This is a genomic window from Ramlibacter sp. JJN2-2R (assembly GCF_057747835.1).
Map to the genome: position 1 here is coordinate 57,672 of NZ_CM173226.1, position 51,739 is coordinate 109,410.

Consider the following 51,739-nt stretch of genomic DNA (forward strand, 5'->3'; position numbering starts at 1 on the left):
CCTTCTGCTCTTTGCGGTATTTGCGGCGAGCGGGTTGCAGCATGTTTACTCTCCTTTGCCGTCAGCCGCGGGAGCGGCCGGCGCGGCTACCTTGCGGGCAACGCGCTTAACGGCGGTTTTCGGTGCATCCGCACCTCCAGCGGCCTCTTGGGGCTTGTCGCTGCCATCGGCGGGCGCGGCATTGGTGGTGCCGGCGCCGGCACCGCTGCCACCGCGCGGACCGCGCGAGGGGCCGCGGCGATCACCGCCGGGGCCGCCACGGCCGTCACGGCGCGGGCCACGCGGACCGCGACGCTCCTCGCCCTCGGGGCGCGGCGTGCTGTCCAGCGACGGCGCATCGCTGCGGCCCAGGGTGTCGCCCTTGTAGACCCACACCTTGACGCCGATGACGCCGTAGGTGGTCTTGGCTTCGGAGAAGCCGTAGTCGATGTCGGCGCGCAGCGTGTGAAGCGGCACGCGGCCTTCGCGGTACCACTCGGTACGCGCGATCTCGATGCCGTTCAGGCGGCCCGACGACATGATCTTGATGCCCTGCGCGCCCAGGCGCATGGCGTTCTGCATCGCGCGCTTCATCGCGCGGCGGAACATGATGCGCTTCTCGAGCTGCTGGGTGATCGAGTCGGCGATCAGCTGGGCATCGACTTCGGGCTTGCGCACTTCCTCGATGTTGACCGCGACCGGCACGCCCAGGCGGGTGGCGAGTTCCTTCTTCAGGTTCTCGATGTCCTCGCCCTTCTTGCCGATCACCACGCCCGGGCGGGCGGAGTAGATCGTGATGCGGGCGTTCTTGGCCGGACGCTCGATCAGCACGCGCGAGACCGCGGCGTTCTTCAGCTTGCTCTTGAGGTACTCGCGGACCTTGATGTCCTCGGCCAGCATGCCGGCGAAGTCACGGTTGTTCGCGTACCAGCGGCTGGCCCAGTTGCGGCTGACCGAGAGGCGGAAGCCGGTGGGGTGGATTTTCTGTCCCATATTCTTCCTGACCTCAGTTGCCGACGGTCACGTACACGTGGCACGTGGGCTTGCTGATGCGGTTGCCACGGCCCTTGGCGCGCGCGGTGAACCGCTTGAGCGTGGCGCCCTGCTCCACGTAGATGGTCTTGACCTTCAGCTCGTCGATGTCGGCGCCGTCGTTGTGCTCGGCGTTCGCGATCGCGGACTCCAGCACTTTCTTGACGATGACGGCGGCCTTCTTCTGGGTGAAGTTCAGGATGTTCAGCGCCTGGTCCACTTTCTTGCCGCGGATCAGGTCGGCCACGAGCCGGCCCTTGTCGACGGACAGGCGGACGCCTCGGAGGACTGCACGGGTTTCCATGTCTGCTCCTTACTTCTTCTGGACTTTCTTGTCCGCGGGGTGACCCTTGAAGGTGCGCGTCAGGGCGAATTCGCCCAGCTTGTGGCCCACCATCTGGTCGGTGATGTAGACCGGCACGTGCTGCTTGCCGTTGTGAACGGCGATGGTCAGCCCGATGAACTCGGGCAGGATCATCGAGCGGCGCGACCAGGTCTTGATCGGCTTCTTGTCCTTGTTGGTCACGGCCTTGTCGACCTTGGCCACCAGGTGGTGGTCCACAAACGGACCCTTCTTGAGAGAACGCGTCATTTGTGCGACCCCTTACTTCTTGCGGCGCGAGACGATGAACGTCTGCGTGCGCTTGTTGTTACGCGTGCGGTAACCCTTGGTCAGGTTGCCCCACGGATCCACCGGCGGCTTGCCCGTGCCGGTGCGGCCTTCGCCGCCGCCGTGCGGGTGGTCGATCGGGTTCATCGCGACGCCGCGCACCGTCGGGCGGATGCCCATGTGGCGCTTGACGCCGGCCTTGCCGAGCTGGCGCAGGCTGTGTTCTTCGTTCGCGACTTCGCCGATGGTGGCGCGGCACTCGATGTGCACGCGGCGCACTTCACCCGAGCGCATGCGGACCTGCGCGTAGGTGCCTTCGCGGGCCAGCAGCGTCGCCGAGGTGCCGGCCGACCGCGCGATCTGCGCGCCCTTGCCGGGCTGCAGTTCGATGCAGTGGATGGTCGAGCCCACCGGGATGTTGCGGATCGGCAGCGTGTTGCCGGCGCGGATCGGGGCTTCCGAGCCGCTGACCAGCTGCGCGCCCACTTCCAGGCCGCGCGGGGCGATGATGTAGCGGCGCTCGCCGTCGGCATAGCACACCAGGGCGATGTGCGCCGTGCGGTTCGGGTCGTACTCGATGCGCTCCACCTTGGCCGGGATCCCGTCCTTGTTGCGGCGGAAGTCCACCACGCGGTAGTGGTGCTTGTGGCCACCGCCCTTGTGACGGGTGGTGATATGGCCGTTGTTGTTGCGGCCGGCCTTCTGGAACTTGGGCTCCAGCAGCGGCGCGTACGCCTCACCCTTGTACAGGTGATCGCGGGTGACCTTGACCACGGCGCGCTGGCCGGGCGAGGTCGGTTTCATCTTGATGACGGCCATGGCTTACGCAGCCTCCCCGGAGAGATTGAGCTCCTGGCCCGGCTTGAGCGTCACGTAGGCCTTGCGAACGTTGTCGCGGCGGCCCACCGAGCGGCCGAAGCGCTTGGTCTTGCCCTTGGTGTTGACCACCGACACGCCCTTGACTTCCACCTTGAACATCAGTTCGACGGCGGCCTTGATCTCGGGCTTGGTGGCGTCCTGCAGCACCTTGAAGGTGACGGAGTTGGTCTTGTCGGCCACGTGCGTCGCCTTCTCGGAGACGACCGGAGCGACCAGCACCGACATCAGGCGGCCTTCGTCGAACTTGCGTTCGGCGGGGGTGGGGTTCACACGGCTCATGCGAACATCTCCTTGAGCTTGTCGATGGCGGCCTTGGTGACCAGCACCTTCTTGTAGTGCACCAGCGACAGCGGATCGGCGTAACGCGGCTCGACGACGAGCACGTTGGCCAGGTTGCGCGAGGCGAGGTACAGGTTCTCGTCGACTTCGTCGGCGATCACCAGCACCGAGTCCAGGTTCATCGCCTTGAACTTGGCGGCCAGCTGCTTGGTCTTGGGCGAATCCACCTTGATGGAGTCGACCACGGCCAGGCGGCCCTCACGGGCGAGCTGGGAGAAGATGGACGCCATGCCGGCGCGGTACATCTTCTTGTTGATCTTCTGGGTGAAGTTCTCGTCCGGGCTGTTCGGGAAGATGCGGCCGCCGCCACGCCACAGCGGCGAGGAGGTCATGCCGGCGCGGGCGCGGCCCGTGCCCTTCTGCTTGAACGGCTTCTTGGTCGAGTGCTTGACCATCTCGCGGTCCTTCTGGGCGCGAGTGCCCTGGCGGGCATTGGCCTGGAAGGCGACGACGATCTGGTGCACCAGGTCTTCGTTGTATTCGCGACCGAACACGGTCTCGGGCGCGTCGAACTTCGACGCCGCCTGGCCCTGCTCGTTCAGGAGTTCGAGCTGCATTACTTCGCTCCCTTCTGCACGCGGGCCTTGACGGCCGGGCGCACGGTGACGAAACCGCCCTTGGAGCCGGGGACCGCGCCCTTGATCAGCAGCAGCTGGCGGGCTTCATCGATGCGGATGACGTCGAGGTTCTGGGTGGTGACGGTCTCGTCGCCCATGTGGCCGGTCATCTTCTTGCCCGGGAACACGCGGCCCGGGTCCTGCGCCATCGAGATCGAGCCGGGCACGTTGTGCGAACGGCTGTTGCCGTGCGACGCGCGCTGCGAGCTGAAGTTGTGGCGCTTGATGGTGCCGGCGAAGCCCTTGCCGATCGAGGTGCCCTGCACGTCGACCTGCTGGCCCACGGCGAACACGTCGGTCACGGGCACCGTGGCGCCGGCGGCGTACTTGCCCGCGGCGTCGGCCGTCACGCGGAATTCCTGGATGATCTCACCGGGTTCCACGCCCGCCTTGGCGAGGTGGCCGGCGAGCGGCTTGGTCACGCGCGAGGTCTTGCGCTTGCCGAACGTGACCTGCAGGGCCACGTAGCCGTCGTTCTCTTCGGTCTTGACCTGGGTGACTCGGTTGCCCGACACGTCCACCACCGTGACAGGAACTGCGTCCCCATCATCGGTGAACAGGCGCATCATGCCCACCTTGCGGCCCAGCAACCCGAGGGAGTTGCTCTGACTCATGTTGTGCTCCGTTGCTTCCGCCGCAGCCGCTGCAATTGGCTTCTGCGTTTGACGCCCCCGAGGGAGCGGCGAAAGAAGGTTGATCGACGCGCCCCGGCACACTGCAGCCGGAACGCTCACACCTCGCCCAATTCGGACGAAGCCGGTGATTGTAGCGCGCCGGCGACGCCCGCGCAAGCTCCCTGGTTGGCGGCCACTCACTGCCGCCGGCCGGCGGCATGGCTCTGCAACAATCCCGCACCCCCAGAACGACGATCCCCGAGGAGACCCGCCTTGCATCGAACTTTCGCGGCCCTGGCCGCCGCCGCCGCGCTGGCCTGCGCACTTTCCGCCGCGGCGCAAGCGGCGCCCGCGCCCGCTCAGCAGGGGGCCTCCGCGGCGCTGGTGGTCTCGCCGCAGGCGTTCGCGGCCGCGTGCGAGGCCAGCGTCGCCGCCGCCCGCGCCGGCATGGAGCAGGCCAAGGCGCTGCGCGCGCCGACGGCCGAGCAGGCCCTGGAGGCATACGACAGCGCGCAGAAGGCGCTGGGCGACGCCGGAGCCCGCGCCGGCCTGGCGCGCGAGGTGCACCCGTCCGCGGCCATGCGGTCCGCGGCGGAGGCCTGCGAGCGCACCGTCTCGGCGGCGCGCACGGCCATCTCGCTGGACCGCGGGCTCTACGACCGGCTGGCACAGGTCGATCCGGCGCCGCTGGATGCCGCCTCGCGCTATTACCTGGACAAGACGTTGCAGCGGTTCCGGCTGTCGGGCGTGGACCGCGACGAAGCCACCCGCGAGCGCGTGCGGCAGCTGAGCGAGCAGCTGGTGCAGGCGAGCCAGGCGTTCGGCCGCAACATCCGCGACAGCGTGCTCACGCTGGAGGTGGACGCCGCCGACCTCGAGGGCCTGCCGCCGGATTTCCTGCGTGCCCACCCGCCGGGACCGAACGGCAAGGTCCTGCTCAAGACCGACAACCCCGACTACACGCCGGTGATGTCGTATGCCCGCCGGGCCGACGTGCGCGAGCGCTTCTGGAAGCTCTACCGCCTGAGGGCCCATCCGGCCAACCTGGCCGCGCTGGACCGGTTGCTGGCCCTGCGGTACGAACTGGCCACGCTGCTGGGCTTTCGCAACTGGGCCGACTACGTGACGGCCGACAAGATGATCGGCTCGGCCGCGCAGGCAGGCGCCTTCATCGAGAAGATCGCCGCCGCCTCGGCGGCGCGGGCCGAGCGCGACTACGCGCAGCTGCTCGCGCGCAAGCGCCGCGACGACCCGGGGGCGAGCGAAGTGCTGCCCTGGGACACGGGCTACCTGAGCGACCGGATCCGGGCCGAGCAATACGGCGTGGACGCGCAGGAGGTGCGTCCGTACTTCCAGTACGACCGCGTCAAGCAGGCCGTTCTGGCCACCACCAGCCGGCTGTTCGGGATCCGCTACCAGCCGGTGCAGGACGCCCCGGTGTGGCACCCGAGCGTCGAGGTCTACGACGTGTTCGACGGCCCGCGCAATCTCGGGCGCATCTACCTGGACATGCACCCGCGCGAGAACAAGTACAAGCACTACGCGCACTTCCGGCTGGTGTACGGCAAGCAAGGCGCGGCCCTGCCCGAGGGCGTGCTGGTCTGCAATTTCCGCCAGCCCACCGCCAGCGATCCCGGCCTGCTCGAGTACCGCGACGCCAGGACGTTCTTCCACGAGTTCGGCCACCTGCTGCACAACGTGCTGGGCGGCCACACGCGCTGGGCCGGGCAGGCCGGCGTGGCGACGGAGCGCGACTTCGTCGAGGCGCCCTCGCAGATGCTGGAGGAATGGATGCGCGACCCGCGGACGCTGCGGACCTTCGCCGTGCACTACCGCACCGGCGAGCCGATCCCGGTGGAGCTGGCCGAGAAGCTGCGCCAGGCGGAGGAGCTGGGCAAGGGGATGTCGGTGCGCGGCCAGATGTCGCTGGCCGCCACCAGCCTCGGGTTGCACGACCGCGATCCGAAAGGGCTGGACACGACCGCGTTCACGGCGCGGATGCAGGAGCGCTACACGCCGTTCAGGCACGTGCCGGGCACGTATTTCCAGGAAGCCTTCGGCCACCTGGACGGCTACTCGGCGATCTACTACACGTACATGTGGTCGCTGGTGATCGCCAAGGACCTGTTCAGCGAATTTGCCGCCCAGGGCGACATCATGGACCGCGAGGTCGCCATGCGCTACCGGCGCGCGGTGCTCGAGCCGGGCGGCTCCAGGCCGGCGGCGGACCTGGTGCGCGACTTCCTCGGCCGGCCCTCCGGCTTCGCCGCGTACCAGCGCTGGCTGGACAGCAACTGACCGGGCGAGGGACGAAAAAAAAAGCGCCGCGGAACCCCGCGGCGCTCTTTCCTGGAAGCGGCAGTGCTTACTGCAGCTTGATCTCGACGTCCACGCCGGCCGGCAGGTCCAGCTTCATCAGCGCGTCGACGGTCTTGTCGGTCGGGTCGACGATGTCCATCAGGCGCTGGTGCGTGCGGATCTCGAACTGGTCGCGCGAGCTCTTGTTCACGTGCGGCGAGCGCAGGATGTCGAAGCGCTTCATGCGCGTCGGCAGGGGCACGGGGCCCTTGACGATGGCGCCGGTGCGCTTGGCGGTGTCGACGATCTCCGCGGCGGACTGGTCGATCAGCTTGTAATCGAACGCCTTGAGGCGGATGCGGATCTTCTGTTGGGCGGTTGCCATGTGGATCCCCTGCCTTATTCCATGATCTTGGCGACGACGCCGGCGCCGACGGTCTTGCCGCCTTCGCGGATGGCGAAGCGCAGGCCTTCTTCCATGGCGATCGGGGCGATCAGCTTGACGGTGATCGTCACGTTGTCACCAGGCATCACCATCTCCTTGTCCTTGGGCAGCTCGATGGAGCCCGTCACGTCCGTGGTGCGGAAGTAGAACTGGGGACGGTAGTTGTTGAAGAACGGCGTGTGGCGGCCGCCCTCGTCCTTGCTCAGCACGTACACCTCGGCGGTGAAGTGCGTGTGCGGCTTGATCGAGCCGGGCTTGCACAGCACCTGGCCGCGCTCGACTTCCTCGCGCTTGGTGCCGCGCAGCAGGATGCCGACGTTGTCGCCAGCCTGGCCCTGGTCCAGCAGCTTGCGGAACATCTCCACGCCCGTGCAGGTGGTCTTGAGCGTCGGCTTGATGCCCACGATCTCGATTTCCTCGCCGACCTTGATGATGCCGCGCTCCACGCGACCGGTCACCACGGTGCCGCGGCCGGAGATGGAGAACACGTCTTCCACCGGCATCAGGAACGCGCCGTCGATCGCGCGCTCGGGCGTCGGGATGTAGGTGTCCAGCGCCTCGGCCAGCTTCATGATGGCCTGCTCGCCCAGCTCGCCCTTGTCGCCTTCCATGGCCAGCTTGGCCGAGCCCTTGATGATCGGGGTGTCGTCACCGGGGAAGTCGTACTTGGACAGCAGCTCGCGCACCTCCATCTCCACCAGCTCCAGCAGCTCGGCGTCGTCCACCATGTCGCACTTGTTCATGAAGACGATGATGTAGGGCACGCCCACCTGGCGCGCCAGCAGGATGTGCTCGCGCGTCTGCGGCATCGGGCCGTCGGCGGCCGACACCACCAGGATCGCGCCGTCCATCTGGGCGGCGCCGGTGATCATGTTCTTGACGTAGTCGGCGTGGCCCGGGCAGTCCACGTGCGCGTAGTGGCGGTTGGCCGTCTCGTATTCCACGTGCGCGGTGTTGATCGTGATGCCGCGCGCCTTCTCTTCCGGAGCAGCGTCGATCTGGTCGTAGGCCTTGGCTTCACCGCCGAACTTGGTCGACAGCACCGTCGTGATCGCCGCCGTCAGCGTCGTCTTGCCATGGTCCACGTGGCCGATGGTGCCCACGTTCACGTGCGGCTTGGTGCGCTCGAATTTACCTTTTGCCATTTCAGTTCCTCAATCAAGAGCAATGCCCGTGTCTGGTTTAACGTCTGCATCCCATCACCGGGTCCCTCGCCACGGGCAGCGCGGGGTGTGTGATCGCAGACCAAGAACCCTCGGTGCAAAGCCGGCTTGCGCCGGCCTTGCCTGATTCCCGCATTCGCGGGGGATGACTCGCGCGGCAGGCAATGCCTGCCGGCGCGACGTCACTTCGCGCGGGCGGCGACGATCGCCTCGGCCACGTTGCGCGGAGCCTCGCTGTAGTGCTTGAACTCCATCGTGTAGGTGGCGCGGCCCTGCGACATCGAGCGCAGCGTGGTCGAGTAGCCGAACATCTCCGACAGCGGGACCTCGGCCTTGATGGCCTTGCCGCCGCCGGGCATGTCGTCCATGCCCTGCACCATGCCGCGGCGGGACGACAGGTCGCCCATCACGTTGCCGGCGTAGTCCTCGGGCGTCTCGACTTCCACGGCCATCATCGGCTCGAGGATGACCGGGTTGGCCTTCTTGCAGCCTTCCTTGAAGCCGAAGATGGCGGCCATCTTGAACGCCTGCTCCGACGAGTCCACGTCGTGGTACGAACCGAAGTGCAGCGTGACCTTCACGTCCACGACCGGGTAGCCGGCCAGCACGCCGGTGTTCAGGGCCTCGATGACGCCTTTTTCCACCGCCGGGATGTACTCGCGCGGCACCACGCCGCCCTTGATCGCGTCGACGAACTCGAAGCCCTTGCCGGCCTCGTTCGGCTCGATCTTGAAGACGACGTGGCCGTACTGGCCCTTGCCGCCCGACTGGCGCACGAACTTGCCTTCGCTGTCCTCGACCGTCTTGCGGATCGTCTCGCGGTAGGCCACCTGCGGCTTGCCCACGTTGGCTTCCACGCCGAACTCGCGCTTCATGCGGTCGACGATGATTTCCAGGTGCAGCTCGCCCATGCCGCCGATGATGGTCTGGCCGGACTCCTCGTCGGTGTTCACGCGGAACGACGGATCCTCGGCAGCCAGGCGTTGCAGGGCCACGCCCATCTTCTCCTGGTCGGCCTTGGTCTTGGGCTCCACGGCCTGGCGGATCACCGGCTCGGGGAACACCATGCGCTCCAGCGTCACGACCGAGTCGGGATCGCACAGGGTCTCACCCGTGGTCACGTCCTTCAGGCCCACGCAGGCGGCGATGTCGCCGGCGCGGATCTCCTCGATCTCCTGGCGGTTGTTGGCGTGCATCTGCACGATCCGGCCGATGCGCTCCTTCTTGCCGCGCACCGGGTTGTAGACGCTGTCGCCCTTGGACAGGACGCCCGAGTAGACGCGCACGAACGTCAGCTGGCCGACGAACGGGTCGGTCATGAGCTTGAACGCCAGGGCCGAGAACTTCTCGTTGTCGTCGGCCTTGCGGGTGACGGGCTTCTCGTCCTCGTCCATGCCGGACACCGGCGGGATGTCCAGCGGCGAGGGCATCAGCTCGATCACGGCGTCCAGCATGCGCTGCACGCCCTTGTTCTTGAACGCGGTGCCGCACAGCATCGGCTGGATCTCGCCGGCGATGGTGCGCGTGCGCAGGCCCTGGGTGATCTCGGCTTCCGACAGGTCGCCCTCCTCCAGGTACTTGTTCATCAGGTCTTCGTTGGCCTCGGCGGCCGCCTCGACCATCTTCTCGCGCCATTCCTTGGCCTGCTCGACCAGCTCGGCGGGGATGTCCTCGAAGTTGAACTTCATGCCCTGGGACGCCTCGTCCCAGATGATGGCCTTCATCTTGCGCAGGTCGACCACGCCCTTGAAGTTCTCCTCGGCGCCGATCGGGATGACGATCGGCACGGGGTTGGCCTTCAGGCGCAGCTTCATCTGGTCGTAGACCTTGAAGAAGTTGGCGCCGGTGCGGTCCATCTTGTTGACGAACGCCAGGCGCGGCACCTTGTACTTGTTGGCCTGGCGCCAGACCGTCTCGGACTGCGGCTGCACGCCGCCCACGGCGCAGTACACCATGCAGGCGCCGTCCAGCACGCGCATGGAACGCTCCACCTCGATGGTGAAGTCCACGTGGCCGGGGGTGTCGATGATGTTGATGCGGTGCTCGGGGAAGGACATGTCCATGCCCTTCCAGAAGCAGGTGGTGGCCGCCGACGTGATGGTGATGCCGCGCTCCTGCTCCTGCTCCATCCAGTCCATGGTGGCGGCGCCATCGTGCACTTCACCGATCTTGTGGTTCACACCGGTGTAGAACAGGATGCGCTCGGTGGTCGTGGTCTTGCCGGCGTCGATGTGCGCCGAGATCCCGATGTTGCGGTAGCGCTCGATGGGCGTTTTGCGAGCCATGATGGGTCTTTCTGTAAAAGGGCACAGGCCCGCTCATGGCGGGCCCGTACCGTAAGATGGGGACGGTTCTTAGAAGCGGAAGTGGCTGAAGGCCTTGTTGGCCTCGGCCATGCGGTGCACTTCGTCGCGCTTCTTCATGGCGCCGCCGCGGCCTTCCGTGGCTTCCATGAGCTCGTTGGCCAGGCGCAGGGCCATGGACTTCTCGCCGCGCTTCTTGGCGGCTTCCTTGAGCCAGCGCATCGACAGCGCCAGGCGGCGCACCGGGCGCACTTCGACCGGCACCTGGTAGTTGGCGCCGCCCACGCGGCGCGACTTCACTTCGACCATCGGCTTGACATTGTTGATGGCCATGGTGAAGGCTTCGACCGGGTCACGGCCCGGGTTCTTCTTCTCGATCTGCTCGAGCGCGCCGTAGACGATGCGCTCGGCGACCGCCTTCTTGCCGCCTTGCATGATGACGTTCATGAACTTGGCGAGCTCGACATTGCCGTACTTGGGATCCGGCAGGATTTCACGCTTAGGGACTTCGCGACGACGTGGCATTTCAAACCTCTCTAGTTGCTTCAGCTGGTCCTCGCAGGACCCAGGGCGCCATCAGGACTGCCCGCTTACTCGACCCGGGATTGGGTCACTACGCTGATTCAGCCTGCCAGGGCCGAATGAGCACCGACAAACCACCTGGCTGTTAGGCCTTCTTCGGGCGCTTGGCGCCGTACTTGGAGCGGGACTGCTTGCGATCCTTGACGCCTTGCAGGTCCAGCGAGCCGCGCACGATGTGGTAGCGCACGCCCGGCAGATCCTTCACGCGGCCGCCGCGCACGAGCACCACCGAGTGCTCCTGCAGGTTGTGGCCTTCGCCGCCGATGTACGAGATGACCTCGAACCCGTTGGTCAGGCGCACCTTGGCGACCTTGCGCAGCGCCGAGTTCGGCTTCTTCGGCGTCGTGGTGTACACGCGGGTGCACACGCCCCGGCGCTGGGGGCTGTTCTGCATCGCGGGGGACTTGGATTTGGTCTTTTCGACCTCCCGCCCCTGACGCACGAGTTGGTTGATGGTTGGCATGGAAAAAAAACGTCCCTAAACGTCGGAAAAATGGCGCGCCAGCCGGCCGGCGACGCGCATGGCTTCCCCGCCCCAAATGCGGGAAAGCCCGCCAGTATAGCCCGGGACGGGTTTCCCCTCAAGCGACGCGGGGCGCCGGGGCGCCGCGCGTCACTTCACCCAGAGGCGCACGGCGTCCCAGGCACGGCCGAGCACGCCGGCCTGTTCCACGGCTTCCAGGGCCGTCAGCGGCACCTCGGCCACGACCTTGTCGCCCGCCAGGACCTTGAGCGAGCCGACCTGCTGGCCCTTGGTGAAGGGCGCGACCAGGGGGTCGGGGCGGGCGACGGCGGTCTTGATCTGGCTGGCGGTGCCCGAGGGGACCGACACCACCAGAGGCTGCGGACGGCCGAGTTTGACGGTGCGGGCGGTGCCCTTCCAGACCTCGGGCGTGGCCACGGCCTGGTTGGCGTCGAACAGCTTGATGCCCTCGTAGGCGGTGAAGCCCCAGTTCAGCAGCTTCTGCGACTCGTTGGCGCGCGCCTCCTCGCTGCCCGTGCCCAGGACGATGGACAGCAGGCGGCGGCCCTGCAGGTTGGGGAAGTCGCGCTTGGCCGTCGCGATCAGGCAGTAGCCGGCGGCCTCGGTGTGGCCGGTCTTGAGGCCGTCGACCGTCGGGTCGCGGAACAGCAGCATGTTCCGGTTGGTGTCGTTGGCCGTGGGCGTGCCCTGGTAGCGGTACTTCTTGATCGCGTAGTAGTGCAGGTACTCGGGGAAGTCCTGCATCAGCCGGGTGGCCAGGATGCTCAGGTCGCGCGCCGTGGTGGTGTGGCCGGGCGTGGTCAGGCCCTCGGGGTTCTTGTAGCTGGTGTTCTTCATGCCCAGGGCCTTGGCCTGGTCGTTCATCAGCTGCACGAAGTGCTCGACGCTGCCGCCCACCCCCTCGGCCAGAGCCACGGTGGCGTCGTTGCCGGACTGCACGATCATGCCCTTGATGAGGTCGTCGACCGGCACCTGCATCTTGGGGTCGATGAACATGCGAGAGCCGGGCATCTTCCAGGCCCGCACGCTCACGGGCAGCGTCTGCTGCAGGCTGATCTTGCGGGCGCGCAGGGCGTCGAACACCAGGTACTGCGTCATCAACTTGGTCAGCGACGCGGGCTCGACAGGGCTGTCGACGTCGCGCCCGGCGAGCACCTGGTTGGCCGACACGTCCATCAGCAGGTAGCTGCGGGCGGCGATCTCGGGCGGCTGCGGCACCTGCGCCCCGGCAGCCAGGCAAAGGAGGGCGAGCAAGGGCGCGGCGAGCGCCTTGGCGATTCGGTTCATCGTGCGGGATTGCTAGGAACGGAGGTGGCGGGCCACCAGGGATTTCAGGAGCGGCAATTGTCCGTGAAAGAAGTGCCCGCCCCCGGGTACCACAGTGACGGGCAGGGATTGCGGCCGCGCCCAGTCCATGACCGCGGACAGGGCCACCGTGTCGTCCTGCTCGCCGTGGACCACCAGGGTGCGGTCGTGGGCGTCCAGGGGAATGGCGGACACCGAAAAGCGCGAGGCCGCCGTGCCCACGAGCACCACCTTGCGGATGTCGCGGCCCGGCCAGAGCGACGCCAGCACCTGGCTGGCCACGAAGGCGCCGAACGAGAAGCCGGCCAGCGCGATCGCCCCCTCGGGGGCGATCGCGGCCACCAGGCCGCGCATGTCATCGGCCTCGCCGCGCCCCTCGTCATGCACGCCCGCGCTGCCGCCGACGCCGCGGAAGTTGAACCGCACGGCGGTCCAGCCGGCCTGCACGAACGCCCGGGCGAGCGTCTGCACCACCTTGTTGTCCATGGTGCCGCCGAACAGCGGGTGCGGGTGGGCGATGAACGCCGTGCCGACGGTCGGGCCCTCGGGGTCGTCGCGCAGCACGTCGATCGCGCCCGCCGCCCCCTGCAGCTGCAGCCTGCGCGTGAAGGAGTTCATGCGCTCAGCGCCCCAGGTGCGGCGGCGTGAGCAGGCGCTCGACGACCCGGCCGTTCTTCAGGTGCGACTCGACGATCTCGTCGATGTCCTGGGCGTCCACGTACGTGTACCAGACCGCCTCCGGATAGACCACGGCCACCGGGCCGGCCGCGCAGCGGTCGAGGCAGCCTGCCTTGTTCACGCGGACCTTGCCGGGGCCGGCCAGGCCCTGCGCCTTGACCTGCGACTTGCAGCGGTCGAACGCCGCCTGCGCGTCATGGTCGGCGCAGCAGTTCTCGCCGTTGTCACGCTTGTTCAGGCAAAAGAAGATGTGCCGCTCGTAATACGAGGGACGGGAGGCATCGCTCATTGGCGAATTCTAGGCGGCGCGTCGCTGCTGGAGACCCGCACTAGGACGTAGGCCAGCGCAGCGTAAGGCCACAGCCACCCGAGCCACTGGGCCAGGCCGTGGAAGCGGATGAACCGGCCCTGTTCCCACGCCTGCAGCGTGTGCGCGAAATACGCGCTGGCCGGCGCCTGATTGAGCAGGCTCAGGTTCACCACCAGCGCCAGCAGCAGCAGCGCCGCGCAACCTCGCCGCGGCAGCGCGATCAGCAGCAGGGCGAGGGCCAGTCCGGCGACGAGGCCGACGCGCACCGGCAGGCTCAGCCACGCCCAGGCATGCGCCGGCCCCCAGCTGAGTGCCGCCGACAGCGCCGTCACGGCCACGCCCAGCGACACCAGCACGGCCGCGGCGACGGCGCGCCGGCCCACCGAGCCCATGATGGAATAGGCCAGCAGGCAGGGCGTCAGCGCCCCAAGGGCGACGCAAACCAGCTCCGCGCCGGGCACCAGCGGCTGCAGCTCCACCTCGCGCACCGGCAGCCAGTCCAGGAACGGCGTGTCGGCCAGCCATTCGCCCAGGGCCGCCTCGAGCCGCTCGAGCACCTGCCCCAGCCCGAGCGGCACCGCCGCCGGAAAGAGCAGCGCGAACGGCCACAGTGCCAGGAGCACCAGGGCGCCGCGCGCGTCCTCGACGAACCAGCGCAGGCGAAAGCGGCTCCAGTGGTCCACCGCGCCCCAGCGCTCCAGGGCTCCCGCGACGCCGGCGCCCAGGAAGGTGCCGAACGCGTTCAGGGCGAGATCGACGTTCGACGGCACGCGCTCGGGCAGGTAGCTCTGCAGGCCTTCCATCGCCAGCGACAGCACCGCGCCCGCGAGGGTCGCCACCAGGACCGCCGGGCCGATGCGCTGGTCCTCGCCGGTGCGGCCGCGCCGCAGCACGCTCAAGGCCAGCAGGAACCCGAGCGGCGCATAGCCCACCGTGTTGGCGGCGAAGTCGAACGCCGTCCAGTAACGCGGCCACGGGCTGGTCAGAAATGCCCAGGGGGCCACGCCCTGGTCGCGCCAGCCGCTGAACGGGTACAGGCTGGCGTAGACGATCAGCGCCGCATAGGCCTGCGCCAGCGGCCAGGCGGATGTCTTGCGCTGCGCCATCGGCGCCTCAGAAGGGCTTGACCACCACCAGCACCACCGCCGCCAGCAGCAGCAGCACCGGCACCTCGTTGAACCAGCGGTACCAGCGGTGGCTGCGGGCGTTCGCGCCTTGCTGGAACTTGCGCAGCAGCGACGCGCAGGCGTGGTGGTAGCCGATCACCAGCAGGACGACGGCCAGCTTGGCGTGCAGCCAGCCGTTGCCCGGCCCGCGGCCGATGCCGTAGCCCAGCCACAGCCACAGGCCCAGCACCACGGCCGGCACCGCCAGCAGCGTCGTGAAGCGCAGCAGCTTGCGGGCCATCAGCAGCAGCCGTTCGCGCTCGGCGAGCGAGCCGGGCTCCACCATCGCCAGGTTCACGTAGATGCGGGGCAGGTAGAACAGGCCGGCGAACCAGCTGGCCACGAACACGATGTGGAGGGCTTTGACCCAGAGCATGGGGCGAGTGTAAGGAACGGCCGCGCTGCCGCCCGCGGGACCCGCCCGGCCAGGCCGGACCGCCGGACAAAAAAAACCCCGGCCACGAGCCGGGGTCCGAAGCCTTGTTGCTGTCACACATTAAGGCACCCGCTCAGGGAGGAAAAGCGGGGAGCGGCAAGCCGCCCGGGCGTAATTTAGCAAAGCGTCCCGCAGCGCACAAGCCGGAGCGCAATACCTCAGCGCGCCCATCGGCGACCCCGGCCCCCGGCCGGGGCGGCGGGCCGGCGGCGATGGGGCACAATTTTCGCCATGGTCCTGCATGCCCCCTACCCCCACGGCCGGCCGCGCCGCCTACGCCGCGACGACTTCACGCGCAACCTCGTGCGAGAGCACGTGCTCACCGCGCACGACCTGATCTACCCGGTGTTCGTGCTCGATGGCGACAAGCGCCGCGAGCCGGTGGCGTCGATGCCCGGCGTCGAGCGGCTCAGCCTGGACCTGCTGCTGCCGGTGGCGCAGCAGTGCGTCGAACTCGGCATCCCGGTGATGGCGCTGTTCCCGGTGATCGATCCGAAGCTCAAGACCGAGGACGGGCGCGAGGCCTGGAACCCCGACGGACTGGTCCCGCGCGTGGTTCGCGCCCTGAAGGAGCGGTTCCCGACCCTGGGCGTGATGACCGACGTGGCGCTGGATCCGTTCACCAGCCATGGCCAGGACGGCCTGCTCGATCCGACCGGCTACATCCTGAACGACGAGACCGTCGAAGTGCTGGTCAAGCAGGCGCTGGTGCAGTCGGACGCCGGCGTCGACATCGTGGCGCCCAGCGACATGATGGACGGGCGCATCGGCGCGATCCGCCAGGCCCTGGAGGGCGCCGGCGCGATCCACACGCGCATCATGGCGTACAGCGCCAAGTACGCCAGCGCCTTCTACGGCCCGTTCCGCGACGCGGTCGGCTCGGCCTCGAACCTGGGCAAGGGCAACAAGAAGGTCTACCAGATGGACCCCGCCAACAGCGACGAAGCGCTGCGCGAGGTGGCGATGGACATCGCCGAGGGCGCCGACATGGTGATGGTCAAGCCCGGCATGCCGTACCTGGACATCGTGCGGCGGGTGAAGGACGAATTCCGCGTCCCCACCTTCGCCTACCAGGTCTCGGGGGAGTACGCGATGCTGCAGGCCGCGGCGCAAAACGGCTGGCTCGACGGCGAGGCCGTGATGATGGAGAGCCTGCTCGGCTTCAAGCGCGCCGGCGCCGACGGCGTGCTGACGTACTTCGCGCTGGAGGCCGCGCGGAAGCTGCGCGCCTGAGCGGCCGCATGCAGATCGTCGAATTCACCCGCGGCACGCTGCGCTTCCTGGACAGCGTGCCGCACCACGCGCCCGCCGACGGATTCGTCTGGATCTTCCTGGAGCGCGAGAACCTGCGCAACGTGCTGCCGGCGCTGCAGTCGGCGGCGCAGCACATCGGCGGCTCGACGCTGCTGGACCTGCACGTCAAGGACCTGGACAACCGGGCGCACCCTTCGCATTACGACTACACGTCGGTGTACGACCTGGTGGTGTTCCGCCGCCTGGCCACGTCCGAGGAGGTGGACCTGGAACTGCAGCAGCAGCCGCCGAACGGTGCCGGGGCGAATCCGGCGCTGGCGAGCTTCTACCGCATCCGCACCCGGGCAGTGGCGTTCGTGACCTATGACCGGCTGCTGATCACGGTGCATCCGGACGGCTGCTACACCGCCCGGTCGTTCATTGCGCGCTACCTCTCCGACGCCGTGCAGAGCGACGGCCTGTCCGGCAACCGCACCCGCCTGCCGGGCAGCCCGGCCGACCTGATGCTGCGCATGGTCAACGTGATGGTCGACAGCTACCTGGAGCTGCGCAAGCAGCTGAGCACCGAACTCGATCGCTGGCAGCATGAGCTGCTGCGTCCCGGCTCCGACTTTCGCGGCTGGAGCGCGCTGGTGGTGGCGCGGCGCGAGCTGCACATGCTCGAGGACCTGTGCGAGGAGCAGAGCGACGCCATGCAGGAGTGGCTGGACACCGCGCGCGAGCAGCCCACGCCGGGCCTGTCGCAGGCCGAACGCGACGGGCTGATCGCGCGCGCGCGCGACGTGATCGAGCACATCCAGCGCGTCGTGCACCAGGTGCGGCGCATGGAAGAAGGCGCCGAGAGCGTGGTGCAGATCCACTTCTCGGCCCAGAGCAACCGCACCAACAACATCATGCGCACGCTCACGGCGCTGACGGCCATCTTCCTGCCGCTGAACCTGATCACCGGCATCTTCGGCATGAATTTCTCCGCCATGCCGCTGCTGCGCGACCCGGTCGGCTTCTGGGTCGCGCTGGGCTCGATGGTCACGATCGCCGTCTCGCTCGGCCTGGTCTTCTGGCGCAAGCATTACCTGGAGCGCAGCTCGCGCTGACCGGGTGCCGGCGCCCCCCGTTCGCATCGGCTGCGCCGGCTGGACCCTGCCGGCGGACCTGCTGGGAGCGTTCCCGCCCGGCCCATCGCACCTGCAGCGCTATGCGCAGGTGTTCCCCGCCACGGAGGTCAACAGCTCGTTCCATCGCCCGCACCGCGCCTCGACCTGGCAGCGATGGGCGGACAGCGTGCCACCCGGGTTCGCGTTCTGCGCCAAGTTGCCCCGCCAGGTGACGCACGAGCGGCGGCTGGTCGATTGCGCCGCGCCCGTCGACGAGTTCCTCGGCCAGGCAGGCGCCCTGGGCGACAAGCTGCAGTGCCTGCTGGTGCAGCTGCCGCCCAGCCTGGCGTTCGACGCCGGCACGGCGGCCGGCTTCCTGTCACTGCTGCGCGCACGCTTTGCCGGCCACGTCGCGATCGAGCCGCGGCATGCGAGCTGGTTCACGCCGGACGTCGACGCGCTGCTGGCGCGGTGGCGCGCGGCCCGCGTGCTGGCCGACCCCGTGCGCCACGCGGCGGGGCAATCCCCCGGCGGCTGGCCGGGGCTGGTCTACCTGCGGCTGCACGGCTCGCCGCGCATGTACTACTCGTCGTATCCGCCAGAGGTGTTGCAGGCCCTGGCCCGGCGCATCGCGATGGCGGTGGCGGCGGGCAGCCCGGTGTGGTGCATCTTCGACAACACCGCGGCCGCGGCGGCGGCCGGCAACGCGCTGGAACTGCAGCGGCTGCTGGCTCAGACGAACGGCGGCTGAAGCTGCTCGTTGGCGAGCACGCGCTGCACCGCGGGACGCTCCAGCATGCGGCGCAGGTAGGCGCCCAGCCGCGGCAGGTCGCGCGCGCGCCCGCCCTGGAAGTTGCGGGTCCAGCGGCACAGGGTGAACACGTAGGCGTCGAGCGCGGTGTACTGCTCGCCGAGGAACCACGGGCCGGCGTGGGAGCCGAGCTGGTCCTCCAGCTGCGCGAGCAGGCCGACGGCGCGCCGGTGCGCGTGCTGCCGCACCTGCGCCACCGCGTCCAGGTTGCTCTCGTCCACCCAGCGTTCCGGGTAGAAGTAGACGATCAGCGTGGCCTGCAGCGTGTTGGTCAGCCACATCAGCCACTTGTAGAACTGGCTGCGCTCGTCGCTGCCGAAGGCCGGCGCGAGCCCCGCTGCAGGGTGCCGGTCGCACAGGTGCAGGGCGATCGCCGCCGTCTCGTACAGCACCAGCCCGCTGTCGACCAGCACGGGGATCAGCCCGTTCGGGTTCAGCCGCAGGTAGTCCGGCGTCTTGTGCGCGCCCTGGGCGCGATCGACCAGCACCCGCTGGTAGGGGACGCCGAGCTCCTCGAGCAGGATGTGCGGCACCATGGCCGCGGTGCTGGGGTAGTGGTGCAGCTGGATCATGGGGGTTCATCGCAGTCCGAAAAGGTTGGCGGCGTTGCCCCAGGCGACGCGCCGCGCCAGGTCGGCGGGCAGGTCCCCCAGCCACTGGCGGTATCCCGCCATCAGGTCGTCGTAGGCCTGCCAGCGCTGGTTGACCCACGTGTCCGAGCCGACCAGGAACCGGCCCGGATATTTCAGCAGCAGCTGGCGCCATTCGGGGCAGAGCCGGCCGTCCTCGCAGGTGAGGCCGGGCCGGTACGACAGCTCGCCCATGAGCAGCGGGTAGCGCGCCAGCAGCTGGTCGACGCGGGCCACGGGCGTGCCGCCGATGCCGGTGTGGGCCCAGACCAGGCGCAGCTTCTGCCCCTGCGAACGCGTGTGCGCCATCAGCAGGTCGATGGCCGCATCGTCGACGTGCGCGAGCACCACGAGCTGCCGCTCTTCGGCCAACTGCATCAGCTGGCGCGCGACCGGGCCGTTCGCATTGGCGCTGTCGTACAGGTGGAACTCGCCGATCCCGCGGAACGGGCCGGCGGCCGTGCCACGCGCCAGCTCGTCCAGCACCATGCGGTAGACCGTCTCGTCGCGGAACCAGTTGTCGTAGTCGGCGCGGTTGCGGTACAGGCGCACGAACGGAACGACGGCGACGCCCGCCTGCCGCACCAGCGGCGAGCCGGCCAGCGTGTGCGTGCCGTCGTTCGGGCGCGAGTTGTCGAGCAGCCCCTGGACGCCGTTGCGCTGCAGGCGCGCCACGACCTCGCGCGGCGGAAAGGGGCCCGAGGCGCCGTTCCAGGCCTCCTCGTTGTAGTGCAGGTGGGCGTCGAACAGCGGCCCCGTGTAGGGCGCGGCGGGCGCGGCAGTGGCGCCGGCCACGACCAGGGCCGCCATCAGCCAGCGCAGCCGGCGCCAGGTCACGCGGCGAGGTGCTTGGTGAAGAACGCGAGCGACCGCTCGCGGGCGAGCTTGGCCGAGGCTTCGTCGTACGAGCCGCGCTGGTCGCAGTTGAAGCCGTGGTTGGCCGGGTAGACGTGCACCTCCACGTCCGGGTGCGCCTTGCGGAAGGCCTCGACGCTGTCCAGCGGGATCCAGTGGTCCTGGTCGCCGAAGTGGGACAGCACCGGCACCCGGGGCTGGCGCGCCGACTCGTCCGGCGTCGTCATGCCGCCGCCGTAGTAGGTGACCGCGGCTGCCAGGCCGTCCAGCGCGCAGGCGGCACGCCAGGAGAGCAGGCCGCCCCAGCAATAGCCGACGATGCCGACCTTGCCGCCGCTGGCGGCATGCCGGATCGCCGCCTGGATGTCCTGCAGCACGCCGGGTGCCGGCAGCGCCTCGACGGCGGTCTTCAGGGCAAAGCCGGCCGACATGTCGTCCTCGCCGTACCCCAGTTCCACGCCCGGCTTGACGCGGTGGAAGGTCGACGGCGCGACGGCCAGGAACCCCTGCGCGGCATAGCCGTCGGCCACGGAGCGGATGTGCGAGTTGACGCCGAAGATCTCCTGCAGCACGACCACGGCGCCCTTGGGGCCGCCCGCGGGCTGCGCCACGTAGGCGGGAAAGGTGAAGCCGTCGGCGGCCTTCAGGTCCACGAATGCACCCATGGTTGGTCTCCTTGAATCAGGGGTTGGATTGCAGCTTACGCTGCACGAAATCGAGCCGGTCCTGGCCCCAGAACAGCTCGCCGTCGATGAGGAAGCTCGGCGCACCGAAGACGCCGGCGTCCATCGCTGCCTGCGTGTGGCCCTCGTAGAGCTGCTGGATGGCTGGTTCGCGCGACTGCGCCAGGCGCTCGGCGGGCAGGCCGCATTCGGCCAGCAGGTCGCCCAGGACGGCGGCGCTGGCGACGTCGCGCTCCTGCGCCCACACTGCCGCCAGCACGGCGCCGGCAAGGCGCAGCGCGGCGTCGGTGCCGTCGTGCTGGTCGACCGTGATGATCAGGCGCGCCGCGTCGTCGCCGGCCACGGGGAAGAAGCGCGGCTGCAGGTTCAGCGGCATGCCCAGGTGCTCGGAGAAGCGCCGCAGCTCCACCAGGCGATAGGCCTGCCGCTGCGGCGCGCGCCTGGCCAGCGGCAGGCCCCCGCTGACGGGAAAGATCTTGCCCAGGTCCATCGGGCGCAGGCGCACCTGCGCCCCCGCTTGCCGCGCGATGCGCACGAAGCGCTCGTGGCCGAGGTAGGTCCACGGGCTTTGCGGCGCCAGGAAGTAATCGACGGTGCGTGCCATGGGCGTGCCGAGGTCGGCTTTGTTCTAATGCGCCGTATCCTAATCCGGGCAAACGACAAGGAAGACGCGATGGGCAATGTGGTCCTGGTCACCGGCGGCAGCCGGGGCATCGGCGCGGCCGCCGCGCGGCTGGCGGCGGCGCGCGGCTGGCGCGTGGCCGTCAACTACACCGCCCATGCGGCAGCGGCCGATGAGGTCGTCGCCGCCATCCGGCGCGACGGCGGCGAAGCGATCGCCGTGCAGGCGGACGTGGCCGACGAGGGCCAGGTGCTGGCGATGTTCGAGCAGGTCGACCGGCAGCTGGGCGCGCTCGGGGGGCTGGTGAACAACGCCGGCGTCGTCGATGTCGCCGCGCGGGTCGACGAGATGTCGGTGGCGCGCCTGCGGCGCATGTTCGACATCAACGTGATCGGCAGCATGCTCTGCGCGCGTGAAGCCGTCCGCCGGATGAGCATCCGGCATGGCGGCACCGGCGGCGCCATCGTCAACCTCTCCAGCGCCGCGGCCCGGCTGGGCGCGCCGGGCCAGTACGTCGACTACGCGGCGTCCAAGGGCGCGATCGACGCCTTCACCATCGGCCTGGCCAAGGAAGTGGCGGCGGAGGGCATCCGCGTCAACGCGGTGCGCCCCGGCCTGATCGAGACCGAGATCCACGCCTCCGGCGGCATTCCCGACCGCGTGCAGCGCCTGGCCCACCAGGTGCCCATGCAGCGGGGCGGCAGCGCGGAGGAAGTCGCGCAGGCGATCGTCTGGCTGCTCTCGCCCGAGGCGAGCTACACGACCATGAGCCTGGTGGACGTGTCGGGGGGCCGCTGATGGCCGAGCCCCGCATCTGGTGGGACGACCTGCACCCCGGCTCGGTGCGCGAGCTGGGGACGGTCACGCCCACCGCGGACGAGATCCGGGACTTCGCCGGCCGGTTCGACCCGCAGCCCTTCCACCTCGACGAGCAGGCGGGCGAGGCCTCGGTGTTCGGCGGCCTGTGCGCGAGCGGCTGGCACACCTGCGCGATGGCGATGCGGCTGACGGTGGACAACTTCCTGCGCGACTCGACCAGCATGGGCTCGCCCGGGCTGGAGAAGCTGTCGTGGCTCAAGCCCGTGTACCCCGGCGACACGCTGCGCCTGCAGCACACCATCCTGGAGTCGCGGCCGATGCGCAGCAAGCCGGACCTCGGCCTGGTCCGATCCAGCTGGGACATGTTCAACCAGCATGGCGACCAGGTGCTGCACATGGAAGGCTGGGGCATGTTCCGGCGGCGCCAGCCCGGGTAGCCGCGTGGATCTCAAGCCCCTGGTCACGCTGCTGGCGATCGTCAATCCGCTGGCGATCGTCCCGTTCTTCATCCACTACACCCAGGGCTTCACGCCGGCGCAGCGCCGGCACACGGTGCTGGTCGCCTCCTTCACCGCCTTCGTCGTCATCGCCACCAGCGCCGTGCTCGGCCTGCAGCTGCTGGCGTTCTTCGGCATCTCGCTCGCGAGCTTCCAGGTCGGCGGCGGCATGCTGCTGCTGACCAGCGCGCTGAACATGCTCAATGCGCAGCCGGCCGAGGCCAAACGCGATGGCGGCGAACTGGCCGAAGGCGCGCAGAAGGCGGCCATGGGCGCGAGCATCGCGGTCGTGCCGCTCACGATCCCGCTGCTCACGGGGCCGGCCACGATCTCCACCGTCGTGATCTATGCGGAGCAGGCGAACAACGTCCTGCAGCTGCTGGCCCTGATCGGCTACGGGGTGGTGATCGGTCTGGCCACCGCGCTGTGCCTGTCGCTGGCCGACGCGATCGCGCGCGTGCTGGGGCGCACCGGCATCAACGTGATGACCCGCCTGATGGGCCTGATCCTGGCCGCGTTGGCGGTGGAGGTGATGGCGCTGGGGCTGGTGAAGTTGTTCCCGGCGCTCGCGCGCTGAGCCTAGCGGCCCTGCAGGTGGCGCAGCAGCTGGTTGCTGGTGTTGCGCAGCCGCTGCGCGAGCAGCTGGGTGATCTTCACCAGCAGCTTGGCGCCCACGCCCGGGTGGTCGGCGATCAGCCGGGCCACCGCGGCGCGGGTCAGCACCGCCGCCTCCACTTCGCTGAGCGCCCAGCAGCTCGCATAGCGCGGCTCGCCATCGAGCATCGACATCTCGCCCAGCACGGCGCCGGCGCGCAACACGGCGAGCCGGGCCGCCTCGGATTGGGCCGGCCGCTGGACCTCGGCGCCGACCTTGCGCTTGCCGACGTCCACCGTCCCGGACAGCAGCAGCATCATCCAGTCGCTGCTGTCGTCCTCGTTGATCAGCGCCTGGCCCGGCTGCGCGCGCACCAGCAGCATGGCCTCGCCCAGCACGTCGGCCTCCTCGGGCGTGAAGTCCTGCAGCAGCGGCGATTCGCGCAGCAGGTCGCGCCGCTGCGAGAGCCTCCTGCAGGTGCCGCGCAGCTCCAGTCCCGCGGCCTCCAGCTCGTCCTCGACCGGCCGGCGCGGCGCCACTGCCGCGACCAGCTGCGCGGCCGACTCGGTGTCCTGCAGGCGCGGCGGTTGGCTCATTGCGGTTGGCGCAGGCCGCGCAGCCACAGGCTGATGTCCGCCGCGGCGGCGTCGGTGGCCGCGGTCAGCGAGCGGACCCCACCGGTCGCGTCGGGCGTGGGCGCGACGCCTTCGACGGCGATGCTGCGCTGGCCGACCAGCTGCTCGCCGCCCGGCGTGTTGGCCAGCAGCGTGGCACGCAGGCGGATGACGCCGCGGCTGCGCTCGGGCGAGTCGAACACGTGCGCGAACTCCTCCAGCTCGAGCCGCAGGATGTAGATCGCGGTCAGGCCATCGCGCGCCAGCGCGGCGCTCTCGTCCTGGCTCAGGACCGGCCGCTCGCGGCCCAGTTGCTGGCGCAGGCGCTGGCGCACCAGCTGCGGCGGCGGCGCGCTCCAGCGCGACTGCGAATAGGCGCGCAACTGGTGGTCGTCGGTGTAGCCGAGGCGGTACAGGACGGCGGAACTGTCCAGGGCGCCCGAAGCCTCGATGTCCGGCAGCACGACGGGCGTGCGCGGCTCGGTGCGCGCGGCCGGCGCGGTCAGCGGCGGCAGCGAGCCCATGTCGAACAGCACGGGGCGCTGCGGCTTGTCCACGAAGCCGGCGCAGCCGGCCAGCAGCAAGGCGGCGGCGGCCAAGGGCAGCAGGAAAGGCGTGCGGCTCATCGGGAAGCTCCTGGAGGGCTGAAGCCCTGCTCGCCGGGCCCGGGCTCGATGCGGCCGGTGCCGAAGATCAGGGACTGCGGGTTGTCGTTGATGCCGTTGACGGTGCGGCTGAGCTGGCGGACCGCGCGCGAGGTGTCCTCGGTCACGCGGTTGATGCGCGGCAGGGTGGCGGCGTTGAACGAGTCGGCCGCGTGCGAGAGCGACTCCGCGCCGGTGGCGAGGCGGTCGACCGGGCCGTCCTTCTCGTTGATGCGGTGCGCGGTGAGGCCGATCTCGCGGATGGCGCGGCGCGCTTCCTCGGACGTGTCGCGCAAGGATGCGAGGGCGCTGTCGGTGCGCTTGACCAGCGACGGGATGTCCACGCGCTGCGGCCCGAACTGCGCCGTCATCACGGTGTTCAGGTTCGTGCTGAGCGCGCTGATGTCGGCCGCCGCCTTCGAGACGTTCTCCACCGCGCTGCCCAGGCCCTTGCCGTTCTTCTCATCGAGCAGGACGTTGACGCGCGCGGTGATCTGCTCGACCTGGTCGAGGATCTTCTCGCCCTTGTCGGTCAGCTTGCTGATCAGCCCCGGCCGCAGCGGGATGCGCGGGGGCGCGTCGTCGTTGGGATGCAGCAGCGGCGCCGGCTTGCCGCTGTCGTCCAGCTGGACGAAGGCGAGGCCGGTGACGCCCTGGAAGGACAGGGAGGCGAAGGTCTCGGTGGTGACCGGCGCGCCGCGGGCGATCTCCAGCCGCACGAGCACGTTGCCTTGCGCCTTGGGATCGAAGCCGATGTGGGTGACCTTGCCGACGTCGACCCCGCGGTAGCGCACCGGGGCCTGCTCCTGCAGGCCCGTGACGGCCTCGCGGGTGGAGATCTCGTAGGCGTCGCGGCGCCCCGAGTCGCGCGTGAGCCAGGCGCCGAGCACGAGCAGCAGCGCCGCGAGCGCCAGCACGAACAGTCCGGCGGCGAGGGCGTGGGCCTTGTTTTCCATGCGGGGCTTCTCCTAGACGGCGAACGGGTACTCGCGCAGCAGTTCCATCGCGCGCTGGCCGCGCTGCCCGAGGAAGAAGTCGTGCACGAAAGGATGCTGGAAGGCGATGACGTCCTTGGGCGGGCCGTTGACGATGACGCGCCGGTCGGCCAGGACCGCGATGCGGGTGGACAGCTCGAACAGCGTGTCCAGGTCGTGCGTGACCATCACGACGGTCAACGCGAGGTCGCGATGCAGCGACCGCAGCAGCGTGACGAAGCCGTCCGAGCTCTCCGGGTCCAGGCCCGCGGTGGGTTCGTCCAGCAGCAGCAGCGGCGGATCCATGATCAGCGCGCGCGCCAGCGCCACGCGCTTGATCATGCCGCCCGACAGGTCGGCGGGCATCTTGGCGGCGTCCTCCGGCTTCAGGCCCACCATCTGCAGCTTGACCATCGCCGCCTCGTGCACCAGCGACCGGGGCAGGGTGCGCAGCTCGCGCAGCGGGAAGGCGACGTTCTCCAGCACGCTGAAGGCGGAAAAGAGGGCGCCGTGCTGGAACAGCATGCCGATGCGGCTGGCGGCCGCGCGCTCGCCGAGCTGGCCGACCGGCTGGCCGAGCACGCGGATCTCGCCGGCCGCCGGGCGTTCCAGCCCGAGGATCTGGCGCAGCAGCACGGTCTTGCCGGTGCCCGATCCGCCCACCAGCGAGACGACCTCGCCGCGGTTGACGGTCAGGTCCAGGTTGTCGTGGACGGTGAAGGTGCGCCCGGGCAGCTGGAACTCCGTGCGCAGGCCGCGGATGGACACCATCGGCACCGGCGCCGCGGCTTCTCTCGGGTCGCGCACGGCCGGCTCCACTAGAACCCCACCTCCTGGAACGCCACCGCGAACAGCGCATCGACCAGGATCACCACGGTGATGGAGGTCACCACCGAGGCCGTCGTGCCTTCGCCCAGGCTCTGCGTGTTGGGCTGCACCGCCAGCCCGTAGTGGCATCCGATCAGCGCGATCAGCAGGCCGAACACCACCGACTTGGACGTGGCCAGCAGCAGGTTGCCGATCTGCACCGCCTCGGGCAGCGCGCGCAGGAAGAAGGTGGGCGTGATGTCCAGCGAGACGTCCGAGGCGAGCATGCCGCCGGCCAGCGCGCTGAAGGTCGTCCACACGCTGATCAGCGGCATCGCGATGGCCAGCGCCAGGGCGCGCGGCAGCACCAGCCGGAAGCTGTGCGAGATGCCCATCACGCTCATGGCGTCCAGTTCGTCGGTGACCCGCATGACGCCGATCTGCGCGGTGATCGAGGAGCCCGAGCGCCCGGCCACCAGGATGGCCGCGAGCATGGGCCCGAGTTCGCGGATCAGGGCGACGCCCAGGATGTTGACGATGTAGGCGTCGGCGCCGAACTGCCGCAGCTGCTTGGCGGTGAGGTAGGCCAGCACCACGCCGATCAGGAAGCCCACCAGCGCCGTGATGGGCAGCGCGGTCGCCCCGATGTGGTACAGGTGGCCGGACAGGTCGCGCCAGGGACCCTCCTGCGGGGCGCGCGCCAGCCGCACGGAGTTCAGTGCCAGCTGCCCGGTGAGCCGCACGAACTCCTTGATTGCATGCACCCGCTGCAGCACGGCCTCGCCGAGGTCGAGGTAGCGCTGGCGCCATCCCATGCGCGTGCGCGGGGGCTGCGCGCTCGTGAACTGCTCCACCCGCTCCAGCACCGCGCGCTGGGCGGGCAGCAGCTCCAGCCGCGCCGGGCGGCGCTGCCCCCAGTGGTCCCACAGCAGCTGCGCGCCGACATGGTCGAGCTGCTCGACGGTGCGCAGGTCCCAGTCGGCATCCGGGCGCACGGCCGCCAGGCTCGCCTGCAGTTGCGCGAGCAGGCCCGGGAGCGCGAACTGCCCGGCCGTCCACTGGCCCAGCAGCCTGGCGCGCGCGCCGCCTTCTTCCGGCAGAAGTTCGAGGTGGGGGGACGTGGGTTCCGGCATGAACGGGGGGCTGGGATGGCGAATGCTACCTGCAGAGGTCCGCCAGCGGGGGCGCCGGCGCATGCCCCGCCCTTTTGCAAAGGCAAGGGGCCGGCCATAGACTGGCGGACTTCCCGACGCCGAGACCCGCCGCATGAACGCACCCGATTCCACCCGTCCCGCCGCCCTCGCCTCGATCGACCACTGGGTCGACGGCCGGGTGGTCCCTGGCCAGAGCGGCCGCACCGCCGACGTCTTCAATCCCGCCACCGGCGCGGCCACCGGCAAGGTGGCCCTGGCCAGTGCGGCCGAGGTCGCCAAGGCCGTCGCCGTCGCGCAGGCGGCCTTCCCGGCCTGGGCCGACACGCCGCCGATCCGCCGCGCGCGGGTGATGTTCAAGTTCCTGGAGCTGATGAACCGGCACCGCGACGACCTGGCGCGCGCGATCACCGCCGAGCACGGCAAGGTGTTCACCGATGCCCAGGGCGAAGTCACGCGCGGCATCGACATCGTCGAATTCGCCTGCGGCATCCCGCAGCTGCTCAAGGGCGATTACACCGACCAGGTGTCCACCGGCATCGACAACTGGACGATGCGCCAGCCGCTGGGCGTGGTGGCCGGCATCACGCCGTTCAACTTCCCGGTGATGGTGCCGATGTGGATGTACCCGGTGGCGATCGCCGCGGGCAACTGCTTCATCCTCAAGCCCAGCCCGCTCGATCCCAGCGCCTCGCTGCTGATGGCGCGCCTGCTGAAGGAGGCCGGATTGCCCGACGGGGTGTTCAACGTCGTGCAGGGGGACAAGGAGGCGGTCGACGCACTGCTGGAGCATCCGGACGTGAAGGCTATCTCGTTCGTGGGCTCGACCGCCATCGCCCAGAAGATCTACGAGACGGGCGCCCGCCACGGCAAGCGGGTGCAGGCGCTGGGCGGCGCCAAGAACCACATGGTCGTCATGCCCGATGCGGACATGGACCAGGCCGTCGATGCCCTGATCGGATCGGCGTTCGGGTCCGCCGGCGAGCGCTGCATGGCGATCTCGCTGGGCGTGCTGGTGGGCGACGCGGCCGACCGCATCATGCCGCTGCTGGCCGAGCGCACGCAGCAGCTGAAGATCAGGAACGGCACCGAGCTGGACGCCGAGATGGGCCCGATCGTCTCCGACGCCGCGCGCCAGCGCATCGCCGGCTACATCGGCGCCGGCGAACAGGAAGGCGCCAAGCTGGTGGTCGACGGCCGCAGGTTCCAGGCCGCCAAGGCGGGCGCGGGCTGCGACAACGGGTTCTGGATCGGCGGCACGCTGTTCGACGACGTGAAGCCGGACATGCGGATCTACAAGGAAGAGATCTTCGGGCCGGTGCTCGGTTGCGTGCGCGTCAAGGACCTGAAGGACGCCGTGGACCTGATCAACTCGCATGAGTACGGCAACGGCGTGTCGTGCTTCACGCGCGACGGCAACGTCGCGCGGGAGTTCTCGCGCCGCGTGCAGGTCGGCATGGTGGGCATCAACGTGCCGATCCCGGTCCCCATGGCCTGGCACGGCTTCGGCGGCTGGAAGAAGAGCCTGTTCGGCGACATGCATGCCTACGGCGAGGAGGGCGTGCGCTTCTACACCAAGCAGAAGTCGATCATGCAGCGCTGGCCCGAGAGCATCGGGAAAGGTGCCGAGTTCGTGATGCCCACGGCCAAGTAAGCTCTGCCGGGTGAGCGACACCACCTTCGACTACGTGATCATCGGCGCCGGCACCGCGGGGTGCCTGCTCGCCAACCGGCTGTCGGCCGACCCGTCGCGGCGCGTGCTGCTGATCGAGGCCGGGCGCAAGGACGACTACCACTGGATCCACATCCCGGTGGGGTACCTCTATTGCATCGGCAACCCGCGCACCGACTGGCTGTTCCAGACCGAGGCCGACGAGGGCCTCAACGGCCGCAAGCTGCGCTACCCGCGCGGCAAGACGCTGGGCGGCAGCTCCAGCATCAACGGCATGATCTACATGCGCGGCCAGGCACGCGACTACGACCAGTGGGCGCAGCTGACCGGCGACGACACCTGGCGCTGGGCCCAGTGCCTGCCGGCCTTCAAGAAGCACGAGGACTACTACAAGGGCGCCGACGACCTGCACGGCGCCGGCGGCGAATGGCGCGTGGAGCGCCAGCGCCTGCGCTGGGACATCCTGGACGCCTTCGCGCAGGCCGCGCAGCAGGCCGGCATCCCGCACACCGAGGACTTCAACCGCGGCAGCAACGAGGGCGTCGGCTACTTCCAGGTGAACCAGAAGAACGGCTGGCGTTGGAACACGGCCAAGGCGTTCCTGCGTCCGATCTGCTACGGCCGGCCGAACTTCGAGATGTGGACCAACGCGCACGTCAAGCAGCTGCGCATCGAGACTGGGCCCGACGGCTCGCGCCGGTGCACCGGCGCCGAGGTGTGGACGGGCCACGAGCTGGTCCACGTGCACGCCACGGCCGAAGTGCTGCTGTGCGCCGGCAGCATCGGCTCGCCGCACATCCTGCAGCTCTCGGGCATCGGGCCGGCCGACCTGCTGCAGCGGCACGGCGTGCCGGTGCTGCACGACCTGCCCGGCGTGGGCGCCAACCTGCAGGACCACCTGCAGATCCGCGCGGTGTTCAAGGTGCAGGGCGTGGAGACGCTCAACACGCTGGCCAACAGCTGGTGGGGCAAGGCGCGCATCGGGATGCAGTACGTCCTCAAGCGCAGCGGCCCCATGAGCATGGCGCCCTCGCAGCTCGGCGCGTTCACCCGCAGCACGCCGCAGCAGCCGTGGCCGAACGTCGAATACCACGTCCAGCCGCTCAGCCTCGATGCCTTCGGCGAGCCGCTGCACGCGTTCAACGCCTTCACCGCCAGCGTGTGCAACCTCAACCCGACCAGCCGCGGCACGGTGCGCCTGCGCAGCCCGCGCTTCGAGGATGCGCCTGCCATCGCGCCGAACTACCTGAGCACGCCGCAGGACCGGCAGGTGGCGGCCGATTCGCTGCGCCTCACGCGGCGCATCGTCGCGCAGCCGGCGCTGCAGAAATACCAGCCGCAGGAGTGGCGCCCGGGCCCGCAGTACCAGACGGACGAGGAGCTCGCCCGGCTGGCCGGCGACATCGCCACCACGATCTTCCATCCCGTGGGCACGACCCGGATGGGACGCGACGGCGATCCGATGGCGGTGCTCGATTCACGGCTGCGGGTGCGCGGGGTCGCGGGCCTGCGGGTGGTCGATGCCGGCGCGATGCCCACCATCACCAGCGGCAACACCAATTCGCCGACGCTGATGATGGCGGAGAAGGCCGCCGGATGGATCGTGCAGGACGCCGCGCAAGGCGGCGCGTGATCGCTAGAAGCGGCGCGTGAGCGCCAGCGTCGCGTCTTCGATGGTGAGCTGGGGCTGCCGCACGGTGCCGAACAGCGCGCCGCTGCGGTAGACGGGCGCCGCGTCGCTCTGGCCCTGCGACAGCCTCGACCATGACAGCTCCCACGACCAGGGCGAGTCGGGCCGCCCGGCGACGAGCCGCAGCCCCCATTGCCGCTTGCGCGCGCCCGTGAGGGTCGAGGTGTCGAGCAGCCCGTGGTAGTCCACGTGCAGCCGATGGTGGACGCTCACCCGCGCGTCGATCTCGCCGCGGGCCTGCCAGGCGCCGATCGGGAATGCCGCCGAGACCCAGCGCGCGCCCACGAGCGCGGCGCTCGAGACCTCGTCCAGCCCGCCGGCGGCCGGCGTGCTGGCGATGGCGCGCCGGTTGCGCAGCCATCCGAGCGTCGCCCACGCCTCGCCCCAGGCCGCCGGCGCGAGCGGCCGCCACCGCAAGTCGGCCGACCACTCCGCCTGCCGCGTGGCAGTGTTGAGCGGCGTGCCGCCCTGGGTCTGGCCGTGGTAGTCGAGCTGGCCGCCGGCGAAGCCCAGGCCTGCCTGGACGGCACTGCCGCCGGCGAACGCCTGCGACACCGTGCCGCCCACCAGTCCCATCGGTCCCCGCTCGGTGAGGAGCGTGCCGCCGGCGGCGTTGCGCTCGGTCAGCGTGCGGTGCGCGAGGCCCGCCGAGACGGCGAACCGGGGCATGACGTCCTGCGCCTGGACCGTGCCGCAGAGGCCGAGCAGCGCGACGATCCAGGCGCGCCGCATCAGAGCAGCGACCTCAGCTGGCCGACGGTCACGATGCTGGAGTTCTCGTAGACACCGTCGCCGTTCGCATCGACCTGCAGCGTGGCGTTCGAGGTGGAGAACGTCAGCAGCACGGACGCATTGGATGCCCCGACCACCTTGAGCTGGCCCGCCACCGGCGCGTCGCTGGTGGTGGCCCAGCGCAGGTCCTGCAGCGTGGTGACGGTGTAGGTGCCGCCAGCCGTGCCGAGCCGGGTGCCGTTGTCCGAGACGGTCGCGGTCAGCGAGCTGGTGACCGTCGTGCCGCTGAGCGTGAGCTTCTGCGCGTAGTTGGTCCAGCTGGAGGTGTGGAAGCCGCTGCCGGCCGTCTCACCGTTGGCGAGCGAGGTACCGCTCACGGTCAGCGTCTGCGCGGTGGCGGTCGTGACGTTCCAGTCCAGCGTCATGTCGCCGTGGGTCGTGACCTGCGAGGTGCCGTACGTGGACGACAGGTTGGTCGCGGTGACCTTCATGACGATGTGGAAGGGCGGCGTGGCGTTCTGCGGCAGGAAGCCACTGAGGATCTCGAACTTGAGGCTGCCATTGAGCGTCACCTGCGCGCCGTTGACCACGTCGACGCAGTTGTTCGCTTCCATGGTGAGGTTGTCGCCCGCGGCCAGGCCCGTGCTGCCCGCGATGCTGCCCACCACGCGCATGGTGCCCTGGTTGTTGTAGCAGGGGCTGGTCTGGTCGATCACCACGCCGGCCGCGATGGGCAACGTGCTGGTGCGTTGCGCCATGTTCTGCGCGATGCCCGCGACCAGCATGGCGTTGGGCAGCGTCCCGCTGCCGCCCTGCACCTGCACGCCCGTGAGGAGGCCCGTGCTGCCGGTCGCCGGGCTGGTGTCCTGGACGGCGTCCATGGCGTGCGCCGCGACCACGGGCGCGTTGGCCTGCGTGATCACGACGGCCTGCGCCGCGCTCGGCGTGCCGGCGGTGCCTCCTGCAGCGGTACTTCCGCCGCCGCCACCGCCGCCACAGGCGGCAAGCATTAAGGCCAGCAAGGCCGAGCCGAAGAATTTCGTTTGCATGGGGTCCCCTCTCTCGATGTGTTGTTGGACGGGCTCGCGGGCCCGCGCCGCACTGTAGCGCACGTGTGCATGCCACCCATCGGCTGAAACGCGCATGTCGCTCCCACGCCGCCGTCGCGGCGCGGGTAACTCCCGATGCACTACCCGGGTGCATGGCCCTACAGTGCCTGCACTCGCATGCGGACCTCGGTCCGTGGCAAAGGCGAGAGGACCGAGGAGACGAGCACAACACGAGCGATTGCTGCGGCATCGTTGCGATGCATTCAAGGCGCCGGCCAACCCCCGGCGCCTTTTGTTTTTTCGGACCCGCGCGCCGGACTCATCCTCGAAGAGGCGCGGCCATCGCGCTGGCCGCGCGACCAGGCGGCGACGCGTCCTGCGCCGGGCGGTGCGCCGGATAATGGCCAGATGGATGACATCGTCCGGCAGGCGATCGCCAAGTGGCCCAACGTGCCGCATTGCTATGGCTGGCTCGGCCTCGACGCGCGGGGCGGGTGGTTCATGCGCGATGACCGCACGCAGGCAGCCGGCCCCTTCCCGGTGGCGCGCGGCTCGCTGCTGCGCCATGAGAAGCTGATCGAGTTCATCCAGCGCAACTACGACCACGACGAGGCAGGCTGCTGGTACTTCCAGAACGGGCCGCAGCGCGTCTACGTCGAGCTGGAGGCCGCGCCCCTGGTGCTGCGCGTCGGCGCAGGCGGCGGCGTGACCGCGCACACCGGCGAGGACCTCGCGGCGCGCGGCGTCTACGTCGACGAACTGGGCCGCCTGTTCGTCGCCACCGACCGCGGCCTGGGCCTGGTGCACACGCTCGACATGCACGCGGCGGCGGACCTGGTCGAACAAGGCGCGTGGACGCCGGAGCCCGTCGCGGCCGGCGACCTGCCCGCCCGCTTCGGCCACGTGCTCAGTCCGGCGGCCCACAAAAAAGCCGGTCACTGACCGGCTTGTTCGGGATGGCGGGAGCCGCTTACTTGGCGGCGCCGACCATGTAATCGACGGCCGCCTTGACGTCGGCGTCCGGCGCGGCGCTGCCACCCTTGGGCGGCATGGCGTTCTTGCCCTTGAGCGCCGAGTTGTACAGCGCCGGCAGGCCCTGGGCGATGCGCGGGGCCCAGGCGCCCTTGTCGCCGAACTTCGGCGCACCGGCCACGCCGGCGGCGTGGCAGGCCACGCAGGCTTGCTTGTAGAGGGCTTCGCCATTGCCGGCGGCAGCGGCAGGCGCGGCGGCTGCGGGGGCCGCGGCGGCCACCGTCTGGGCCGCAGGAGCGGCAGCAGCAGCAGCCGGGGCCGGCGTGGCTGCCGCGGCGGCAGCCGGCGCGGAGGCGGCGGGCGCCGACGCGGCGGCCTGCTGCGCGCCCGCCTTGGGCGCCGCCGGCTCGGCGAACTTGCCACCGGCGGCATTGGCCATGTAGGCGACGGCGCGGGCGATCTCGACGTTGTCGAAGTCGCCACCACCCTGGGCCGGCATGGCGTTCTTGCCCTTGAGCGCGGAGTTCACCAGCGCGTCGAAGCCGGTCTGGATGCGCGCGGCCCAGGCACCCGCGTCGCCGAACTTGGGCGCGCCGGCCACGCCGGCCGTGTGGCAGGTCGTGCACTGGGCCTTGAAGACTTCCTCGCCGCTCTTGAGCGGGCGGTTGGCGTCGCGGATCTCGACGGTGCCCACCTTGCGAATGCGCTCGGCGACACCGCGCTCGAGGTCCTGCGCGGTCACGCCGCCGAGCGTGTAGCTCTCGGCCTGCGTCGTGCCCGCGGGCTTGAACTCGGAGGACACGTAGGCGACCAGGCCCATGATGATCGCCACCGGCACCACGAAGGCGAAGAACACGGTCACCAGCAACTGCTTGGGCGTCTTGATCGGGCCGGTGTGGGCTTCTTCGTGCGTGTTGTCGCTCATGGCGTCCTCAAGTGTTGCGCTGTCTTGTCAGAACAACCTTCGATTATAGCTGCCGAGCTTGAGCCAGACGGAGCTTCGCCACGTGCGCGGAGAAGGGGCGCGCAATGGGCGATAATCCCGGCCTTCCCCCCGCGCGGCTGTAGCTCAGTGGATAGAGTATTGGCCTCCGAAGCCAAGGGTCGTGGGTTCGATCCCCGCCAGCCGCGCCACCTTCCCCTCCCCGCATCTCCATGCATGTCGCTACTCGTGCGGCATGTGGCCGCGCGCTCGAGCGCGGCGAGTGCGTCGTCTTCATCACCGTTGGTTGATCGGCCGTTGAGTGAGCCGAGTGTCTTGCCGCGCGCGGCGCCCGCCACAGCGGCCGCGAGGCACAGGCTCGCGCGAATCAGTGATGGGAAGTCTCGGGCAGGAGCTGCGTAGGCGCGCTGCCGAATGCGACGGGGCCATGCCGCACCGCCACTCACCCTAGTGGTCGGCATCCGCGCCGCTGCCGTTACGCACGCAGCTGGCCATGCACGGAAAACCCAACAAGTTTCGATTCGGCGGCGCATCGGCAACGCCGCAGTCATGCGCGCGCATGCGGCTCACCAAAGAAAAACGCCCACCGAAGTGGGCGTTTTGAAGTTTGGTTGCGCGGGCAAGATTTGAACTTGCGACCTTTGGGTTATGAGCCCAACGAGCTACCAGGCTGCTCCACCGCGCGTCAGAGGTGTGATTATAGATTAACTTGCGCTGTCGGACGACTCAGCCGCATCAGTTTCGGTGGGCTCGGGACGGTCGACCAGTTCGACCAGTGCCATCGGCGCGTTGTCGCCGACGCGGAAGCCCATTTTCAGGATGCGGGTGTAGCCGCCCGGGCGCGCCTTGTAGCGCGGGCCCAGCTCGGAGAACAGCTTGGCGACGTTGTCGCGATCGCGCAGGCGGTCGAACGCCAGCCGCTTGTTGGCGAGCGTGGGTTCCTTGCCCAGCGTGATCATCGGCTCGACGACGCGGCGCAGTTCCTTCGCCTTCGGCACGGTGGTCTTGATCACCTCGTGCTCGATGAGCGAATTCATCATGTTGCGCAGCATCGCGAGGCGGTGCTCGCTGGTGCGATTGAGTTTGCGAAGGCCGTGGCCGTGACGCATGGTGCTTTCCTTTCCTTATCGATTCGCCCGGCCGGATCAGGTACCGGGCGTTGCACTCGCGGGTTGACGATTAACGCTTGTCCAGGCCGGCGGGCGGCCAGCTCTCGAGCTTCATGCCCAGCGTGAGGCCGCGCGAAGCCAGGACTTCCTTGATCTCGTTGAGCGACTTGCGGCCCAGGTTCGGGGTCTTGAGCAGCTCGTTCTCGGTGCGCTGGATCAGGTCGCCGATGTAGTAGATGTTCTCGGCCTTCAGGCAGTTGGCCGAGCGCACGGTCAGTTCGAGCTCGTCGACCGGACGCAGCAGGATCGGGTCGAACTGCTGCGAGGTGCGCTGCACCGGCTGGTCGAAGGCGGCCAGTTCGCTGCCTTCCAGCTGGGCGAAGACGGCCAGCTGCTCGACCAGGATCTTGGCGGAGGCGCGCACGGCGTCCTCGGCGGTGATCGCGCCGTTGGTCTCGATCTCGACCACGAGCTTGTCCAGGTCGGTGCGCTGCTCGACACGGGCGCTCTCGACCGTGTAGCTCACGCGCTTGACCGGCGAGAACGAGGCGTCCAGCACGATCCGGCCGATCGACTTGGTCGGCTCGTCGGCGTAGCGGCGCATCGTGCCGGGCACGTAGCCGCGGCCCTTCTCGACCTTGATCTGCATGTCGATCTTGCCGCCCTGCGACAGGTGCGCGATGACGTGCTCGGGATTGATGATCTCGACGTCGTGCGGGGTCTGGATGTCGGCGGCCGTGACGACGCCTTCACCGTCCTTGCGCAGCGACAGGGTGACCTCGTCGCGGTTGTGCAGCTTGAACACCACGCCCTTGAGGTTCAGCAGGATGCTGACCACGTCTTCCTGGACGCCGTCGATCGACGAGTACTCGTGAAGCACACCGGCGATGGTGACTTCGGTCGCCGCATACCCGACCATCGACGACAGCAGCACGCGGCGCAGCGCGTTGCCCAGGGTGTGGCCGTAGCCGCGCTCGAACGGCTCCAGCGTCACCTTGGCCCGGTTCAGACCGAGTTGCTCGACGTTGATGGCTTTGGGTTTCAGCAGGTTGGTTTGCATGCAGGACTTCCTCTCAATACCCCCGGCTCGTTACACCGGTAAGGCTGGTGAAGTCCCCACGCCACGGTGCCCCGTGGCAGGGGGAACGATGACTCTCTCGGCCGCTTAGCGCGAATACAGTTCGACGATCAGCGATTCGTTGATGTCGGCGCCGAATTCGTCGCGGTCGGGCACCTTCTTGAAGGTGCCTTCGGCCTTGTCGGCGTTGACTTCCACCCACGCCGGGATGCCCACCTGCTGGGCCAGCTGCAGCGCCTCGACGACGCGGTTCTGCTTCTTGGACTTCTCGCGCACGGCGATCACGTCGCCGGTCTTGACCAGGTACGACGGGATGTTCACCGGCTGGCCGTTCACCGTGATGGCCTTGTGGCTCACCAGCTGGCGCGCCTCGGCGCGGGTGGAGCCGAAGCCCATGCGGTAGACGACGTTGTCCAGGCGGCACTCGAGCAGGAACAGCAGGTTGGCGCCCGAGTTGCCCTTGCGGCGCGAGGCTTCCTCGAAGTAGCGGCGGAACTGCTTTTCCAGCACGCCGTACATGCGCTTGACCTTCTGCTTTTCGCGCAGCTGCAGGCCGAAGTCGCTGGTGCGCTGGCCGGAGGTGCGGCCGTGCTGGCCGGGCTTGGAGTCGAACTTGGCCTTGTCGCTGATCGAGCGGCGGGCGCTCTTGAGGAACAGGTCCGTGCCTTCGCGGCGGGAGAGTTTGGCCTTGGGGCCGAGGTAACGTGCCACTTGTCTTTCCTTCAGTTCATCTGCCGCGGCCGTTCACCGCGGGAGCCGGCGGCGCAGGGCCGTCGGCGGTGGGCTTGGTTGAAAAAAATCAGATCCGGCGGCGCTTTTGCGGGCGGCAGCCGTTGTGCGGCACCGGCGTCACGTCGGAGATCGAGTTGATACGGATGCCCAGCGCAGCCAGGGCACGCACCGACGACTCGCGACCCGGGCCGGGGCCCTTGATCTCGACGTCCAGGTTCTTGATGCCCTGCTCGATGGCGGCGCGGCCGGCCACTTCCGAGGCCACCTGGGCCGCGAACGGGGTCGACTTGCGCGAGCCCTTGAAGCCCTGGCCGCCCGAGGACGCCCAGCTCAGGGCGTTGCCCTGGCGGTCGGTGATGGTGATGATCGTGTTGTTGAAGGACGCGTGCACGTGCGCGACGCCGTCGGACACGTTCTTGCGGACCTTCTTGCGCACACGCTGCGCGGCGTTGTTGACGGGAGCCTTGGCCATGTCAGTTCTCTTTCCCGGTTATTTCTTCAGGGCGGCGGCACCCTTGCGCGGGCCCTTGCGGGTGCGGGCGTTGGTGCGCGTGCGCTGGCCGCGCATGGGCAGGCCGCGGCGATGACGGAAGCCGCGGTAGCAGCCGATGTCCATCAGTCGCTTGATGTTCATCGTGGTCTCGCGGCGCAGGTCGCCCTCGATCGTGAACTTGCCGACCTGGTCGCGGACCTTCTCGAGCTCGGCGTCGGTCAGGTCCTTGACCTTCTTCGAGTAGGCGATGCCGCAGGCCTCGCAGATCTGGCGGGCGCGCGTGCGGCCGATGCCGAAGATGGCCGTCAGGCCGATCTCGGCGTGTTGGTGCGGCGGAATGTTGATACCAGCGATACGTGCCATGGTCTTCTTTCCTAAATCTCTATCAGCCCTGGCGCTGCTTGTGGCGCGGGTCGGTGCAGATCACGCGGACCACACCCTTGCGGCGGATGATCTTGCAGTTGCGGCAGATCTTCTTGACGGAAGCCGAAACTCTCATTTGTCTTTTCTCCTAAATCTCTACTTGCCCCGAGCTCACTTCGCCCGGAAGACGATCCGTGCCCTGGACAAGTCGTAGGGCGTCAATTCCACGGTGACCCTGTCACCAGGCAGGATGCGGATGTAGTGCATCCGCATCTTTCCGGAGATGTGACCGAGCACTGCGTGCCCGTTTTCCAGCTTCACTCGGAAGGTTGCATTGGGAAGGTTTTCCACCACTTCCCCCTGCATCTGGATCACATCGTCCTTGGCCATTACTGCGTCAGCCGCCGAGCGATGTCTTGAAGTTGGCCTTCTTCAACAGCGACTCGTACTGCTGACTCATCAGGTAGTTCTGGACCTGGGCCATGAAGTCCATGGTCACCACCACGATGATCAAGAGCGAGGTGCCGCCGAAATAGAACGGCACGTTGTATTTCAGGATCAGGAACTCCGGCAGCAGGCAGACGAAGGTGATGTACACCGCGCCGGCGAGCGTGAGCCGCAGCAGGATCTTGTCGATGTAGCGGGCGGTCTGGTCGCCGGGACGGATCCCGGGGATGAACGCACCGCTCTTCTTCAGGTTGTCGGCCGTCTCGCGGCTGTTGAACACCAGCGCCGTGTAGAAGAAGCAGAAGAACACGATCGCGCCCGCGTACAGCAGGGTGTAGATCGGCTCGCCCGGGCGCAGCGTGCCCGCCAGGTCGCGCAGCCACCGCATCGACTCGCCCGCCGAGAACCAGCTCACCACCGTCGCCGGCAGCAGGATGATCGACGAGGCGAAGATCGGCGGGATCACGCCGGCCATGTTCAGCTTCAGCGGCAGGTGCGACGACTGGCCGCCGTAGACCTTGTTGCCCACCTGCCGGCGCGCGTAGTTCACCAGGATCTTGCGCTGGCCGCGCTCGACGAACACCACCCCGTACGTGACCAGGGCCACGATCGCGACGATCAGGATCGCCACCAGGATGCTCATCGCGCCGGTGCGCACCAGCTCCAGCAGTCCGCCGATCGCCGTGGGCATGCCCGCGGCGATGCCGGCGAAGATCAGGATCGAGATGCCGTTGCCCAGCCCGCGCTCGGTGATCTGCTCGCCCAGCCACATCAGGAACATGGTGCCCGCCGTGAGGCTGACCACCGCGGTCATGCGGAAGCCGAAGCCCGGCGCCAGCACCAGGCCCGGCGACGCCTCCAGCGCCACGGCGATGCCGAGCGACTGGAACAGCGCCAGGCCCAGCGTGCCGTAGCGGGTGTACTGCGTGATCTTGCGCCGGCCGGCCTCGCCCTCCTTCTTCAGCTGCTCGAACGTGGGGACCACGTAGGTGAGCAGCTGCATGATGATGGAGGCCGAGATGTACGGCATGATCCCCAGCGCGAACACGGTGAACCGCGACAGCGCGCCGCCCGAGAACATGTTGAACAGGCTCAGGATCCCGCCCTGCTGGCCCTTGAACAGCTGTTGCAGCTGGCCAGGGTCGATGCCGGGCACCGGGATGTGCGCGCCAACGCGGTAGACGACCAGCGCCAGCAGCAGGAACACCAGCCGGCGACGCAGGTCGCCGAACTTGCCGGTCTTCGCCAGTTGTGCTGCGTTAGTGGCCACTGCAGTCCTTGGTCACGCGCATCAGGCCAGGCTGCCGCCGGCTGCCTCGATGGCAGCCTTGGCGCCGGCGGTCGCACCGATGCCGGTCAGCTTGACGGCGCGCTTGAGCTCGCCGGACTTGATGACCTTGACGTTCTTGATCATCTCGCCGACCAGGCCGGCCTGCTTCAGAGCCAGCAGGTCGACTTCGGCGGCGCCCAGCTTCTCCAGCGCGGCCAGCGAGACCTCGCCGTTGTACTTGAGCGACTGCGACTTGAAGCCGCGCTTGGGCAGGCGGCGCTGCAGCGGCATCTGGCCGCCTTCGAAGCCGACCTTGTGGTAGCCGCCCGAGCGGGACTTCTGGCCCTTGTGGCCGCGGCCGGCGGTCTTGCCGAGGCCGGAGCCGATGCCACGGCCGACGCGGCGGCGCGCCTTGCGGGCGCCCGGGGCCGACTTGAGCGAATTGAGTTCCATGTCAGAGCACCTTCACCAGGTAGCTGATCTTGTTGATCATGCCGCGCACTGCGGGCGTGTCCTGCAGCTCGGAGACCGAGTTCAGCTTGCGCAGGCCCAGGCCGCGCACGGTGGCGCGATGCGATTCCTTGGTGCCGATGGGGCTGCGCACCAGCTGCACCTTGACCGTGTTTTGTTGGGTGGCCATGTCGTTGACTCCGATCAGGCGGCGAACAGGTCTTCGACCGACTTGCCGCGCTTGGCCGCCACTTCCGAGGGAGTGGTGGAATTCTTCAGCGCGTCGAAGGTGGCGCGGACCATGTTGTACGGGTTGGTCGAACCGTGGCTCTTGGCCACGATGTCGGTGATGCCCATCACTTCGAAGACGGCGCGCATCGGGCCGCCGGCGATGATGCCCGTGCCCTTGGGGGCCGGGGCCATCATCACGTGCGCGGCGCCATGGCGGCCGACCACGTTGTGGTGCAGCGTGCCGTTCTTGAGCGACACCTTGGTCATGTTGCGGCGCGCTTCTTCCATCGCCTTCTGCACGGCCGCGGGCACTTCCTTGGACTTGCCCTTGCCCATGCCGACGCGGCCGTCGCCGTCGCCCACCACGGTGAGGGCCGCGAAACCGAGGATCCGGCCGCCCTTGACCACCTTGGTGACGCGGTTGACCGCGATCATCTTCTCTTTGAGACCGTCTTCCGGGCCGTCAGCCTGGCGGTTCGCTTGAATCTTTGCCATATCGGGTTTCCGTGTCCGTTAGAACTGCAGGCCCGCTTCACGGGCGGCGTCGGCCAGCGCCTTGACGCGGCCGTGGTAGGCGAAGCCGGCGCGGTCGAACGCCACCTTCTCGACGCCGGCGGCCTTGGCACGCTCGGCGATCAGCTTGCCCACCTGCTGCGCGGCGGCGGTGTTGCCGCCCTTGCCCGAGCCGCCGAGCGACTTGCGCAGGTCCGGCTGGACGGTCGAAGCGGAGGCCAGCACCTTGCTGCCGTCGTCGGAGATGACGGAGGCGTAGATGTGCAGGTTGGTGCGGGTGACCGTCAGTCGCGCGACGCCCTGGGTGGCGATGCGGATGCGGGTCTGGCGGGCCCGGCGAAGACGCTGCTCTTTCTTGTTCAACATCATTCGCTCCTTACTTCTTCTTCGTTTCCTTGATCGTGATCTTCTCGTCCGCGTAGCGGATCCCCTTGCCCTTGTAGGGCTCGGGCGGACGGATGGCACGAATCTCGGCGGCGATCTGGCCCACGCGCTGGCGGTCGGCACCCTTGATCACGATTTCCGTGGGGGCCGGCGTCTGCACGGTGATGCCCGCGGGCATGTCCTTGTTGACGGGGTGCGAGAAGCCCACCGCCAGGTTCAGCTTGGCGCCCTGGGCGGTGGCCTTGTAGCCCACGCCGACCAGCGTCAGCTTCTTCTCGAAGCCCTTGGTGACGCCCAGCACCATGTTGTTGACCAGCTGGCGCATCGTGCCGCTCATGGCATTGGCCTCGCGCGACTCGTTGGCCGGCTCGAACGACAGCTTGCCGTCCTTGCTGGACACCTTGACCAGCGCGTTCTGGGCCAGCGACAGCGTGCCGCCGGCGCCCTTGACGCTGATCTGGTCGTCCTTGATCTGCACGTCCACGCCCTGGGGGACGGCGACCGGCATTTTTCCTACTCGGGACATTTGTCGTTCCTTCCCTTTAGGCCACGTAGCACAGCACTTCGCCGCCGATGCCGGTGGCGCGCGCCTTGCGGTCGGTCATCACGCCCTTGGGCGTGGTGACGATGGCCACGCCCAGGCCGTTCTGGACCTGGGGGATCGCGGTGGCGCCCTTGTACACGCGCAGGCCGGGGCGGCTCACGCGCTCGATGCGCTCGATGACCGGGCGGCCGGCGTAGTACTTCAGCGAGATCTCGAGCTCGCTCTTGTTGCCGTCCTTCTTCACCTCGAAGCCGTCGATGTAGCCCTCGTCCTTCAGGACCTGGGCGATCGCGACCTTGATGTTGGAGGCGGGCACGGTCACCGACGGCTTGGCCACCATCTGCGCATTGCGGATGCGGGTCAGCAGGTCGGCGATGGGATCACTCATGCTCATGTTCTGTCACTCCTCGCCGCTTACCAGCTGGCCTTGATCACGCCCGGGATGTCACCCGTGAAGGCCATCTCGCGGATCTTGTTGCGGGCCAGGCCGAACTGGCGGAACGTTCCGCGCGGACGGCCGGTGATCTCGCAGCGGTTGCGCTGGCGGGTGGGGTTGGCGTTGCGCGGCAGTTTCTGCAGCGCCAGGCGGGCGAGGGCCCGCTCGTCGTCGCTCTTCTTGGCATCGCCGGCGATTGCCTTCAGTTCCGCGTACTTCTTCGCGTACTGAGCGGCCAGTTTTTCGCGCTTGAGCTCGCGCTGGATCAAAGCTGTTTTAGCCACGATGCACCTTCAGTTCTTGAACGGGAAACGGAAGCCCGCGAGCAGCGCCTTGCACTCGTCGTCGGTCTTGGCCGTGGTCGTGATGCTGATGTTCAGGCCGCGCAGCGCATCGACCTTGTCGTACTCGATCTCGGGGAAGATGATCTGTTCCTTGACCCCGATGTTGTAGTTGCCGCGGCCGTCGAAGGCACGGCCCGAGATGCCGCGGAAGTCGCGCACGCGCGGCAGCGCCACGGTCACGAAGCGGTCCAGGAACTCGTACATCTTCTCGCCGCGCAGCGTGACCATGCAGCCGATGGCCTGGCCTTCGCGGATCTTGAAGCCGGCGATGGCCTTCTTGGCCTTGGTCACCACGGGCTTCTGGCCGGCGATCTTGGTCAGGTCGCCCACGGCGTTGTCCATCACCTTCTTGTCGGCCACCGCCTCGCTCACGCCCATGTTCAGCGTGATCTTGGTCAGGCGCGGGACTTCCATCGGCGACTTGTAGCCGAACTTGGCGGTCAGCTCGGGAGCGACCTTCTCGCGATAGTGCTGTTGCAGTCGTGCCATGGTCATGCCACCTTGATTTCTTCGCCGCTGGACTTGAAGACGCGCACGCGCTTGTCGCCCTCGACCTTGACGCCCACGCGGTCGGCCTTGCCGGTCGCGGGGTTGAAGATCGCCACGTTGGACTGGTGGATCGGCATGGCCTTCTCCACGATGCCGCCGGTCTCGCCCTTCATCGGGTTGGGCTTGGCGTGCTTCTTCACCAGGTTGATGCCCTCGACCACCACGCGCTCGTCGTCCTTGCGCAGGACGACCTTGCCGCGCTTGCCCTTGTCACGCCCCGCGAGGACGATGACCTCGTCGCCTTTGCGAATCTTGTTCATTGCGTTCCCCTTACAGGACTTCCGGGGCCAGCGACACGATCTTCATGAACTTCTCGGTGCGCAGCTCGCGCGTCACCGGGCCGAAGATGCGGGTGCCGATCGGCTCCAGCTTGTTGTTGAGCAGCACGGCGGCATTGCCGTCGAACTTGACGAGCGAGCCGTCGCCGCGACGGATGCCCTTGGCGGTGCGAACGACGACGGCGCTGTACACCTCGCCCTTCTTCACGCGGCCACGCGGCGCGGCTTCCTTGATGCTCACCTTGATGATGTCGCCCACGCTGGCGTAGCGACGCTTGGAGCCACCGAGCACCTTGATGCAAAGGACGGACTTCGCGCCCGTGTTGTCGGCGACTTCGAGCCGGGATTCAGTCTGGATCATGTGTGTCTTCCCAACTTGTCCCCGGGGCAAAGCGCACCGGGGCAGTCTTGGGCCCGCCGTCCGCGCGCAAACCGCTCGCACGCATCCGAATGGGCAGAACCTCGCCCAAAAATAGGCGAGCCCGCGATCATACCCGATGTGCCGGGTTTGTCAAACAGGCCGGTGCGCCGGCCGCGTCAGGCCGCCGCGGTCGCCGCGGTCGCCGCGGTCGCCGCGGTCGCCGGCAGATAGCTCGCGGCCAGGGCGGCAAACGCCGATTCCTGGGGGTCGGCGCCGGTTTCCTCGCGCAGCAGCCGCGCCACCGCCGGTGCCAGCCGGCCGGCCAGCCGGGCGTCCAGGAACAGCAGGCGGGAGCGGCGGGCCAGCACGTCCTCGACGGTCCGCGCGTACTCGTGGCGGGCGGCGTAGCGCACCATGGCCTCGGTCAGGCCCCCGCCCAGCTCGGCCCGGGCGCCGGGGAGCGAGGCCAGCGCGGCCGCCTCGCTGCCGTACAGGTGCGGGCCGGGCGGCTCGCTGATCGGCACCGCCGGCGCACCCGCCGGCGGCGCGCCCGCGAGCGGCAAGTTAGCAGTCACTCCCTCCTTGGCGCGCGCCAGCAGGCCCGCCTCGAAGCAGCGTTCCAGCACGTCCTCGGCCATCGCGCGATAGGTGGTCCACTTGCCGCCGGTGACCGTGACCAGCCCCGAGCGGCTGACCAGCACAGTGTGCTCGCGGCTGAGCGCCTTGGTCGGCGCGCCGTCGTCGTCCGGCGGCTTGACCAGCGGCCGCAGGCCCACCCAGACGCTGCGCAGGTCCTCGGGCCGCGGCGTGCGAACCAGGTAGCGGCCGGCCTCGCCGAGGATGAATGCCAGCTCCTCGTCGAACGGCCGCGGCTCGCGCGGCAGGTCGGTGCGCGGGGTGTCGGTGGTGCCCAGGATGACCTTGCCGAGCCAGGGCACGCCGAACAGCACCCGGCCATCGGCCGTCTTGGGCACCATCAGCGCGTGGTGGCCGGGCAGGAACTCGCGGTCCACCACCACGTGCACGCCCTGGCTGGGCGCCACCATCGGCTTGGCGCTGCGGCCGGTGGCCTCGCCGTCCTGGCGGCGGATCTCGTCGACCCAGACGCCGGCGGCGTTGACCACGCAGCGGGCGCGGACTTCGAAGCGGCGGCCGGACTCGCGGTCCTCGCACACCAGGCCGGCCACCCGGCCGTCCTCGTGCAGCAGGCCGGTGGCGGCGCAATAGTTGACCAGCAGGGCGCCGCGCGCGGCGGCGGTGCGGGCGATCGCCAGCGCCAGCCGGGCGTCGTCGAACTGGCCGTCCCAGTACTCCACGCCGCCCTTGAGGCCGTGCGGCTGCACGGTCGGCAACGCCTGCAGGGTCTGGGCGCGGCTGAGGAACCGGGTGGGCGCCAGGCCGGCGCGGCCGGCGAGCGCGTCGTACAGCTTCAGCCCGGCGCCATAGAAGGGCGTCTGCCAGAGCTTGTACGAGGGCATGACGAAGGCCAGCGGCTGCGCGAGGTGCGGCGCGTTGCGCAGCAGCACCTGCCGCTCGTGCAGCGCCTCGCGCACCAGGGCGACGTTGCCCTGGGCGAGGTAGCGCACGCCGCCGTGCACGAGCTTGGTGGCACGCGAGGAGGTGCCGCCGGCGAAATCATGGGATTCGACGAGCACCACCGAGAACCCGCGCGCGGCCGCGTCGAGCGCCACGCCGAGGCCGGTGGCCCCCCCGCCGATGATCGCCACGTCGTACGTGGCGGGCCGGGCGAGCGCGGCCAGCAATTCCTCTCGAGTCATCGGGTGCGATTGTCCTCCAGCGTGGGCGCGTGCCCGACGCTTCTCAAGCGTGCGGCGCCGGCGCGGCGACGCGGAATCCGCAGTTGCTCGCGGTGCTGCCCGGGGTGTTGGCGCCGCGCGCGGCCACCCGGTAGCGGTTGCAATAGGAGTCGTGGCACAGGAACGAGCCGCCGCGCATCGAGCGGCGGCCGGTGGGCCTGGCCTGCAGCGGGTCGTGGTCCGCCGTCTCGCGGTGGTAGCCCGGGCTGAACCAGTCGGCGCACCACTCCCAGGCATTGCCGGCCACGTTGTACAGCCCCCAGCCGTTGGGCGGGTAGGCGTGCGCGGATTCGGTGCCCGGCTGCCACCCGTCCTGCGGCCGCGAGGGAAACGCGCCGCGCCAGGTGTTGCAGCGCCGCCGGCCGTCCGGCTCGAACTCGTCGCCCCAGGGGTAGCGCCGCCCGGCCAGGCCGCCGCGCGCCGCGTACTCCCACTCGGCCTCGGTCGGCAGCCGGGTGCCGGCCCAGGCGCAATAGGCGACGGCGTCGTTCCACGACATGTGCACCACGGGATGGTCGAGCCGCTCCAGGATGCCCGAGCCGGGCCCGGCCGGCCGCTGCCAGCAGGCGCCTTCCACCGGCAGCCACCAGGGCAGCTCGCGCGAGACCTGGCGGATGGTGCGGCGCAGGTCCGGGTCGACCTGCAGGTAGAACACGAACGAGAAGCCCGCCTGCTCGGCCTCGGTGATGTACGAGGTGGCGCGCACGAACTCGCGGAACTGCGCGTTGGTCACCGCGGTGGGGGCGATGGCGAACGGGCTGAGCGTGACGCGGCGCGCCGGTCCTTCGCCGTCCTCGGCAAAACCCTCGGCGTCGTCCGCGCCCATCGTGAACTCGCCGCCCGGCAGCACGCACAGGTCGACCGCGGGCGCGCCGCGCGCCGGCCTTGCCGGCTGCGCGAGCGGAACCGGCGCGGCCGCACGCTGGGGCGTGCAGCAGGACTTCACTCGTCTTCCCAGAAGGCGCGCGTCACGCCCTGGCTGCGCATCAGGGCGACGATCTTGTCGCGCGGCAGCACGCCGCAGCGCCGGGCCCAGGCCTCGTAGGCCTGCTTCATCTCGGCCACCCGTTGCGGCTCCTGCGCGGCCAGGTCGTTGGTCTCCGTGCGGTCCGCTTCCATGTCGTACAGCTCCCAGTCCTTGGGATAGTCGCGCACCAGCTTCCACTTGCCGTGGCGCATGGCGCCGTTGCCCTCGTGCTCCCAGAACATCGGCGGGCGCTCGCCGGCATCGGCGGCGAACGACTGCGTGAGCGAGTGGCCTTCCAGCGGCAGGATGCTGCGGCCGTCCAGGGCCTGCGGATAAGGCGTGCCGGTCACGTCGCAGATGGTCGCCATGATGTCGGGCAGGTAGCCCGGCGTGTGGCGGATCTCGCCGCGCTGGTCGATGCCGTTGGGCCAGTGGAAGATCAGCGGGGTCGAGATGCCGCCTTCGTGGGCCCAGTGCTTGTACAGGCGGAACGGCGCGTTGGACAGGTTGGCCCAGGCCTTGCCGTAGCTCTGGTAGGTGTCCTCCGGCCCCGGCGCCACCTCGGGGTTGTTGCCGAACTTCACCACCGCGCCGTCGCGGGTGTGCGAGCGGGCGATCATCAGCTTGTTGACCAGCTCGTCGACGGTGACGTTCTCGGGGATGTCCTCGGCGCAGGCGCCGTTGTCGGACAGGAAGATCACCAGCGTGTCCTCCAGCTGCCCCATCTCCTGCAGCGCCGCGAGGATGCGGCCGATGCCCTGGTCCATGCGGTCGATCTGGGCCGCATAGACCTCCATGCAGTTGGCCAGCCACTGCTTGTGCTCGGCGTCGGTCCAGGCCGGCTGGCTCGGGTCACGGCCGGTCAGCTTCCACTGCGCGTCCAGGATGCCCGAGGCGACCAGGCGCTCCAGGCGCTGCTCGCGCAGGGTGTCCCAGCCCGCGTCGAAGCGGCCCTTGTACTTGGCGATGTCCTCCGGGTGCGCGTGCAGCGGCCAGTGGGGCGCCGTGTAGGCCACGTACTGGAAGAACGGCTGGTCGCCGTGCTCGGCCCGGTGGGTGCGCAGGAACTTGACCGCCTCGTCGCTGATGGCGTCGGTGTAGAAAAAGCCCGGGGCGCGTGCCTCGTGCTCGGCGTTCTCGTTGCGGCGGGTGAGGGTGTTGGGGTCGTAGAAGCTGCCGGCGCCGATGATGGTGCCGAAGAAGTCGTCGAAGCCCCGCTGCATCGGCCACGAGTCGGTGGGCTGCGTGAGGTTGCTCGAGACGTGCCACTTGCCGCTCAGGTAGCTGCGGTAGCCGGCCGGCTTGAGCACCTCCGCGATGGTCGCGCAGCGCTGGTTCAGGTTGCCCGCGTAGCCCTCGGGGCCCGAGTCGTAGGTCAGGATGCCGATGCCCGTCTGGTGCGGGTGCAGGCCGGTGAGCAGCGACGCGCGCGAGGGGCTGCAGCGCGCGGTGTTGTAGAACTGCGAGAAACGCAGGCCGTTTTGCGCCAGGCGGTCGAGGTTGGGGGTGTCGATCTCGCCGCCGTAGCAGCCGATGTCCGAGTAGCCCATGTCATCGTTGAGGATGAGCAGGATGTTGGGGCGCTTCTTCATCGCGGGTCCTTCTTCAGCAAATCAGTTGAGGCGCTCGCCGCTCGCGCGATCGAACAGGTGCGCCGCGGCGGCAGGGAAATTCAGGCAGGTCGCGTCGCCCTCGGCCAGGCGCGGCGCGCCGTCGACCTTCCAGCGGAACCGGTGGCCGGCCGCGGTGAGGTCGACGATGCTGTAGTCGCCCAGTTCCTCGACGTACTCGACGCGCGCCGGCGTGCCGTCGGTGCCGGCACGCAGTTCGCCGGGCCGCACGCCCAGCACGACCTCGCGCGGCTGCGCGGTGTGCGCGCCCACCGGGTGCGCCACGCCGTCCAGCAGCACGCTGTCGCCGCTCCAGGTGGCGGGCACCAGGTTCATCGGCGGCGTGCCGATGAAGCCGGCCACCGACACCTGCGCCGGCCGGCCGAAGATCTCGCGCGGCGTCGCCACCTGCACGATGCGCCCGTCCATGAAGACGGCGACGCGGTCGGCCAGGGTCATCGCCTCTTCCTGGTCGTGCGTCACGTACACCGTGGTCACGCCCAGCGAGCGCTGCAGCTGCTTGAGCTCCAGCCGGGTCTCCAGCCGCAGCTTGGCGTCCAGGTTGGACAGCGGCTCGTCCAGCAGGAACAGCTTGGGCTGGCGCACGATGGCCCGCGCCAGCGCCACCCGCTGCTGCTGGCCGCCCGACAGTTGCCCAGGGCGGCGCTGCAGCAGGTGGCCGATGCTCACCCGCGCGGCCGCGTCGGCCACCGCCTTGGCGATGGCGTCGCGGGCGGTGCCCACCATCCTGAGCGGAAAGCCGATGTTCTCGGCCACCGTCATGTGCGGATACAGCGCGTAGCTCTGGAACACCATGGCCACGTCGCGCGCGCCCGGCTCGGCGCCGGTCACGTCGGCGTCGTCCATGAACACCTGGCCGCCGCTGACCGATTCGAGCCCGGCCAGGATGCGCAGCGTCGTCGTCTTGCCCGAGCCGGAGGGCCCCAGCAGCACGAAGAACTCGCCGGCCCGGATCTCCAGGTCGACCCCATGCAGCACGGTCGTCTCGCCGTGCCGCTTCACCACGCCCTGCAGGCGGACGCTTCCTTGCTTGTTCATCGACGGCCACCTCCCTTGACCGCTCCCACCGTGAGTCCCTTGACGATGTGCCGCTGGGCCAGCAGGCCCACCAGGATCACCGGGGCCATGGCCACCATCGCCCCGGCGGCGAGCCGGGCCCATTGGGTCTGTTCGACCGAAATGAAGTTGAACATCGCCACCGTGACGGGCCGCACGCGGTTGCCCCCGAGCACGACGGCGAACATGAATTCGTTCCACGCATTGAGGAACACGAACACGGTCGTCACCGCGATGCCGCCGCCCACCTGCGGCAGGATCACGTACCAGAGCGTGCGCAGCCGGCCGGCGCGGTCCAGCAGCGCGGCCTCCTCCATCTCGTGCGGCACGTCCTCGAAGTACGACACCATCAGCCAGATCGCGAACGGCAGCGAGAAGGTCAGGTAGATGATGACCAGGCCGGTGTACGAATCGAGCCAGCCCGTGCGCTGCAGCACGAGGTAGTAGGGGATGATCAGGCCGACCGGCGGCAGCATCTGCGTGGCCAGCACGTAGAAGCCGCTGGCGCGCTTGAACGGATAGCGCAGCCGCGCCAGCGCATAGGCGGCCGGCACCGCGAACAGCATGGTCAGCACGGTGGCCCAGCAGCTGACCACCACGCTCGACCACAGGTTGGGCAGGATCGAGGCGGCGCCGGTGAGCACGTCGCGGTAGTTGGCCAGCGTCGGCGAGAACAGCAGCAGCGGCGGATAGGCCAGCACGTCGCGCTCGCTCTTGAACGAGGTGAGCAGCGCCCAGAGCACCGGGAATGCCCAGACCGACACCAGCAGGCCGGCGACGGCGTACAGCGCCACGCGGCGCGGCAGGGTGCGGGTCATGCGCGTGCCTTTCGGCGCCGGAACAGCAGCCAGGAGACGAACAGCGTGATGCCCAGCAGCACCATCGCCAGTGCCGAGCCGTAGCCGATGTTCAGTTCGGTGAACGAGGTGCGGTAGGCGTACAGGTTCAGGATCTCGGTGGAGGTGCCCGGGCCGCCGCCGGTGGCGGCGAAGATGGCGGCGAACGCCGACAGCGCGGTCATGGTGCGCAGGATCACCACCATCACCACGGCCGGCCGGATCAGCGGCAGCGTGATGTGCCAGAAGCGCTGGCGCGCGCTGGCGCGGTCCAGCCGCGCCGCCTCGTACACGTCCGGCGGCAGCGTGGCCAGCGTGGCCAGCAGCACCAGGAAGGCGAACGGCGTCCACTGCCAGGTGTGGATGGCGATCACCGAGATCAGCGCCAGCTGCGGATCGCCCAGCCAGTTGTGGCTGCCCAGGCCGAGCGCGCGCGTGACCACGTCGACCAGGCCGACGTCGGGCGACAGCACCAGGGTGCGCCAGAACAGGCCGACCACGACCGGGGCCAGCACGATCGGCAGGATGGCGGCCACGCGCAGCAGCCCCTGGCCCTTGGGGATCTGCAGCACCAGCAGCGCGAGCGACAGGCCGATCACCACCTGCAGCGCCACCGTCGAGGCGGTGTAGACCACGGTGAGCCACAGCGAATTCCAGAAGCGCGGGTCGCCGCCCATCTTGGCGTAGTTGTCCAGGCCGGCGAAGCCGGACAGCCAGGGCATGCTCATGTCGAGCTTCTGCAGGCTGTTCCAGCCCAGGAAGACGAGCGGCGCGGTGGTGGTGAGCAGCAGCAGCAGGAACGCCGGAGCGAACAGGGCCAGCGCGAAGCGCCGTTCCTGCCGCTCGAGCGTCCCCGGCGCCGCGGGCGCGGGGACGGACATCGGGAACTTCAGGACTTCATGATCTGCGCGATGCGCGCCTGGGCCTCGTCGAGGGCTTCCTTGGGCTTCTTCTGGCCAACCAGCGCCGACTGGATCGCCGTCGCCATGGTCTCGCCGACGGCGGGCCACTGCGGCACGCGCGGGCGCCACTCGACGTCGGTGTCCTGCTCCAGCGACTGCAGCGCCGCCTCGATGAAGTGGTCGCCGGCGCCCTTCATGGCGCCCGCGAATTCCGCGGACTTCCACAGCGACGTGCGGTTCAGGCCGGAGCGCTTGGCCGGGCCGTCGAACTTCCACGAGGTGCGCGCCTGCGTCTCGGCCGAGGCCGCCCAGCTGATGAACAGCCAGGTGGCCTTCTTGGCCTTCTCGCTCAGGGCGGCGTTGATCGGGAAGCCCCAGTTCCAGATCGAGGTGACGCGCTTGCCCGAGGGGCCCTTGGGCCAGCGTGCATAGCCGATCTTGCCGGCGACCTTGGACTTCTCGGGGTTGGTGATCACCGCGGCGGAGGAGTGCGCGTCGATGTAGCAGCCCACCGTGCCCTGCGAGAAGGCATCGGCGATGTCCGGCCAGTTCCAGTTGCGCACCGCGGGCGGGGCGTACTGGGTGAGGGCGTTGACGTACC

The 51,739-nt window shown here is 69.1% G+C and carries 65 protein-coding genes and 2 tRNA genes (2 of these 67 only partly in view); 11 read left to right on the forward strand and 56 right to left on the reverse strand.

Annotation, left to right across the window (positions count from 1 at the left end; translation table 11 throughout):
- The 8 genes in view from rplP to rplC are tightly spaced (at most 13 nt apart) and all read right to left on the reverse strand, a layout consistent with a single transcriptional unit that may run on beyond the window.
- Positions 1-43, reverse strand: the start of a protein-coding gene (gene rplP / locus AC3ANR_RS00305) for a 50S ribosomal protein L16 (RefSeq protein WP_157398699.1). It extends 374 nt beyond the left edge of the window; 43 of the gene's 417 nt are visible here — the first part of the coding sequence; the start codon lies at positions 41-43; the stop codon falls past the left edge of the window.
- 2 nt (positions 44-45) lie between these two features.
- Positions 46-972, reverse strand: a complete 927-nt coding sequence (rpsC, locus tag AC3ANR_RS00310) for a 30S ribosomal protein S3 (RefSeq protein ID WP_488289889.1) — start codon at positions 970-972, stop codon at positions 46-48.
- Positions 973-985: 13 nt separating this feature from the next.
- Positions 986-1,315, reverse strand: coding sequence for a 50S ribosomal protein L22 (gene rplV / locus AC3ANR_RS00315; protein WP_013899634.1), 330 nt, complete (start codon positions 1,313-1,315; stop codon positions 986-988).
- A gap of 9 nt (positions 1,316-1,324) precedes the next feature.
- The gene (gene rpsS, locus AC3ANR_RS00320) at positions 1,325-1,603 is read right to left on the reverse strand and encodes a 30S ribosomal protein S19 (RefSeq protein WP_055893797.1); all 279 of its coding nucleotides are present in this window, start codon (positions 1,601-1,603) and stop codon (positions 1,325-1,327) included.
- A 12-nt stretch (positions 1,604-1,615) separates the two neighbouring features.
- Complete coding sequence (gene rplB / locus AC3ANR_RS00325; RefSeq protein ID WP_488289890.1) at positions 1,616-2,440, reverse strand: 50S ribosomal protein L2; 825 nt, start codon at positions 2,438-2,440, stop codon at positions 1,616-1,618.
- 3 nt (positions 2,441-2,443) lie between these two features.
- Entirely contained in the window at positions 2,444-2,779 is a 336-nt protein-coding gene (gene rplW, locus AC3ANR_RS00330; RefSeq protein WP_488289891.1) for a 50S ribosomal protein L23, read from the reverse strand.
- The gene (gene rplD, locus AC3ANR_RS00335) at positions 2,776-3,396 is read right to left on the reverse strand and encodes a 50S ribosomal protein L4 (protein WP_488289892.1); all 621 of its coding nucleotides are present in this window, start codon (positions 3,394-3,396) and stop codon (positions 2,776-2,778) included. The genes rplW and rplD overlap by 4 nt, the downstream gene beginning before the upstream one ends.
- The gene (gene rplC / locus AC3ANR_RS00340) at positions 3,396-4,070 is read right to left on the reverse strand and encodes a 50S ribosomal protein L3 (RefSeq protein WP_488289893.1); all 675 of its coding nucleotides are present in this window, start codon (positions 4,068-4,070) and stop codon (positions 3,396-3,398) included. Before rplC ends, rplD begins: the two co-directional genes overlap by 1 nt.
- Positions 4,071-4,343: 273 nt before the next feature.
- On the opposite strand from rplC, the gene AC3ANR_RS00345 reads away from it, so the two are divergent.
- Positions 4,344-6,368, forward strand: a complete 2,025-nt coding sequence (locus AC3ANR_RS00345; protein ID WP_488289894.1) for a M3 family metallopeptidase — start codon at positions 4,344-4,346, stop codon at positions 6,366-6,368.
- A 67-nt stretch (positions 6,369-6,435) separates the two neighbouring features.
- Here the strand turns inward: AC3ANR_RS00345 and rpsJ are convergent, their stop codons facing one another.
- From rpsJ to AC3ANR_RS00395, 10 genes are all read right to left on the reverse strand, one after another.
- Positions 6,436-6,753: a 30S ribosomal protein S10 gene (gene rpsJ / locus AC3ANR_RS00350; RefSeq protein WP_013899628.1), complete on the reverse strand. Its 318-nt coding sequence runs from the start codon at positions 6,751-6,753 to the stop codon at positions 6,436-6,438.
- Between the two features lie 14 nt (positions 6,754-6,767).
- A complete protein-coding gene (gene tuf, locus AC3ANR_RS00355) occupies positions 6,768-7,958 on the reverse strand; it encodes an elongation factor Tu (RefSeq protein ID WP_488289895.1) in 1,191 nt (396 codons plus the stop codon).
- A 200-nt stretch (positions 7,959-8,158) separates the two neighbouring features.
- On the reverse strand, positions 8,159-10,261 hold the full coding sequence (fusA, locus tag AC3ANR_RS00360; protein WP_488289896.1) for an elongation factor G: 2,103 nt from the start codon (positions 10,259-10,261) through the stop codon (positions 8,159-8,161).
- A 69-nt stretch (positions 10,262-10,330) separates the two neighbouring features.
- Positions 10,331-10,804, reverse strand: coding sequence for a 30S ribosomal protein S7 (gene rpsG, locus AC3ANR_RS00365; protein ID WP_055894768.1), 474 nt, complete (start codon positions 10,802-10,804; stop codon positions 10,331-10,333).
- 142 nt (positions 10,805-10,946) lie between these two features.
- Positions 10,947-11,324, reverse strand: a complete 378-nt coding sequence (rpsL, locus tag AC3ANR_RS00370) for a 30S ribosomal protein S12 (RefSeq protein ID WP_017759704.1) — start codon at positions 11,322-11,324, stop codon at positions 10,947-10,949.
- Positions 11,325-11,474: 150 nt separating this feature from the next.
- Entirely contained in the window at positions 11,475-12,632 is a 1,158-nt protein-coding gene (locus AC3ANR_RS00375) for a D-alanyl-D-alanine carboxypeptidase family protein (RefSeq protein ID WP_488289897.1), read from the reverse strand.
- Positions 12,633-12,644: 12 nt separating this feature from the next.
- Entirely contained in the window at positions 12,645-13,268 is a 624-nt protein-coding gene (locus AC3ANR_RS00380) for an alpha/beta hydrolase (RefSeq protein ID WP_488289898.1), read from the reverse strand.
- Between the two features lie 4 nt (positions 13,269-13,272).
- Entirely contained in the window at positions 13,273-13,617 is a 345-nt protein-coding gene (locus AC3ANR_RS00385) for a (2Fe-2S) ferredoxin domain-containing protein (protein WP_488289899.1), read from the reverse strand.
- The gene (locus tag AC3ANR_RS00390; RefSeq protein ID WP_488289900.1) at positions 13,614-14,744 is read right to left on the reverse strand and encodes a VanZ family protein; all 1,131 of its coding nucleotides are present in this window, start codon (positions 14,742-14,744) and stop codon (positions 13,614-13,616) included. Before AC3ANR_RS00390 ends, AC3ANR_RS00385 begins: the two co-directional genes overlap by 4 nt.
- Positions 14,745-14,751: 7 nt before the next feature.
- Positions 14,752-15,180, reverse strand: a complete 429-nt coding sequence (locus AC3ANR_RS00395) for a CopD family protein (RefSeq protein WP_488289901.1) — start codon at positions 15,178-15,180, stop codon at positions 14,752-14,754.
- A gap of 291 nt (positions 15,181-15,471) precedes the next feature.
- Here AC3ANR_RS00395 and hemB point away from each other — a divergent pair, with 291 nt between their 5' ends.
- The 3 genes from hemB to AC3ANR_RS00410 are packed head-to-tail and all read left to right on the forward strand — an operon-like array spanning position 15,472 to position 18,339.
- Positions 15,472-16,473: a porphobilinogen synthase gene (hemB, locus tag AC3ANR_RS00400; RefSeq protein WP_488289902.1), complete on the forward strand. Its 1,002-nt coding sequence runs from the start codon at positions 15,472-15,474 to the stop codon at positions 16,471-16,473.
- A gap of 8 nt (positions 16,474-16,481) precedes the next feature.
- A complete protein-coding gene (locus tag AC3ANR_RS00405) occupies positions 16,482-17,588 on the forward strand; it encodes a magnesium transporter CorA family protein (RefSeq protein ID WP_488289903.1) in 1,107 nt (368 codons plus the stop codon).
- Between the two features lie 4 nt (positions 17,589-17,592).
- Positions 17,593-18,339, forward strand: a complete 747-nt coding sequence (locus tag AC3ANR_RS00410; RefSeq protein ID WP_488289904.1) for a DUF72 domain-containing protein — start codon at positions 17,593-17,595, stop codon at positions 18,337-18,339.
- Here AC3ANR_RS00410 and AC3ANR_RS00415 read toward each other — a convergent pair.
- The 4 genes from AC3ANR_RS00415 to AC3ANR_RS00430 are packed head-to-tail and all read right to left on the reverse strand — an operon-like array spanning position 18,321 to position 21,170.
- Entirely contained in the window at positions 18,321-18,971 is a 651-nt protein-coding gene (locus AC3ANR_RS00415) for a glutathione S-transferase family protein (protein WP_488289905.1), read from the reverse strand. The two genes, AC3ANR_RS00410 and AC3ANR_RS00415, sit on opposite strands and share 19 nt — an antisense overlap.
- Before the next feature lie 6 nt (positions 18,972-18,977).
- Positions 18,978-19,838: an amidohydrolase family protein gene (locus AC3ANR_RS00420; protein ID WP_488291854.1), complete on the reverse strand. Its 861-nt coding sequence runs from the start codon at positions 19,836-19,838 to the stop codon at positions 18,978-18,980.
- Positions 19,839-19,861: 23 nt separating this feature from the next.
- The gene (locus tag AC3ANR_RS00425; protein WP_488289906.1) at positions 19,862-20,548 is read right to left on the reverse strand and encodes a dienelactone hydrolase family protein; all 687 of its coding nucleotides are present in this window, start codon (positions 20,546-20,548) and stop codon (positions 19,862-19,864) included.
- 16 nt (positions 20,549-20,564) lie between these two features.
- Positions 20,565-21,170 carry a DsbA family protein gene (locus AC3ANR_RS00430; RefSeq protein WP_488289907.1) on the reverse strand — a complete coding sequence of 202 codons (606 nt, stop codon included), beginning with the start codon at positions 21,168-21,170 and terminating at the stop codon, positions 20,565-20,567.
- Between the two features lie 69 nt (positions 21,171-21,239).
- Here AC3ANR_RS00430 and AC3ANR_RS00435 point away from each other — a divergent pair, with 69 nt between their 5' ends.
- The 3 genes from AC3ANR_RS00435 to AC3ANR_RS00445 are packed head-to-tail and all read left to right on the forward strand — an operon-like array spanning position 21,240 to position 23,081.
- Positions 21,240-21,986 carry an SDR family oxidoreductase gene (locus tag AC3ANR_RS00435; RefSeq protein WP_488289908.1) on the forward strand — a complete coding sequence of 249 codons (747 nt, stop codon included), beginning with the start codon at positions 21,240-21,242 and terminating at the stop codon, positions 21,984-21,986.
- The gene (locus tag AC3ANR_RS00440; protein ID WP_488289909.1) at positions 21,986-22,444 is read left to right on the forward strand and encodes a MaoC family dehydratase; all 459 of its coding nucleotides are present in this window, start codon (positions 21,986-21,988) and stop codon (positions 22,442-22,444) included. The genes AC3ANR_RS00435 and AC3ANR_RS00440 overlap by 1 nt, the downstream gene beginning before the upstream one ends.
- 4 nt (positions 22,445-22,448) lie before the next feature.
- Complete coding sequence (locus AC3ANR_RS00445) at positions 22,449-23,081, forward strand: MarC family protein (RefSeq protein WP_488289910.1); 633 nt, start codon at positions 22,449-22,451, stop codon at positions 23,079-23,081.
- A 2-nt stretch (positions 23,082-23,083) separates the two neighbouring features.
- On the opposite strand, the gene AC3ANR_RS00450 is transcribed toward AC3ANR_RS00445, so the two are convergent.
- Genes AC3ANR_RS00450 through AC3ANR_RS00470 form a run of 5 tightly spaced genes read right to left on the reverse strand, consistent with a single transcriptional unit; the run spans position 23,084 to position 27,271 of the window.
- A complete protein-coding gene (locus AC3ANR_RS00450; protein WP_488289911.1) occupies positions 23,084-23,695 on the reverse strand; it encodes a cyclic nucleotide-binding domain-containing protein in 612 nt (203 codons plus the stop codon).
- Entirely contained in the window at positions 23,692-24,339 is a 648-nt protein-coding gene (locus AC3ANR_RS00455) for an ABC-type transport auxiliary lipoprotein family protein (protein WP_488289912.1), read from the reverse strand. The genes AC3ANR_RS00450 and AC3ANR_RS00455 overlap by 4 nt, the downstream gene beginning before the upstream one ends.
- A complete protein-coding gene (locus tag AC3ANR_RS00460) occupies positions 24,336-25,313 on the reverse strand; it encodes an MlaD family protein (protein WP_488289913.1) in 978 nt (325 codons plus the stop codon). Before AC3ANR_RS00460 ends, AC3ANR_RS00455 begins: the two co-directional genes overlap by 4 nt.
- 12 nt (positions 25,314-25,325) lie before the next feature.
- Positions 25,326-26,102, reverse strand: a complete 777-nt coding sequence (locus AC3ANR_RS00465; RefSeq protein ID WP_488291855.1) for an ABC transporter ATP-binding protein — start codon at positions 26,100-26,102, stop codon at positions 25,326-25,328.
- A gap of 47 nt (positions 26,103-26,149) precedes the next feature.
- Entirely contained in the window at positions 26,150-27,271 is a 1,122-nt protein-coding gene (locus tag AC3ANR_RS00470) for an MlaE family ABC transporter permease (protein ID WP_488289914.1), read from the reverse strand.
- Between the two features lie 133 nt (positions 27,272-27,404).
- On the opposite strand from AC3ANR_RS00470, the gene AC3ANR_RS00475 reads away from it, so the two are divergent.
- Both AC3ANR_RS00475 and AC3ANR_RS00480 read left to right on the forward strand, forming a co-directional pair.
- Positions 27,405-28,943, forward strand: a complete 1,539-nt coding sequence (locus AC3ANR_RS00475; protein WP_488289915.1) for a CoA-acylating methylmalonate-semialdehyde dehydrogenase — start codon at positions 27,405-27,407, stop codon at positions 28,941-28,943.
- A gap of 10 nt (positions 28,944-28,953) precedes the next feature.
- Entirely contained in the window at positions 28,954-30,594 is a 1,641-nt protein-coding gene (locus AC3ANR_RS00480; RefSeq protein ID WP_488289916.1) for a GMC family oxidoreductase, read from the forward strand.
- 3 nt (positions 30,595-30,597) lie between these two features.
- Here AC3ANR_RS00480 and AC3ANR_RS00485 read toward each other — a convergent pair whose 3' ends face one another.
- Together AC3ANR_RS00485 and AC3ANR_RS00490 are read right to left on the reverse strand one after the other, a co-directional pair.
- The gene (locus AC3ANR_RS00485; RefSeq protein WP_488289917.1) at positions 30,598-31,383 is read right to left on the reverse strand and encodes a hypothetical protein; all 786 of its coding nucleotides are present in this window, start codon (positions 31,381-31,383) and stop codon (positions 30,598-30,600) included.
- Positions 31,383-32,432, reverse strand: a complete 1,050-nt coding sequence (locus AC3ANR_RS00490; protein ID WP_488289918.1) for a hypothetical protein — start codon at positions 32,430-32,432, stop codon at positions 31,383-31,385. Before AC3ANR_RS00490 ends, AC3ANR_RS00485 begins: the two co-directional genes overlap by 1 nt.
- A gap of 408 nt (positions 32,433-32,840) precedes the next feature.
- Here AC3ANR_RS00490 and AC3ANR_RS00495 point away from each other — a divergent pair, with 408 nt between their 5' ends.
- The gene (locus AC3ANR_RS00495; protein WP_488289919.1) at positions 32,841-33,374 is read left to right on the forward strand and encodes a DUF2946 family protein; all 534 of its coding nucleotides are present in this window, start codon (positions 32,841-32,843) and stop codon (positions 33,372-33,374) included.
- Positions 33,375-33,402: 28 nt separating this feature from the next.
- Here AC3ANR_RS00495 and AC3ANR_RS00500 read toward each other — a convergent pair whose 3' ends face one another.
- Positions 33,403-34,329, reverse strand: a complete 927-nt coding sequence (locus AC3ANR_RS00500) for a c-type cytochrome (RefSeq protein ID WP_488289920.1) — start codon at positions 34,327-34,329, stop codon at positions 33,403-33,405.
- Positions 34,330-34,462: 133 nt separating this feature from the next.
- On the opposite strand from AC3ANR_RS00500, the gene AC3ANR_RS00505 reads away from it, so the two are divergent.
- Positions 34,463-34,538: transfer RNA gene (locus AC3ANR_RS00505), tRNA-Arg, on the forward strand.
- A 417-nt stretch (positions 34,539-34,955) separates the two neighbouring features.
- Here AC3ANR_RS00505 and AC3ANR_RS00510 read toward each other — a convergent pair.
- The 26 genes from AC3ANR_RS00510 to AC3ANR_RS00635 all read right to left on the reverse strand — a co-directional run.
- Positions 34,956-35,032, reverse strand: a tRNA-Met gene (locus tag AC3ANR_RS00510).
- 19 nt (positions 35,033-35,051) lie between these two features.
- Positions 35,052-35,456, reverse strand: coding sequence for a 50S ribosomal protein L17 (gene rplQ / locus AC3ANR_RS00515; protein WP_488289921.1), 405 nt, complete (start codon positions 35,454-35,456; stop codon positions 35,052-35,054).
- 70 nt (positions 35,457-35,526) lie between these two features.
- Complete coding sequence (locus tag AC3ANR_RS00520; protein ID WP_488289922.1) at positions 35,527-36,516, reverse strand: DNA-directed RNA polymerase subunit alpha; 990 nt, start codon at positions 36,514-36,516, stop codon at positions 35,527-35,529.
- A 105-nt stretch (positions 36,517-36,621) separates the two neighbouring features.
- Positions 36,622-37,245, reverse strand: a complete 624-nt coding sequence (rpsD, locus tag AC3ANR_RS00525; protein ID WP_488289923.1) for a 30S ribosomal protein S4 — start codon at positions 37,243-37,245, stop codon at positions 36,622-36,624.
- Between the two features lie 88 nt (positions 37,246-37,333).
- Positions 37,334-37,738, reverse strand: a complete 405-nt coding sequence (gene rpsK / locus AC3ANR_RS00530) for a 30S ribosomal protein S11 (protein ID WP_055894690.1) — start codon at positions 37,736-37,738, stop codon at positions 37,334-37,336.
- Positions 37,739-37,756: 18 nt separating this feature from the next.
- Entirely contained in the window at positions 37,757-38,122 is a 366-nt protein-coding gene (gene rpsM, locus AC3ANR_RS00535; protein ID WP_488289924.1) for a 30S ribosomal protein S13, read from the reverse strand.
- A 22-nt stretch (positions 38,123-38,144) separates the two neighbouring features.
- Complete coding sequence (rpmJ, locus tag AC3ANR_RS00540; RefSeq protein WP_011481465.1) at positions 38,145-38,258, reverse strand: 50S ribosomal protein L36; 114 nt, start codon at positions 38,256-38,258, stop codon at positions 38,145-38,147.
- A 35-nt stretch (positions 38,259-38,293) separates the two neighbouring features.
- The gene (gene infA, locus AC3ANR_RS00545) at positions 38,294-38,512 is read right to left on the reverse strand and encodes a translation initiation factor IF-1 (protein WP_488289925.1); all 219 of its coding nucleotides are present in this window, start codon (positions 38,510-38,512) and stop codon (positions 38,294-38,296) included.
- Between the two features lie 7 nt (positions 38,513-38,519).
- On the reverse strand, positions 38,520-39,839 hold the full coding sequence (gene secY, locus AC3ANR_RS00550) for a preprotein translocase subunit SecY (protein ID WP_488289926.1): 1,320 nt from the start codon (positions 39,837-39,839) through the stop codon (positions 38,520-38,522).
- Between the two features lie 21 nt (positions 39,840-39,860).
- Positions 39,861-40,292: a 50S ribosomal protein L15 gene (rplO, locus tag AC3ANR_RS00555; protein WP_488289927.1), complete on the reverse strand. Its 432-nt coding sequence runs from the start codon at positions 40,290-40,292 to the stop codon at positions 39,861-39,863.
- Between the two features lies 1 nt (position 40,293).
- Positions 40,294-40,479, reverse strand: a complete 186-nt coding sequence (gene rpmD / locus AC3ANR_RS00560; RefSeq protein WP_135250181.1) for a 50S ribosomal protein L30 — start codon at positions 40,477-40,479, stop codon at positions 40,294-40,296.
- A 14-nt stretch (positions 40,480-40,493) separates the two neighbouring features.
- Positions 40,494-41,015 (reverse strand): 30S ribosomal protein S5, encoded by a 522-nt coding sequence (rpsE, locus tag AC3ANR_RS00565; RefSeq protein WP_488289928.1) that lies wholly within the window; start codon positions 41,013-41,015, stop codon positions 40,494-40,496.
- An 18-nt stretch (positions 41,016-41,033) separates the two neighbouring features.
- Complete coding sequence (gene rplR / locus AC3ANR_RS00570) at positions 41,034-41,399, reverse strand: 50S ribosomal protein L18 (RefSeq protein ID WP_488289929.1); 366 nt, start codon at positions 41,397-41,399, stop codon at positions 41,034-41,036.
- Between the two features lie 10 nt (positions 41,400-41,409).
- Entirely contained in the window at positions 41,410-41,943 is a 534-nt protein-coding gene (gene rplF / locus AC3ANR_RS00575; RefSeq protein ID WP_488289930.1) for a 50S ribosomal protein L6, read from the reverse strand.
- 16 nt (positions 41,944-41,959) lie between these two features.
- The gene (rpsH, locus tag AC3ANR_RS00580; protein ID WP_488289931.1) at positions 41,960-42,355 is read right to left on the reverse strand and encodes a 30S ribosomal protein S8; all 396 of its coding nucleotides are present in this window, start codon (positions 42,353-42,355) and stop codon (positions 41,960-41,962) included.
- Between the two features lie 20 nt (positions 42,356-42,375).
- Complete coding sequence (gene rpsN, locus AC3ANR_RS00585) at positions 42,376-42,681, reverse strand: 30S ribosomal protein S14 (protein ID WP_488289932.1); 306 nt, start codon at positions 42,679-42,681, stop codon at positions 42,376-42,378.
- Positions 42,682-42,690: 9 nt separating this feature from the next.
- Positions 42,691-43,230: a 50S ribosomal protein L5 gene (rplE, locus tag AC3ANR_RS00590; protein WP_488289933.1), complete on the reverse strand. Its 540-nt coding sequence runs from the start codon at positions 43,228-43,230 to the stop codon at positions 42,691-42,693.
- Between the two features lie 2 nt (positions 43,231-43,232).
- Positions 43,233-43,550, reverse strand: a complete 318-nt coding sequence (gene rplX / locus AC3ANR_RS00595; protein ID WP_488289934.1) for a 50S ribosomal protein L24 — start codon at positions 43,548-43,550, stop codon at positions 43,233-43,235.
- A 10-nt stretch (positions 43,551-43,560) separates the two neighbouring features.
- Positions 43,561-43,929, reverse strand: coding sequence for a 50S ribosomal protein L14 (rplN, locus tag AC3ANR_RS00600; RefSeq protein WP_013902964.1), 369 nt, complete (start codon positions 43,927-43,929; stop codon positions 43,561-43,563).
- A 176-nt stretch (positions 43,930-44,105) separates the two neighbouring features.
- Positions 44,106-45,707: a glycerol-3-phosphate dehydrogenase/oxidase gene (locus AC3ANR_RS00605; RefSeq protein ID WP_488289935.1), complete on the reverse strand. Its 1,602-nt coding sequence runs from the start codon at positions 45,705-45,707 to the stop codon at positions 44,106-44,108.
- 43 nt (positions 45,708-45,750) lie between these two features.
- On the reverse strand, positions 45,751-46,692 hold the full coding sequence (locus AC3ANR_RS00610) for a formylglycine-generating enzyme family protein (RefSeq protein WP_488289936.1): 942 nt from the start codon (positions 46,690-46,692) through the stop codon (positions 45,751-45,753).
- A complete protein-coding gene (locus AC3ANR_RS00615) occupies positions 46,689-48,305 on the reverse strand; it encodes an arylsulfatase (protein WP_488289937.1) in 1,617 nt (538 codons plus the stop codon). Before AC3ANR_RS00615 ends, AC3ANR_RS00610 begins: the two co-directional genes overlap by 4 nt.
- Before the next feature lie 21 nt (positions 48,306-48,326).
- Positions 48,327-49,382, reverse strand: coding sequence for an ABC transporter ATP-binding protein (locus AC3ANR_RS00620; protein WP_488289938.1), 1,056 nt, complete (start codon positions 49,380-49,382; stop codon positions 48,327-48,329).
- On the reverse strand, positions 49,379-50,218 hold the full coding sequence (locus AC3ANR_RS00625; protein WP_488289939.1) for a carbohydrate ABC transporter permease: 840 nt from the start codon (positions 50,216-50,218) through the stop codon (positions 49,379-49,381). The genes AC3ANR_RS00620 and AC3ANR_RS00625 overlap by 4 nt, the downstream gene beginning before the upstream one ends.
- The gene (locus AC3ANR_RS00630) at positions 50,215-51,117 is read right to left on the reverse strand and encodes a carbohydrate ABC transporter permease (RefSeq protein WP_488289940.1); all 903 of its coding nucleotides are present in this window, start codon (positions 51,115-51,117) and stop codon (positions 50,215-50,217) included. The genes AC3ANR_RS00625 and AC3ANR_RS00630 overlap by 4 nt, the downstream gene beginning before the upstream one ends.
- Positions 51,118-51,125: 8 nt before the next feature.
- Positions 51,126-51,739, reverse strand: partial view of an ABC transporter substrate-binding protein gene (locus AC3ANR_RS00635; RefSeq protein WP_488289941.1) — the final stretch only. It continues 796 nt past the right edge of the window; only the last 614 of its 1,410 coding nucleotides appear in the window; its start codon lies beyond the right edge, outside the window — the gene reads right to left on this strand; it ends in the stop codon at positions 51,126-51,128.

What these genes read in the sequence shown, in the direction of transcription:
- rpsC (WP_488289889.1), bottom strand. Translation starts at nt 972, where the DNA reads ATGGGACAGAAAATCCACCCCACCGGCTTCCGCCTCTCGGTCAGCCGC.
- rplV (WP_013899634.1), bottom strand. Translation starts at nt 1,315, where the DNA reads ATGGAAACCCGTGCAGTCCTCCGAGGCGTCCGCCTGTCCGTCGACAAG.
- rpsS (WP_055893797.1), bottom strand. Translation starts at nt 1,603, where the DNA reads ATGACGCGTTCTCTCAAGAAGGGTCCGTTTGTGGACCACCACCTGGTG.
- rplB (WP_488289890.1), bottom strand. Translation starts at nt 2,440, where the DNA reads ATGGCCGTCATCAAGATGAAACCGACCTCGCCCGGCCAGCGCGCCGTG.
- rplW (WP_488289891.1), bottom strand. Translation starts at nt 2,779, where the DNA reads ATGAGCCGTGTGAACCCCACCCCCGCCGAACGCAAGTTCGACGAAGGC.
- rplD (WP_488289892.1), bottom strand. Translation starts at nt 3,396, where the DNA reads ATGCAGCTCGAACTCCTGAACGAGCAGGGCCAGGCGGCGTCGAAGTTC.
- rplC (WP_488289893.1), bottom strand. Translation starts at nt 4,070, where the DNA reads ATGAGTCAGAGCAACTCCCTCGGGTTGCTGGGCCGCAAGGTGGGCATG.
- rpsJ (WP_013899628.1), bottom strand. Translation starts at nt 6,753, where the DNA reads ATGGCAACCGCCCAACAGAAGATCCGCATCCGCCTCAAGGCGTTCGAT.
- tuf (WP_488289895.1), bottom strand. Translation starts at nt 7,958, where the DNA reads ATGGCAAAAGGTAAATTCGAGCGCACCAAGCCGCACGTGAACGTGGGC.
- fusA (WP_488289896.1), bottom strand. Translation starts at nt 10,261, where the DNA reads ATGGCTCGCAAAACGCCCATCGAGCGCTACCGCAACATCGGGATCTCG.
- rpsG (WP_055894768.1), bottom strand. Translation starts at nt 10,804, where the DNA reads ATGCCACGTCGTCGCGAAGTCCCTAAGCGTGAAATCCTGCCGGATCCC.
- rpsL (WP_017759704.1), bottom strand. Translation starts at nt 11,324, where the DNA reads ATGCCAACCATCAACCAACTCGTGCGTCAGGGGCGGGAGGTCGAAAAG.
- AC3ANR_RS00375 (WP_488289897.1), bottom strand. Translation starts at nt 12,632, where the DNA reads ATGAACCGAATCGCCAAGGCGCTCGCCGCGCCCTTGCTCGCCCTCCTT.
- AC3ANR_RS00380 (WP_488289898.1), bottom strand. Translation starts at nt 13,268, where the DNA reads ATGAACTCCTTCACGCGCAGGCTGCAGCTGCAGGGGGCGGCGGGCGCG.
- AC3ANR_RS00385 (WP_488289899.1), bottom strand. Translation starts at nt 13,617, where the DNA reads ATGAGCGATGCCTCCCGTCCCTCGTATTACGAGCGGCACATCTTCTTT.
- AC3ANR_RS00390 (WP_488289900.1), bottom strand. Translation starts at nt 14,744, where the DNA reads ATGGCGCAGCGCAAGACATCCGCCTGGCCGCTGGCGCAGGCCTATGCG.
- AC3ANR_RS00395 (WP_488289901.1), bottom strand. Translation starts at nt 15,180, where the DNA reads ATGCTCTGGGTCAAAGCCCTCCACATCGTGTTCGTGGCCAGCTGGTTC.
- hemB (WP_488289902.1), top strand. Translation starts at nt 15,472, where the DNA reads ATGGTCCTGCATGCCCCCTACCCCCACGGCCGGCCGCGCCGCCTACGC.
- AC3ANR_RS00405 (WP_488289903.1), top strand. Translation starts at nt 16,482, where the DNA reads ATGCAGATCGTCGAATTCACCCGCGGCACGCTGCGCTTCCTGGACAGC.
- AC3ANR_RS00415 (WP_488289905.1), bottom strand. Translation starts at nt 18,971, where the DNA reads ATGATCCAGCTGCACCACTACCCCAGCACCGCGGCCATGGTGCCGCAC.
- AC3ANR_RS00420 (WP_488291854.1), bottom strand. Translation starts at nt 19,838, where the DNA reads ATGGCGGCCCTGGTCGTGGCCGGCGCCACTGCCGCGCCCGCCGCGCCC.
- AC3ANR_RS00425 (WP_488289906.1), bottom strand. Translation starts at nt 20,548, where the DNA reads ATGGGTGCATTCGTGGACCTGAAGGCCGCCGACGGCTTCACCTTTCCC.
- AC3ANR_RS00430 (WP_488289907.1), bottom strand. Translation starts at nt 21,170, where the DNA reads ATGGCACGCACCGTCGATTACTTCCTGGCGCCGCAAAGCCCGTGGACC.
- AC3ANR_RS00435 (WP_488289908.1), top strand. Translation starts at nt 21,240, where the DNA reads ATGGGCAATGTGGTCCTGGTCACCGGCGGCAGCCGGGGCATCGGCGCG.
- AC3ANR_RS00440 (WP_488289909.1), top strand. Translation starts at nt 21,986, where the DNA reads ATGGCCGAGCCCCGCATCTGGTGGGACGACCTGCACCCCGGCTCGGTG.
- AC3ANR_RS00450 (WP_488289911.1), bottom strand. Translation starts at nt 23,695, where the DNA reads ATGAGCCAACCGCCGCGCCTGCAGGACACCGAGTCGGCCGCGCAGCTG.
- AC3ANR_RS00455 (WP_488289912.1), bottom strand. Translation starts at nt 24,339, where the DNA reads ATGAGCCGCACGCCTTTCCTGCTGCCCTTGGCCGCCGCCGCCTTGCTG.
- AC3ANR_RS00460 (WP_488289913.1), bottom strand. Translation starts at nt 25,313, where the DNA reads ATGGAAAACAAGGCCCACGCCCTCGCCGCCGGACTGTTCGTGCTGGCG.
- AC3ANR_RS00465 (WP_488291855.1), bottom strand. Translation starts at nt 26,102, where the DNA reads ATGGTGTCCATCCGCGGCCTGCGCACGGAGTTCCAGCTGCCCGGGCGC.
- AC3ANR_RS00470 (WP_488289914.1), bottom strand. Translation starts at nt 27,271, where the DNA reads ATGCCGGAACCCACGTCCCCCCACCTCGAACTTCTGCCGGAAGAAGGC.
- AC3ANR_RS00475 (WP_488289915.1), top strand. Translation starts at nt 27,405, where the DNA reads ATGAACGCACCCGATTCCACCCGTCCCGCCGCCCTCGCCTCGATCGAC.
- AC3ANR_RS00485 (WP_488289917.1), bottom strand. Translation starts at nt 31,383, where the DNA reads ATGCGGCGCGCCTGGATCGTCGCGCTGCTCGGCCTCTGCGGCACGGTC.
- AC3ANR_RS00490 (WP_488289918.1), bottom strand. Translation starts at nt 32,432, where the DNA reads ATGCAAACGAAATTCTTCGGCTCGGCCTTGCTGGCCTTAATGCTTGCC.
- AC3ANR_RS00495 (WP_488289919.1), top strand. Translation starts at nt 32,841, where the DNA reads ATGGATGACATCGTCCGGCAGGCGATCGCCAAGTGGCCCAACGTGCCG.
- AC3ANR_RS00500 (WP_488289920.1), bottom strand. Translation starts at nt 34,329, where the DNA reads ATGAGCGACAACACGCACGAAGAAGCCCACACCGGCCCGATCAAGACG.
- rplQ (WP_488289921.1), bottom strand. Translation starts at nt 35,456, where the DNA reads ATGCGTCACGGCCACGGCCTTCGCAAACTCAATCGCACCAGCGAGCAC.
- AC3ANR_RS00520 (WP_488289922.1), bottom strand. Translation starts at nt 36,516, where the DNA reads ATGCAAACCAACCTGCTGAAACCCAAAGCCATCAACGTCGAGCAACTC.
- rpsK (WP_055894690.1), bottom strand. Translation starts at nt 37,738, where the DNA reads ATGGCCAAGGCTCCCGTCAACAACGCCGCGCAGCGTGTGCGCAAGAAG.
- rpsM (WP_488289924.1), bottom strand. Translation starts at nt 38,122, where the DNA reads ATGGCACGTATCGCTGGTATCAACATTCCGCCGCACCAACACGCCGAG.
- rpmJ (WP_011481465.1), bottom strand. Translation starts at nt 38,258, where the DNA reads ATGAGAGTTTCGGCTTCCGTCAAGAAGATCTGCCGCAACTGCAAGATC.
- infA (WP_488289925.1), bottom strand. Translation starts at nt 38,512, where the DNA reads ATGGCCAAGGACGATGTGATCCAGATGCAGGGGGAAGTGGTGGAAAAC.
- rplO (WP_488289927.1), bottom strand. Translation starts at nt 40,292, where the DNA reads ATGGAACTCAATTCGCTCAAGTCGGCCCCGGGCGCCCGCAAGGCGCGC.
- rpmD (WP_135250181.1), bottom strand. Translation starts at nt 40,479, where the DNA reads ATGGCCACCCAACAAAACACGGTCAAGGTGCAGCTGGTGCGCAGCCCC.
- rpsE (WP_488289928.1), bottom strand. Translation starts at nt 41,015, where the DNA reads ATGGCAAAGATTCAAGCGAACCGCCAGGCTGACGGCCCGGAAGACGGT.
- rplR (WP_488289929.1), bottom strand. Translation starts at nt 41,399, where the DNA reads ATGTTGAACAAGAAAGAGCAGCGTCTTCGCCGGGCCCGCCAGACCCGC.
- rplF (WP_488289930.1), bottom strand. Translation starts at nt 41,943, where the DNA reads ATGTCCCGAGTAGGAAAAATGCCGGTCGCCGTCCCCCAGGGCGTGGAC.
- rpsH (WP_488289931.1), bottom strand. Translation starts at nt 42,355, where the DNA reads ATGAGCATGAGTGATCCCATCGCCGACCTGCTGACCCGCATCCGCAAT.
- rplE (WP_488289933.1), bottom strand. Translation starts at nt 43,230, where the DNA reads ATGGCACGACTGCAACAGCACTATCGCGAGAAGGTCGCTCCCGAGCTG.
- rplX (WP_488289934.1), bottom strand. Translation starts at nt 43,550, where the DNA reads ATGAACAAGATTCGCAAAGGCGACGAGGTCATCGTCCTCGCGGGGCGT.
- rplN (WP_013902964.1), bottom strand. Translation starts at nt 43,929, where the DNA reads ATGATCCAGACTGAATCCCGGCTCGAAGTCGCCGACAACACGGGCGCG.
- AC3ANR_RS00605 (WP_488289935.1), bottom strand. Translation starts at nt 45,707, where the DNA reads ATGACTCGAGAGGAATTGCTGGCCGCGCTCGCCCGGCCCGCCACGTAC.
- AC3ANR_RS00615 (WP_488289937.1), bottom strand. Translation starts at nt 48,305, where the DNA reads ATGAAGAAGCGCCCCAACATCCTGCTCATCCTCAACGATGACATGGGC.
- AC3ANR_RS00620 (WP_488289938.1), bottom strand. Translation starts at nt 49,382, where the DNA reads ATGAACAAGCAAGGAAGCGTCCGCCTGCAGGGCGTGGTGAAGCGGCAC.
- AC3ANR_RS00625 (WP_488289939.1), bottom strand. Translation starts at nt 50,218, where the DNA reads ATGACCCGCACCCTGCCGCGCCGCGTGGCGCTGTACGCCGTCGCCGGC.
- AC3ANR_RS00630 (WP_488289940.1), bottom strand. Translation starts at nt 51,117, where the DNA reads ATGTCCGTCCCCGCGCCCGCGGCGCCGGGGACGCTCGAGCGGCAGGAA.